Here is a 57,671-nt window from a genome sequence, read left to right as displayed (position 1 = left end):
CCTCAAAAATCTGAACCAGCCCGTCCTCGTTGCTGAAACGTGCTGAAAGTCCGTCATGCGCCTGAACAACATCGAACCAGGCTTCCTTGAATGCGCTCAGATCGATGGCACCTCGTATGCGCAGACCGCCCTGGAGAATGTAGTTCTTCGCGGCCGGATCAAGCTGCCAAAGAAACCAGAGGTGTTCTTGCACTCGCGTCAGGGGTGATCGTTTGAGCTTCCCGCTCGCAGGAAGCAAGTTCTGTGTTGCAGTGGTTTGGATGGATATCGCCGCAGCCAGCGATCTGATGGTCCCATTCAGAACAAGCCTGAAATCCACCTTCGCCCCGAGCTGCCTCTGCATCTCCGCCAATATAAGCATCGCCCGGAGCGAGTCGCCGCCTAGCGCCATGAATTTGTCGTTGACGCCGATAACTTTGATCCCAAGAATCTTGGACCAAATATCTCGCAGCGTGCTTTCGAACTCCGTCTTTGGCTCCTCGAACGGGCTCAGCAGCTCGGGGCGAACGGTCGTCGGGTCCGGCAGTGACGCGAGATCTACCTTGCCGTTTGGAGTGATAGGGAACCGGTCGACACGAATGAGTCGTTCTGGAACCATGTGGCCGGGAAGCGATTCGGCAACAAAGCTCCGGAGTTCACCCTCTGTTAGTTCGGCAGGAGCCGACACGTAGGCCACTATTCGTCTTCGGTCAGTTTCGCGGTTGGCGCAGGTTATGTCCCGCGCCGTAAGTTTCACGCTCTCATGGACGGGTGCAATAGCCACCGCGGCGGTTACCAAAGGATGAGCGCAGAGGTGAGACTCGATCTCTCCAAGTTCGATCCGGTGCCCCCGGAGCTTGATCTGACGATCTCGTCTACCCAGGCACTCCAGAAGGCCGTCTGCCCTGATGCGTCCGAGATCGCCGGTCTTATAGAGCTGCCGATAGGATGGGTCCTCGGAGAACGGGTTTGGCAAAAAAGCATCTCTGGTACGGTCGCAATCGTTGATGTATCCATCAGCGACACCGACTCCGCTAACATAGATTTCGCCGACTTCTCCCGCCTTGCACAGACGCAATCCTTTGGCGACATAGACCTCAAGGTTGGAAATCGGCCTACCGATGGGCACATAGGTGTCAGCTGTGCTGGGCGGGACCGATATCAAATGGTGCGTAACCCCGTCTGCACATTCTGTCGGGCCGTAGTGATTGAGAATGGGGACTTGAGGATAAAGTGTCAGCCAACTGCGTGCCAAGGCGGGCGTCAACGGCTCGCCGACCGTGGAAACCGTGCGTAAGGCACCGAGGAGCCGCTCCTCGGCTGAGAGTGTCTGCAGATGTTCAACGAATACGGCGAGTACCGATGGAACGAATTGGACGATAGCGACACGATGCGCCTGCAGTGCATTAAGAAGAGCCATCGGAGATCTCAGTGCCGCATCATCTATGATCGCGACGCAACTGCCGACACACAATCCTGCCAAAAGCTGCCACAGGGAGATGTCAAAGCCATGAGAGGCAGTCTGTCCGACACAGTCCTGCTCACTTAGTTCGAGCGCATCTATCTTGGCCATCAAATGGTTGTTGAGACCTGCCCGCTGAACCATCACGCCCTTAGGCCGTCCAGTCGAACCGGACGTAAACAGAATGTAAGCAAGACGGGGTTCAGCCGAAGATGGCATTGCAGGAGAGGCACGGCTACCGAGTAGCGCCGTCTGCACCGTCATGAATTGTCTGACGCCGTCGCAGTCTTTCTCAAGACCAAGCACTTCAGGTCTTTCCGGCCCGATAATCAGAGTGCATCCACTTTGCCTAATCATGAAGGAATTTCGGGAAGCCGGCATGGATGGATCGAGCGGCAAATATGTTGAGCCGCTTTTTAGAATTGCAACTACCGTGGCTGCCCAATTAAAATTCCGTTCTCCGCAATAGGCCACGACCGCTCCATCCGCGCAACGCTCTCGTAGGGTGTTTGCGATGCTATCTGACAGCACCCGCAGCTCACCATATGTGAGCTCCTCCGCGCCATGTTGGATTGCAATCCTGTCGGGGAACGCTGCCGCGATTTTATCGATAGCCGCGACTACATCGATGAAGTGGCTTGCGACGAATTTGGTGTTCTCAGGTTGGACTTTATTAAGCATAAGTCTCCTCTAAGGCGCAAGGCGATCAGCGGGCCACGGTTTTAGTTCGTGACGCGTCGCTAGGGGCGCTTCAAAATTCGTGCCAGTTACTTAGAAAGTGAAACAGGCAAAAAAGTGCCTATCATATCAATGATTTAGATGAGGAGCAGGAAACCAGGTCGAACTACTTTTGTCGCGGACTCTACAAACAATGAAGCGGTGCCCGCGTTACGCGCGCGTCTAAGGGATAGCGGACAGGAGAGTGGACTTAACCAGGCTTCGCCGCGCCGCTCGAAGCCAAGGCCAAGCGGATATTCGACCGAGCGTTCGCCCGAAGCGACCCGAAAGGCGGGCGCCCGATGAATCATCGACGGAGGCAGCGGGCTTGGCGCCCATCATTGATGCTGGCAATGCAGATGGCTGGGCGAAGGCTGTCCTCTTCTAAGTTCAATTCGCTTCAGTCAAGTCGGTCATGAAGCCGAAGGAGCAGACCTGTCGCTGTCGCAGCACCATCCAATAATGCCAACTATTTGTGATTGGCACGGCACTTGCTTGTGCTGCATTAGGCGAGTCACGGCTCCGACTAGGACAATGATAATCGCGAAGAGCGCCGGCAACATCATGGCCCATGGATAGCAGATCGGACTTGGGGGAGCCCATGCCAAACACGAGAACAGATGCAGACAGCCTCGGCTCCCGAGTATTGCCCGCAGGAGCGTTATACGGCGTCGCCACGCTTCGCGGCCAGGAAAACTTCGACATTTCATTCCACAAGCTCGGCGACGCGCCGGAGCTTCTCAAGGCGCTTGCGCGCATCAAGCATGCAGCAGCAGCAGCCAATCGCGATATCGGCGTCCTCCCCGCCGAGATCGCGAACGCCATCATCGCGGCTTCCGTCGAGGTCGAAAGCGGCCGTCACGCCGATCAGTTCATCGTCGATTTGCTGGAAGGATCCGGTGGAACCTCCATCAACATGAACGTCAATGAAGTGATTGCCAACCGCGCGCTCCAGATCCTCAACGAGCAGCCGGGTACATATAGCCGTATCCATCCGAACGATCACGTCAACACCGGCCAGTCGACCAACGACGTCTTGCCCGCAGCCGTCAAGCTCGCAGTCTACGACAAGTCCCAGTCCCTCATCGAGGCGCTGACCCATCTAGCGGACGCTCTTCAAGAGCGGTCCATTGCCTTTGGGGATGTCTTGCGGATCGGCAGGACTTGCATGCAGGCGGCACAGCCCATGCGTCTCGGTCAGGCGTTCGGCGGGTATGCTGCCGCCATTCGTCGGCTCGTCGAGAAGCTGGTTTCCGCTCGTGACGAGATGCTCGTCCTGCCCTTGGGCGGCACGGCTATCGGGACTGGGCTGGGCTCCGCTCCGGGTTACCGGAGCGCCGTTTATCGCCATCTGAAAGAAATCGTCGGGGCAGACGTCCGCCCCGGTGCGAACATGTTCGATGCCATGCAGAATGCCGACGCGTTCGCCCGCGTCTCCTCGGAGATACGCATCTCCGCCGAGGTCATCGGCAAGATCGCATCCGATCTCATCCTTCTTGCGTCTGGCCTGAACAGCGGCGTCGGCGAGTTGCGACTCCCATCCGTACAGCCCGGTTCCTCCATTATGCCGGGCAAGATCAACCCGGTCTTGCCGATGATGATGCAGCAGGTAGCCTTCGCCGTTGTCGGCAACGATGCCGGCGTATCCCTGGCCTCGCGGCAGGGACAGCTCGAAATTAATCACTTCGAACCGATCATCGCCTCACGCTTGTTCGACTCGATTGAGCTCCTTGCGAAATCCACGCGCATTTTTGCCGATAAATGCATCGCCGGCATCGAGGCCGACCGTGAGCAGTCCCTCAGGAACCTGATGCAATCGTCGGCGCTTGCCACCGTCTTAGTGCCGAAGCTCGGTTACGCCGAGGTATCGAAGCTCGTGCAGGCTTCCGCCGCGGAACGGCGCCCATTCATGCAAGTAGCCATAGAACGTGGTCTTCTGACCCAGGACGAAGTCCTCGAGGTTGTTCGCGAAAGTACCGATCATCGCGAGGAGATCGCATGAGCCATTATTTCGCCCTTTCCATTCTACGCCATGGCCTCACCGGCAACCGGGACTGGCCGCGCGCCCGGCGCGATCCGCACCGAATCCAGCTTACGAGCCGTCATTCGGCGCGGGCGATCCTGTATTGTCGATGCTTCGATGGCGGAGCAGTTGACCGCCCTGTGCAAAGCTGGCGCCCGACCGCAAAAGGTCGGTCGCGAGGCTGTGGCGGAAAAGATGGGCGCCGTCCTGCGGAATGCCGCGCCTCGGTCGTCGCGGCACGGTAGTCACGGTTCGTCACGACCGACAGTCGCACCTCGAATTCAAAGTCCGGTTAGCTTTACGATGCCACTTGGCAATCCCCCTCACCATCGCCATGGCAAATTCCGCGCCCGGTTATCGCATAGCCAGGAATACCTCGGCCGCATAATTGTATGCCGACGTTGCATGCCGGGGATCGGCCGGCATGCATTACTGTGAGGCTCCTTTATTTGATACGGAGTACGACTGATGTATCCAGGAGATGGCGACCCGCCTGAAGACAGTGCTCGCGGTGTGTCTAACTGGATTGAGGCATTGACCGGCGCATCTAGCTCGGAAGCCTGGATCCAGAACTACCATGCGCGGCCGCAGGGACCCTCATCGATTATCCGCGCGCGAGGCCGATGCATGAAGCCGACGTATATCAACATCCGCGGAGCGCCTTATAGGGCCGAGCTGCTGGAAGCAGACGGCGGCTCACGGGTTCGTATTTATCCTGAAGCTGATTGAAGAACACGTCTAGACTACAACCTCAGTGGTCAGCGGGGTAGGGCGCATCGCGGAGGCGTTTTACCACCCGGCCAGCGGCATAGGCCTGCTCCCAGAGCGCGGAGTTATCGGTAAGGAAGTTGCACGAGGGCTGACTGGGCTCACGACCGAAAAGCTCACTTTGATGTTGGCCTTCGCGGCTTTGCCGTCGCGGCCATGGCTGTTTCGACCACCACCGGGAACAAGGACTGCTCAATGCCGATAAAGATTTGGGTGAAGTTGCCGACTGGCTGGATCAACGCTGGTGGACTGAAGGCTTTCCGGTGACATCACGGTCGGAGGGGGCGATGGGAACGATCCGGGCGATTCAGTATCTTCGGGCGGCGGCGGCGCTCGCTGTCGTGATCTTTCACGCCGCCGAGAAGACCGGCCACGATTTTACCATCGGAGCGGCCGGCGTCGACGTCTTCTTCGTCATTAGCGGCTTCATCATGTGGGTGATCAACGACCGGCGGCCGGTGACCCCCGCGAAATTCATCGCCGATCGCCTCCGCCGCATAGTTCCGATCTACTGGTTTTCGACGGCCGTCATGATTGCCGGCGCGCTCGCCGGCCTGTTTCCCAACCTCGTGCTGACTCTCGACCACGTCCTGGCATCCCTGGTCTTCATTCCGGTCCGCTCGCCGAGCAGCGGCGATATCTGGCCGGTGCTCGTGCAGGGCTGGACGCTCAATTTCGAGATGCTCTTCTACGCCGTGTTCGCGGCCTCTCTGCTGCTGCCGCGCCATTGGCGCCTCCCGGCCATCAACGGCCTCTTCGTGGCGCTGGTCACGCTCGGGTTGGTTGCTCGCAGTGAAAATGCGCTCTGGCTGACCTATACACGGCCGATCATCCTCGAGTTCGTCGCCGGCATGATCCTCGGGGAGTTCTGGCTCCGGGGGAAGGTTCCCGGGGCGGCGATAGGTTCTTCGTTGATTGCCTGCTCGCTCGGCGGCTTCGCCCTGATCGATGGCCTCCATCTTCCCTTCGATGAACGCTCGACAGGGCCGCTCGCCGTCCTCCTGGTTCTTGGAGCGCTGGCGCTCGAGGCAAGCGGACGGGTCCCGATGCTGAACCTGCCGGCCCTGCTCGGCGATGCTTCCTATTCGATCTACCTATGGCACGCCTTCGCGATCTCGGTCGTCGCCAAGGCCGGCGGCATATTGGGCATGCCAGCGGGGATCTCGTTGCTCATGGCGATCGTGTCGGGCACGATCGCCGGTATCTCAGCCTACGTGTTTCTCGAGCTCCCGCTGCTGCAGCGCGGACGGAGTGCCGCCAGCCGTCCGCCTGCCGCCCAATAGGCCGAGCCTGGCGGTTGCTCAGCCGTTTCGGCGCGAATGCCAGTTCCAGGCGGATTTGGTGATCGCCGTCAGATCGTATTGCGGCTCCCAGCCCCGAGCACTTGCCGAGCTTGTCGTTGTTGGGGACGAGCGTCGTCGAGGCGCCGTTTCCAGGCGGTCAAGATCGTCGGCGGTCAGCTGAAGATTGATGCAATTGAAATTCGCGTGCGTGCCGCGCTCCTCGCAGTAGAGCCGTTCCATCCGGCCGTGAAGGTTCGGATGCTTGCGCCAGTTCGTTGCTCTGTCCCGAAAGACGAGGCGTCAAAGGCTGGGCGGCATCGGCCGCCACCGTCATGGCCCACACGGGCCTTCGCCGGGGCGTCCCGCCCCCGAAGGCTGGCGCGGGCAGGCCATCGACGGCAAGGCGCCGTCCGGCAGAAGCGCGCGAGACCGAAGGGACGGCGACGCAAGGAGTCTGGAACTGACCTCGTCTTGCACCAACGGATCCGATCCCGCTCAGGGACGGTGAGGAGGATGAGCGGCCCAAGCGGTCCCGAGCAACGGTTCCACCCGCACCCGGGTCTCACTCCCCTCACCTGCTTGGCAGCGCGAGCGACCGCGCAATATCGATGATGCCGATTTGGGGCATGCGATAGTCGCCCTCCACTGGAAAAGCTACGAGGCAGGATGACCCGGAGAGGCGGTGATTATCGCGAGCAGTTGCACACGACAGCCGCCCATCTCTTCACCCTTGTAAGATCCACCTCATCGCAAGCCGCCCCGAGGTGGTCTGGGTCGCCTTTGTTTTAGCGCCATGCCTGTCAACTACGTCCAATTGCGAGTCTCAGCGATCGCCACCGCAAAGGTATAGTTTCAGTTCTGGGTGAAACTTTTTTTCGTCTTACGTTATTCGCTACCCGCAGCACCTGCCGGTCACCTTCCTCCCTTCGATGACATAGCTTCGGTTCCATGCTGGACGTCCGATTATGCCCGACAGATGAACCCTGACTTCTGCGCCAAGCTAACGCGACCGACATACCTTTCTGACCTACTTGTCGGGTTTGTCGCGTCCGCGACATGGTGATGTTCGGCCCGGGCGTGCCGCGCCCAGTTAAGACATTGAAATGATGTGGAGAGCAGCTTATCTGAGGCGTTCCCTGCGCAGTGGCACGATTCTTGCCACCCTAGTTGTACTGCGGCACACGCCGGCATGCCCTTCCATCGCTTAGAGAGTGAAGTGCCACCATGTCCGAACAACCCTTGCCGACGCTGCCCATGTGGCGCGTCGATCACATCGAGCCCTCGCCCGAAATGTTGGAGCTAGGCGCCAACGCCCCGATCCATCGCGTGCGCTTCCCGTCCGGGCACGAAGGCTGGTGGGTGACAGGCTACGACGAGGCCAAGGCGGTGCTGTCCGACCCGGCGTTCCGGCCCGCGGGAATTCCGCCGGCGGAATTCACCCCGGATTCGGTGATTCTCGGTTCGCCGGGGTGGCTGGTCTCGCACGAGGGGGGCGAGCATGCCCGGTTACGCACGATCGTGGCGCCGGCCTTCAGCAACCTCAGGGTGAAGTTGCTCGCGCAGCAGGTCGAGGCGATCGCCGCGCAGTTGTTCGAGACGCTGGCGGCCCAGCCCCAGCCCGCCGACCTGCGGCGCCACCTCTCCTTTCCGCTTCCGGCCATGGTCATCAGCGCGCTGATGGGCGTGCTCTACGAGGATCACGCCTTTTTCGCCGGGCTGTCCGATGAGGTGATGACGCACCAGCATGAAAGCGGCCCGCGCAGCGCGTCGCGCCTGGCCTGGGAAGAACTGCGCGCCTACATTCGCGGCAAGATGCGGGACAAGCGCCAGGATCCGGGCGACGACCTGCTGACGGATCTGCTCGCGGCGGTCAACCAGGGCAAGGCGACCGAGGAAGAGGCGATCGGCTTGGCGGCGGGCATGCTGGTGGCGGGGCACGAGAGCACCGTCGCGCAGATCGAATTCGGCCTGCTGGCCATGTTGCGCCATCCGCAACAGCGCGAACGCCTGCTAGGCGATCCATCCCTCGTGGACAAGGCGGTGGAGGAAATCCTGCGCATGTACCCGCCGGGCGCGGGCTGGGACGGCATCATGCGCTATCCGAGGACCGACGTGACCATCGCGGGCGTGCATATTCCTGCGGAGAGCAAGGTGCTGGTCGGCCTGCCGGCGACCTCGTTCGATCCGCGCTATTTCGACGACCCGGGAATCTTCGACATCGGACGCGACCAGAATCCGCACCTAGCGTTCTCCTACGGGCCGCACTCCTGCATCGGCGCGACGCTGGCCAGGCTGGAACTCAAGGCGGTGTTCGGTTCGATCTTCCAGCGCTTTCCCGCGCTGCGCCTGGCCGTGGCGCCCGAAGAACTGAAGTTGCGCAAGGAGATCATCACTGGCGGGTTCGATGAGTTCCCGGTGCTCTGGTGATGGGCGGACGCCGCCGGGAATCGCGATCTTCTCCGCAATTTGCCGGCGCGCCTGACGCGCGCCGGTCAGATCAGCCAGCCAACAGGTAACCAAGATGAACGTGCAAGAAACCACGGCAGCATGCCGGGACGCCTTCGCGGAACTGGCGTCGCCAGCGTGCATCGACGACCCGTATCCGTTCATGCGGTGGTTGCGCGAGCACGATCCGGTGCATCGCGCGGCGTCGGGCCTCTTTCTGTTGAGCCGCCACACCGACATCTACTGGGCGCTCAAGGCGACGGGCGATGCGTTTCGAGGACCGGCGCCGGGCGAACTGGCGCGCTATTTCCCGCGCGCGGCGACCAGCCTGTCGCTCAAATTGCTGGCGTCCACGCTAGCGATGAAGGAACCACCGACGCATACGCGTCTGCGCCGGCTGATCTCACGCGATTTCACCATGCGCCAGATCGACGACCTGCGGCCGAGCATCGCGCGCATCGTCGCAGCGCGCCTGGACGGCATGGCGCCCGCGCTGGAGCGCGGGGAGGCGGTGGACCTGCATCGGGAATTCGCGCTGGCCTTGCCCATGCTGGTCTTCGCCGAACTGTTCGGCATGCCGCAGGGCGACATGTTCGGGCTCGCCGCCGGAATCGGCGCCATTCTGGAAGGCCTGAGCCCGCACGCCAGCGATCCCCAGCTCGCCGCGGCGGACGCGGCCAGCGCCAGGGTGCAGGCCTACTTCGGCGACCTCACACAGCGCAAGCGCACCGATCCCCGCCACGACATCGTGTCGATGCTGGTCGGCGCACACGACGAAGATGCCGACACGCTGTCGGATGCGGAGTTGATAAGCATGCTGTGGGGCATGCTACTGGGCGGCTTCGCCACCACTGCTGCGACCATCGACCATGCGGTCCTGGCGATGCTGGCGTATCCCGAACAGCGGCACTGGCTGCAGGGAGACGCCGTGGGGGTGAAGGCATTCGTCGAAGAAGTCCTGCGCTGCGACGCGCCCGCCATGTTCAGCTCCATTCCGCGTATCGCCCGGCGCGACATCGAACTGGGCGGCGTGGTGATCCCGAAGAACGCGGACGTGCGCGTGCTGATCGCGGCCGGCAATCGCGACCCGGACGCCTTCGCCGATCCCGACCGCTTCGATCCCGCGCGGTTCTGCGGCACCAGTCCTGGCATGTCGACCGACGGAAAGATCATGCTGAGCTTCGGCCACGGCATCCACTTCTGCCTCGGTGCGCAACTGGCCCGGGTGCAGTTGGCCGAGAGCCTGCCGCGGATCCAGGCGCGCTTCCCCACGCTGGCATTGGCCGAGCAGCCGACCCGGGAGCCCTCCGCGTTCCTTAGGACGTTCCGCGCACTGCCGGTGCGGCTGCTTGCGCGGGGCGGCTGAGATGCGCGTCGTGATCGACCAGGATCTGTGCGGAACCACCGGGCAGTGCGTGCTGACGCTGCCGGGCACATTTCGCCAGCGCGGACCGGACGGCGTGGCCGAAGTGTGCGTGGCGACGGTCCCGCAGGCGCTGCACGCCGCCGTGCGGCTCGCGGCCAGCCAGTGCCCGGTCGCCGCCATTCGGGTCATCGAAAGCGACGCTGGCGATGACGAGCGCGCCAGCGCCTACCCTGCGCCTTGTCCGGCGGAGGCCGAGCGGCATGCCGCGAAAGACCAACGCAATCCAGGAGGACACGATGGGACGGTTTGAAGGCAAGGTGGCCGTGGTGACCGGCGCCGGCGCCGGCATCGGCAAGGCATGCGCGCTCGCCATCGCGCGCGAGGGCGGCAAAGTGGTGGTGGCCGACATTGATGGCTCGGCGGCCATCGCCTGCACCGCGCAGATCGCGGCCGAAGCGGGCCACGCGATTGCCCTAGCCATGGACATCGCCGATGCGCAGGCGGTGGCAGCGCTGTTCGAGACGACGGAGCGGCACTTCGGTGGAGTCGACCTGTTGGTGAACAACGCGAGCGCCATGCATCTGACCCCGCGCGACCGCGCCATCCTCGACCTGGACCTGGCGGTCTGGGATCAGACCATGGCGACCAATCTGCGCGGCACGCTGCTCTGCTGCCGGCAGGCTATCCCACGGATGATCGCCCGCGGCGGTGGCGCGATCGTCAACATGTCGTCGTGCCAGGGGCTCAGCGGTGATACCGCGCTGACGTCCTACGCCGCGTCGAAGGCGGCGATGAACATGCTGTCGGCCTCGCTCGCCACCCAGTACGGTCATGCGCAGATCCGCTGCAACGCGGTTGCGCCGGGTCTCATCATGACCGAGCGTCTCCTCGCCAAGCTGGACGAGTACATGCAACGGCATCTGCGCCGGCACCAGCTCCTGCCGCGCGTCGGCCGCCCCGAGGACGTGGCCGCGCTGGTGGCGTTCCTGCTCTCCGACGATGCTGCGTTCATCACCGGCCAGGTCGTGTGCATCGACGGCGGCATGCTGGCGCATGTGCCGACGTATGCCGACGGTGGCAACAGCCGCGCCGCGCGGGCCGCCGGCGACACCGCCGAAGCGGCCGTGGCGCCGCGCTGCTGATGGAGCTGATGGACATGCTGCTCAACCCGCTGAACCGTCGGCACCGGCTACGGCACGACATCCCGGTCGTGCCCGGCGCTTTCCCCCTGGTCGGGCATCTTCCCGCCATCGCCTGCGACCTGCCGCGCCTGCTGCGGAGTGCGGAACGGACGCTGGGCAGCCACTTCTGGCTGGATTTCGGCCCTGCCGGACACCTGATGACCTGTGTGGATCCGGATGCGTTCGCACTGCTCCGGCACAAGGACGTGTCCTCGGCGCTGATCGAAGAGATCGCGCCTGAATTGCTTGGCGGAACGTTGGTCGCCCAGGACGGCGGCGCGCACCGGCAGGCGCGCGATGCGATCAAGGCGGCGTTCCTGCCCAAGGGGCTGACCCAGGCCGGCATCGGCGACCTGTTCGCGCCCATCATCCTGGCGCGGGTGCAAGCGTGGCGTGACCGCGGCGACGTAACTATCCTGCGCGAAACCGGCGACCTGATGCTCAAGCTCATCTTCAGCCTCATGGGAATCCCCGCGCAGGACCTACCGGGATGGCACCGCAAGTATCGGCAACTGCTGCAGTTGATCGTCGCGCCCCCGATTGACCTGCCCGGACTGCCCTTGCGGCGCGGCCGCGCCGCCCGCGACTGGATCGACACGCAGTTGCGCCAGTTCGTCCGTGACGCGCGCGCGCATGCCGCGCGCACGGGGTTGATCAACGACATGGTGAGCGCCTTCGATCGCAGCGACGATGCGCTCTCCGATGACGTCCTGGTCGCCAATATCCGCTTGCTGCTGCTTGGCGGTCACGAGACCACCGCCTCGACGATGGCCTGGATGGTGATCGAGCTGGCGCGGCAGCCTGTGCTGTGGGACGCTCTGGTCGAAGAGGCGCAACGCGTGGGCGCGGTGCCGACCCGGCAGGCGGAGCTGGCGCAGTGTCCCGTCGCCGAGGCGCTGTTCCGCGAGACGCTGCGCATGCATCCGGCGGTCACGCTCCTGCCGCGCCGCGCGCTGCAGGATTTGCAACTCGGCCAACGGCGCATTCCCGCGGGCACCGATCTGTGCATCCCGCTGCTGCATTTCTCGACCTCGGCGCTGCTGCACGAGGCGCCTGAGCAGTTCCGCCTGGCGCGGTGGCTGCAACGCACGGAGCCAGTCCGGCCGGTGGACATGCTGCAGTTCGGTGCCGGCCCACACGTCTGCATCGGCTACCACCTGGTATGGCTGGAAATGGTGCAGTTCTCCATCGCCATGGCGCTGACCATGCACAAAGCCGGGATGCGGCCGCGGTTGCTGAGCGGCGTCGAAAAAGGCCGGCGCTATTATCCGACCGCACATCCATCCATGACAATCCGCATCGGGTTCTCATGAGTTGGCATCGCATGCCCTGTGTGGCGAGGCAGCGGCGCCGGCAACACCGCGGCTTGCCGCTCGCCGTAGCCGTCTCCTGTCAGGTACAAGGACGTGAACAACATGCAGACCGGTACTACGCTACACGACGACCGAACTGGCGTTTCCGCGCTCGGCAAATTGGGCGCGCAGACGCGCGGCGCATCCGGCAGGCTGCTGTCGGAGATCTGGATGCAGGACGGCGCAGAGCGGGTCGAACAGGCGCTGGCGCGTCTTCTCTGCTCCGAAGACGACGGTGAGACCGAACTGATGGCCGCGATGCGCTACGCCACCTTGCATGGCGGGAAGCGCACCCGCGCCTTGCTCTGTCTGGCTGCCGGCGCACTGGCCGACACGCCGGCGCACATGCTCGACGACGTCGGCGCCGCCATCGAGATGATGCACGCCTGTACCCTGGTTCACGACGACCTGCCCGCGATGGACGACGACGTGCTTCGCCGCGGCCTTCCGACCGTGCACGTCAAGTTCGGCGAAGCCACTGCGATCCTGGTCGGCGATGCACTTCAGGCGCACGCCTTCCTGGCCCTGGCGAGCCTGGATGCGCCGGGCGACAACCGTATCTCGCTCGTGCGCGAATTGGCGCAGGCGGTGTCCGCCGAGGGTGCCGCAGGCGGGCAGGCCATGGATCTGTCCCTGGTCGGAAAGCATGTCGAGCTGGACAGGATCATGGCAATGCACCGGATGAAGAGCGGAGCGCTAGTGCGCGCGTCCGTTCGCATGGGCGCGCTATGCGCCATCGCGGAGGATGCCGCTCACGCCGCGCTGTACTGTGCGCTCGATCGGTACAGCGCCTGTTTCGGCCTGGCGTTGCAGGTGGTCGACGACATTCTCGACGCGACAGCGGACACCGCGACGCTGGGCAAGACCCCCGGCAAGGACGCGGCGGCGCAGAAGCCGACCTGCGCGTCGATTATGGGGCTGCAGGCAGCGCGCCAGTTCGCGCTGGATCTGCTGCGCGATGCCGGGGAGGCCATCGCCCCGCTGGGGCCGCGTGCGGAACGGTTGGCGCAGATGCAGCAACGCGCCAACGCGTATCTGTTAAAACACGCGCCATGCGCATGAGCGCGCCCGTCCGCATGGGGTCGCCCCTGTGCCGCTACGATCGGCCGGCGGCGGCGGTGCATCCTGCACTGTGTCCGAGTCTGCGGCGCCGGGGTCGCCGCGCCGGAGCAGGGCGGCCGTCCGGCGCTGCCCATGCGCCGGGCCGCGACGGGCCTGCGGTGACGTGCGCGGCGTCTGCCGAACCTGGTTCTCGTCAACGTCTGCAGAAGGAACATCCCGTGTGAATGCGCTGTCCGAACAGATCCTTTCCGAATTGCGCCACCTGCTGAGCGCGATGATCGACGGCGGCAGCGTCGGTCCGTCCGTCTACGACACGGCGCGAGCTCTGCAGTTCCACCGCAACGTCACTGGTCGACAGGACGCATACGCGTGGCTCATCGCACAGCAACAGGCCGATGGAGGATGGGGAAGCGCGGACTTCCCGCTGTTCCGCCATGCGCCCACGTGGGCGGCGTTGCTGGCATTGCAGCGTGCCGATCCTCTTCCCGGCGCTGCCGACGCAGTCCAGGCGGCAACCCGGTTCCTCGAGCACCAGCCCGACCCCTACGTGCATGCGGTGCCGGAAGACGCGCCGATCGGCGCGGAGCTGATCCTGCCGCAGTTGTGCGGAGAAGCGGCATCCTTGCTGAGCCACATGGCGTTTCCGCGCCACCCGGCGCTGTTGCCGTTGCGGCAAGCGTGCCTGGCCAAGCTGGGGGCGGTGGCGACGTTGCCGAGCGGCCATCCGTTGCTGCACTCCTGGGAAGCCTGGGGGACGTCGCCGACCACCGCATGCCCGGATGACGACGGCAGCATCGGCATCAGTCCGGCGGCTACCGCCGCGTGGCGTGCGCACGCCGTGACAGAGGGCAGCACGCCGCAGGTCGGACGCGCCGACGCGTATCTGCAGACGGCATCGCGGGCGACGCGCAGCGGCATCGAAGGTGTCGTTCCCAACGTCTGGCCGATCAATGTGTTCGAGCCATGCTGGTCGCTGTACACCCTGCATCTGGCCGGGCTGTTCGCGCATCCCGCGCTCGCCGAAGCGGTGCGCGTGATCGTCGCGCAGCTCGACGCCCGCCTGGGTGTGCGCGGTCTGGGCCCGGCGTTGCACTTCGCGGCCGATGCAGACGACACCGCCGTTGCGTTGTGTGTCCTATGCCTTGCAGGCCGCGACCCGGCGGTCGATGCGTTGCGCCATTTCGAAATCGGCGAGCTGTTCGTCACCTTCCCCGGCGAGCGCAATGCCTCGGTGTCGACCAACATCCATGCCCTCCATGCGTTGCGACTGTTGGGAAAGCCCGCCGCCGGCACCAGCGCCTACGTCGAGGCTAATCGCAACCCTCTCGGTGTATGGGACAACGAAAAATGGCACGTTTCGTGGCTGTATCCCACCGCGCATGCGGTCGCTGCGCTGGCGCAAGGCAAGCCCCAGTGGCGGGAGGAGCGCGCGCTGGCGGCGCTGCTGCAGGCGCAGCGCGAGGACGGCGGCTGGGGCGCCGGTCGCGCGTCCACATTCGAGGAAACCGCCTATGCGCTGTTCGCGTTGCACGTGATGGACGGGAGCGAAGAGCCGACAGGGCGCCGGCGCATCGCGCAGGCGGTGGCGCGTGCGCTGGAGTGGATGCTCGCCCGCCATGCGGCGCATGCATTGCCGCAAACGCCGCTCTGGATCGGCAAGGAACTGTATTGCCCCACCCGGGTCGTGCGCGTGGTGGAACTCGCCGGGTTGTGGCTGGCGCTTCGTTGGGGGCGGCGCGTCCAGGCCGAGGGAGCAGGAGCGGCGCCATGATCCAGACCGAACGCGCGCTGCAGCAAGTACTGGAGTGGGGGGGGTCCCTGACCGGGTTCGCCGACGAGCATGCCGTGGAAGCGGTCAGGGGCGGCCAGTACATCCTGCAGCGCATCCACCCGAGCCTGCGCGACACCAGCGCCCGCACCGGCCGCGATCCGCAGGACGAAACGCTGATCGTGGCGTTCTATCGCGAACTGGCGCTGCTGTTCTGGCTCGACGATTGCAACGACCTTGGCCTGATCGCGCCGGAGCAGCTCGCCGCCGTGGAGCAGGTGCTGGGGCAGGGCCTGCCGTGCGCGCTCCCCGGATTCGAGGCCTGCGCTGTGCTGCGCGCTTCGCTGGCCGCGCTCGCCTACGATCGTCGCGACTATGCTCTGCTTCTCCACGATACCCGGTGCTACTGCGCGGCGCTGCGCGCCGGACACGCGCAGGCGGCAGGGGCGGAATGCTGGTCCTACGCCGAGTACCTGCACAACGGCATCGATTCGATCGCCTACGTGAACGTGTTCTGTTGCCTGTCGTTGCTGTGGGGGCTGGACATGGCGACCTTGCGCGCGCGTCCGGCGTTTCGCCAGGTCCTGCAGCTCATCTCCGCCATAGGGCGCCTGCAGAACGATCTGCATGGACGCGAAAAGGACAGGTCGGCCCGCGAGGCCGACAACGCGGCGATCCAGCTGCTGGAGCGCTATCCCGCTATGCCTGTGATGGAGTTTCTCAATGACGAGCTGGCCGGCCATACGCGCATGCTGCACCGGGTGATGGCGGAAGAACGCTTTCCCGCGCCGTGGGGGGCGTTGATCGAGGCGATGACGGCCATACGCGCGCAGTACTACCAGACCTCGACCAGCCGCTACCGCAGCGACGCTGCGGGGGGAGGCCAGCGTGCGCCGGTCTGAACGCGCGGGAGGCGGCGGCATGCGCGCGCGGCCGTCGGTCCGATCCGACTCAACGCCGTCGCCCAACGCTGGAGCGAGCATGAGCGACATCGCCCTAAGCCGGCGCAAGGACGACCATCTGGACATCATGCTGGATCGGCGAACGGCGCCGGCCACGGTCGCCGCCGGCTGGGAGCACATCCGTTTCGAACACTGCGCATTGCCTGAGTTGGACCTGACGCAGATCGACCTGCGCGCTTCGCTGCTGGGCAAGACCATGCGCGCGCCGCTGCTGATCAGCTCGATGACCGGCGGCATGCCACGCGCCGAGGCAATCAACCGGCATCTGAGCGAGGCAGCGCAAGCCTTGGGGATCGCCATGTGCGTCGGTTCGCAGCGCCCGAGCCTGCAATCCCGCAACTCCCAGGGGCTGACGCGCGCGCTGCGCCGCCTGGCCCCAGACATTCCCCTGCTGGCTAATATCGGCGCCGCGCAACTTCGCGAGACCGACGGCCTAGACCTCGCGCGCCGGGCGGTGGATGCGCTGGAGGCCGATGGACTCATCGTCCATCTCAATCCGCTGCAGGAAGCGGTACAGCCGGAGGGCGACCGCGACTGGCGCGGCGTGCTGGCGCAGATCGCTCGCGCCGCGCGCAGCGTGGGCGTGCCGATCGTGGCGAAGGAAGTGGGGTCGGGCCTGTCCGCCTCGGTGGCCTGTGCGCTCGTCGAGGCGGGCGTGACGGTGATCGATGTCGCCGGCGCCGGCGGCACCAGTTGGGCCGCGGTGGAGGGCGAGCGCGCCCGCGATGCCGCCGACCATGCAGTGGCGATGGCATTCGCCGATTGGGGGGTTCCGACCCCGGCCAACGTGCAGGCGGTACGTCGGGCGCTTCCAACGGGGAAGCTGATCGCGTCGGGCGGCATCCGCAACGGCGTCGATGTGGCCAAGGCCATCCGCCTGGGCGCGGACATCGCCGGGCAGGCGGCCGGCGTGCTGCGCGCGGCGACGGTGTCCACCGAGGCGGTTGTCGCACATTTCGAGATCGTCATCCGCCAGTTGGCCGTCGCCTGCTTCTGCACCGGCTCGGCCGACCTGGCGGCGTTGCGTCAGGCTCGCTTGTTGCCCTCGGCGCTTCTGCCCGCCGGTTGAAGCCGGCGTCGCCCGCACGTGGCGGCGGGCGCCTAGCAGGCTGCTGAACACCTACGCTAAGACAGACTACTGATCCACCTTGGCGAGGCGGTTCGATGCGCGGGAGCGATGAGTTCATGAAGCAGTTGTTCACGATGAAGCAGTTGGAAGATTTCGTTCCACTCCACTGCGTCCGATCCCGCTGATGGTCAATGAAGCGCTGGTGCGGCTAGACGACTTGTTCCGGCATGTACGCCTGCAGTGCCAAAGGCAGTCGCCCCCAGCATTGCGCCGGAGAAATTGCTGCGGGCCATGTTGTTGCAGATGTTCCACAGCGTCCGTACGGAGCGGCAATTGATGCAGCAGGTGGGTACAACCGGCTGTACCGCTGGTTCATCGGTCTGTCGATGGACAGTGCGATGTAGACGCCGACGGTGTTCAGCAGAAGCGATTGATCGAACACGACGCGGTGATCGCGGCTTTCAACGAAGTGGTGGAGATCGCCAACGACCTGGTTGTCGGGCGACATTTCAGTGTGGATGGCACGTTGATCCAGGGCTGCGCCGGGTACAAGAGTTTCAAGCGGAAGGACGGCGATGACGAGGACGGCAGTGACTTCCGCGGACAATCGCGCAGCAACCACACGCACGTGTCCACGAGCGATCCGGATGCGCGGCCGTATCGCAAAGGCAGCACGGCCAGCGAGCTGCGCTACATCGGATCCGAACCTGATATCCCCGGCCGAAATTGCGCGCCTTCTTCTGATGCGATGGGTGCCGAGACGCCTTCCCGAAGTACGAACCGTGGCGTTCACGGTGCTCGGCGCGATCATTCCGATCTCGATGGTGGCGTCGCGACGCAACGGAGGAACGTGCGACACCGACAAGTCCAATCCTGTGATCCTGCCGCTGCATCCACGTCCAGCTCTGCTGGCCGGAGTGGCCATAGTCGAGCGGGCCGGACACGAGATGCTCCAGACGTTGCGCGGGCAAATGATAGGTCAGAACCAAGCGCGATTCAGCAGCGCTATGGACGAGATCATGAACCAGTCATGCCGTTCGGTGGCGTCTTCGCAGTTGCAGTTAATTGGGCCTTTCCTCACTTTATGTGGTGGCGACTTCGGTCGAGTGGCAGCATGCGTGCCCTGAGCAGTTCCGGGCCAGCTCTGCCATACATCGCACGCTTAATTCAGGCGGTTGATTTGGCCTTCCGCCTGGCCGTTACTCCACGGCAGTTCGATGGCGTTGTCGACTGCGTCAAGATCGCGATGCAGGACGCGTGCGAACCGCGCAATTGCGACCAGACCGGAGTTAACGGCATCGTCAATCCAGCTGTCGAGCTTGCCCGGATCGCGGCTGCGAAAGATGCCGCGGAAGCGCATAGCAAGGCTGCGCATTGAAGTGAACTCAGGCGAGCCCTGTTTCAAGGCATCGACCCTTCTCGCCTGGCTGATCGTCAGCATGCTTCGCGGCTTCATGCAGAGGGCAGCTGCGACTATCGGCGAGATCACAGCGCCGGTCTCCGGATCGCGTATCGGGACAGCATCGCGGCCTGGTTGATGCGATATGATCGTAGCAGGCGACCCGCTGTCCTTGACCGACCTCTCCGGGCGGCGCCAGCTTGCGAGAAGCCGCTCGAGATTCGAGAAACTGCCCGTGTAGCCGCGCTGTTTGATATCGTAGAACAGATGCCGTCCACAGCGATTGCCATCTCTCCAGCACTGGGCAAGAAACGCCTCGAAATACAAGGGGGATGTAGGCTTCAACGCCGCCTTCTGTCGGTCGGGTGGCGTGTCGAAAGTCAGCCATTTCGCGATGCTGCGCCGGCCTTAGCCGGTGCGACGTGCGATCTCCGAATAGGACAGACCTTCCTCATTCAAAGCATGCACGTATCGAACACCACCTGCCGTGATTGTTGATGAGCGTGACGCCGGCGGCGGTGCGTTGCGTTAACGTGCGGATCCTGAATTAGAACGATTTGCGCGCTCCCGATACTTTTACCCGGCAGCAATGCTCGTCCAGTGGCGCGGCCGGAATCTGCTCCTCAATTGCGACCCGCAAATTCTGCATGAGATGAACCGATCAGCGACTTGACGCGCTTGCGGCGCACCCTCGCGAGCCAGCTTGTGCGTACAGCCCGCATCGGTGTCGGCTCACGATCTCGACAGAAGGTGCCGCTCCAGCCATCGCGCAACACTCGCAACGCTCCGGTCGCCAAGTATGTCGACAATCAAACGGCGCTCCAGGTCGACGATCACCGTGCCGTAGGGCCACGATCGCCGCCAGCTCCAATCATCTATGCCAACGACCCGGATCGCGGCGTCGCAATGATTGAGCGCGGCATCCCGCTTCAGCTGCCGTGTCGTCGCTGACCGGCATGCCGAGCCGTCGCATCAAGCGCTCGCCGGGACGGAAAGAGGTACTTGGTCGCGTCGACATCGGCACACCGTTGACGATGCCCAGTCGCGGCGTTCAGCTGAGCCTAAAATGGCAATGACAATCCCGAAAAAGAAGGCAGCCGGTGCCGATTTCGATCGGGAGAGAGGCCGCCCTCGCCTGGTAGGATGAAGATCCGCGTGCAACGATCGGCACACTGCTGCTCGACTGCAAACACCTGCCCGAGTACCGGACGCATACTCACCCGCGGTTGGAACGATCGGTTGGTAACCGCGCACCCGTGCTTCGATTCCAAGCTCTGGCGCGAAGGATTTCGGAGGTTCCGGTATTGCTGCCGTAAAGAACGCGCAGCGGCCCCGATCTACGGACGAGCTTGGCTGTGGTCTGGAGAGCGCGCTGGCCGAGGCTGTGGGGGGCGGCTTTTCGACGGACCTGCCGGAACATCTAGACGCCGGGCGCGGATGAGAAGCCCCTTCGGCTTCAGCGTCAGGGATTCGCCAACAATAAGGCGGTATCTCTTTTCGGCGAGCTCAATGTCGAAGCGCTGGAGCATCATCGCCAGCACCAGCGTTGCCTCCTGCATGGCAAACCCGCGGCCGATGCAAGCCCTTCGGCCGGTCCCGAACGGTTTCCAGGCGTGCGGCGGCAGCTTTTCGGCATTCTCCGGCGCGAAGCGCTCCGGCCGAAACACCTCCGGGTTGTCCCAGACGGTGGGGTCGCGGTGCAGGACTGGGGACAGGACCAGGAGAACGTCGTCCGTCGTGAGTGCGTATTTGCCGCCGATCGTCGTGTCTTGCAGGGGACGGACCGCGAAGGCAGGCGCTGTGGGCCAGAGCCGCAGCGTTTCCATCAGGACCTGCTCGACGTATTTGAGTTGATCGAGGTGCTGAACCGTAGGTGTGTCACCTCCCAGCACGCTGTCCACATGAGAGCGAAGCCTGGACAGCACCTCTGGATTTTTGAGCAACAGAAAGGTCGCAAAGCTGAGAAGGCCGCTGGTCGTTTCGTGGCCGGCAACGAGGATGGTGATCATCTGATAGCCGATATTCTCCCGGCTCAGCGTCTCTCCCGTTTCCTTATCCTTTGCCGTGAGCATTACATCCAGGAGGTCGCCGCGCTCTCCAAGCCTTGGATCACTCAGCCGCTCCTCGATGAGCGCATTGGCGACGTTTCGCAGAGTCTTCGTGTCGGCATCGAAACGGCGATTGCGCAGAAGCATCAGCTTGGACGCGCGCTGCGGGAGTCGCGAACGGTTGCTCGCCTCGTCGAGCGCGCCGGTCATGGCCGCAACGAAGGGGTGCATCTCTTTCTGGTAGAAGCTGTTGAAGCGGCAGCCGAAGGCACAGAGCGCAATCGTATCAAGCGTCAGCCGCGTCATGTTGTCGGCGACATCAATCGCTGTGCTAGGACCGAATCGCTCCCAGCGCGCCATCATCTGCTCAGCGATGTCGAGCATCGGGTTGAACATATTTCGCAGCCCAAGCGGCCCGAATGCGGGCATCAGCAGGCGACGCGCTTTTCCCCAGTTCGGTTCTTCGTCATAAGCCGTGAACAGGCCGTCTTTCGCCACCGCCCGCAACTCCCAGAGCGGAGGATGCAGCGCTTTGCGGAACCGGCTTTCCTCGCACAGCTCGGCCGTGAGTTCCTGGCTGCTGACGATGATGATCTCCCGCCCGAAGGCCCTAAGTCGGTAGATGGGTCCGAGGTCTCTTGCCAACCGCATCAGGCTTTGGACGGGAGCATCGGGATCGATGGCCGTCATATGACCAAGGACGGGAAATCCCTTTGGCTCAGGTATGGCTTGAAGCTTCGACATATGTTCGACTCCTCAAAGCGACCGCAATAGCGGTCGACTTTCGATGCGATCGGCATCGCGCGCGGCCAGGATGTTGGCTTTCCAAATTTGACGCCATCGCCATTCCGATTAACTGCGATAAGTGAGAGAACATTGACTGAAAAACGAACGTGATTGGATGGCAAACAGTAGCGCCATGAATCGTGACGGGGATCGGCAAGACGTAATCGTGAAAAGCCGGTGTGACTAGCTTGAGCCCCTCGACGGCCGAGAGAACTAAAAGTGCCGGCATGATCATCGCATCGCGGATGAAAGGGGCGGCACCAAGAATCCCGGCCATGAGCATCACCGTCGTATACTTTGGCGCCTTCTTCAGAAGCAGGGACAGCATACCGCCCTCGCCGTCATTGTCAGCCCGAAGCAGGAACAGCACGTACTTGAAGATGACGATAATCGCCAGGGTCCACGCGAGGCCGCTAGATACCGGAGCTTGTTGAGTTAGCCGCCTGACAAACGTTTAGTATCCCCAACGCAACCTGTCAGATAGACCTTCATCACCACAGATGACGTGGTGACCGTCAGTGTAAGCGCGCCAGCAATGGCGATTGCATTCTGGCGGAAGAGAACGGACAGGACAGTCCGTACCATCCAATTGTGTTAGATGTCGATATCTCCGTGTAAGAAAATCGTTCCGTGGCGTGTTCTCAAAATCCCTAGGAGCAAGATGCGTGCCAAAGTTTCATCCTGGCGAGAGATCGTCCTCACGGTTATTCGACAACGCGCATTCCCTGGGGGTTCATCATTCGCGCGAACGACACGACGCGACATCGGTGGCGCCGGGAACGCTATCGAGCAGCCCCGGAGCAACGGCCAGATCGAGATCAGCCGCCTCAAGACCGGCAAGCACGCCATACGCCCCGGCCGGCGCTAAGCTCCTCAGCGGCAGAAGCTGCCGTTGCACATCCTCGATCACCACCCAAATGGAGGAAGACCTCTTCTAACCGCCTATGACAGCAGCCGCACGCGTTGTCGGCTATTTGACAATGTCGGACATGAGACACCTGCGCTGTCAGCCTGATCGCGCTGTTTCGAGGATCTTTTGGTTTGGCGCAGTAGTTGCTTGGCCAAAGAGAACTAGCCTCGCACAGCCAAACAGGAGTTCCTCCATGAGCAGCCGAGCCGAACAGGCAGTCGCCACCATGAGATCAATGCCAGCGAAGCTGCCCGCCGGTTGGCATGTGGCCAAGCCTGTGACCGTCAATCCCCCGCCGCAGTGCCTACCCCTAGGGCCAGGCTAACGGGCACAGAACTTATCGCAGCCAAAAATCTCACGACGCGGCAACGCGTGACAAGGCGCTCGCTCTTGATGAAGCCGAGCGGTGCGACACCGTAGAGCGCATCACGGAAGACCGGTCAGGTTCTGAACTCGCCCGGCAGTTTGCACACCAACTGGCAGATCGTTAGGCGTATCCGCACCGCGCTCCCGCCCTAGTCCCGCAAATTGATCACTCTCCAGCAACGGACAACGAATGGTCTGAGAATACTTCCATTCCCTGCAGGGTCGACGCGGCCTGCCCCGCAACGGCAGGGCGAAGCCGGTCATCAACACCAGTGGCTCGCGCCATGGACAAATCTGACGCCACACAAAGGGGATCGAAGAACCTCAGGCCTAAAAGGGAGGCGCTGGACGAACACGCGGTCAGCTTATGAAGCGCGTCTCCATCAGATCCGCAGCGATCTCCTGTTTTCTGATCGCTGCCCCATCATTGACCGCCGCAGACAACGGCCCGAGGTCTTCTCGGTCACACGAGTTCTGCAAACTTCGCTGCGGCAACCGTTCGCGGATTGCCGGCCGCAGCGCCATGACCGAGCGTCAATGTCGTTTCGGCCCTGGCAGGCCGGATGGTGGCTGACAAGCGCAGGCGCGGCCGCCGTCCAGCCGTCCCTCTGGAGTTGCTTTGCCGCTTCGAGAGCCCGCATCGTCATAAGGCCACGTGAGATGATCAGCGGCGGCGCTTGCGGGCACCATCGTTGCCAAGCAGGCGGGCACTTGCGCTGTCAGGCGGCCTTGAGATTCCCGAGTGACTTCTCGACGGCGCCCTTAACAGGTTGGGAAATGTCGATCACCGCCTTGGTGGTGAGCGCCCAAAGATCATTGGCCTGCTTAACGCCCATTTCGACGCGTTTTCGTAGGAATGTCGTCTGCAGCTCAATTGCCTCGGCCAGCGACCTCGCTCCGGCCAGAGCTTGAAGAAGCGAAAAGTCAGCTTCGGTATTGGCGCGCAACGCGGCTATCGTCGTCAGGCACAGCTCGTTGCCGACCAATATTGCGGTTTCGAAGGTCGCCTTGAGCGCTTTCTGGGTCTCTTCAGCACCCGACTGAAATTTAGCGAGCACCTCTTTCGATTGCTCGACGCCCTTATCGGCGGCCGCGTAGACCTGATCGGTGGCCTTGCTGGGGTCAAATGCCGAATATTCGAGGTTTTCAGCCGTTTGGCTGGGCTTGTCTGCGATCTTGGACATTTCCGGATCCTTCTGGTTAGCGATGGTTTGTTGTCTACGGTGCATCTTGGCGGAGATCTAGGAACCGTTCGGGGTTGCAGAGTTGCCATCCGCCCGAGACAGCCACGGCAAAAGCGCCTGCGCAGTCTTGGCTCGACAACTCCTTCGCGAGTACGGCTCCTCCTTCTCCTGCATCCGCCGGAGCCCCGGCGGCACTGCGGTAACATGTCGGCAATTCTCCGCACGACTATCGTCGGTTCGTGATGTGTTTGCGGATGACAGAAAGCAATATGCGTGCCAAATGAAAAACTCATTTAGATACAAGGCAATCATTCGAACCGACGACGCCGTAGTCTGAGATTTGTCGATCGTCGAACAATGCGAAATGACGTGGACCTGTCGTACGGCCGGGCAGCTAAGCCGCGGTCTGAAGGTCACGCGTAATCTGCCGAAAAAACTTCCCGTGCTCCAATTGCATTTCGTTGTGCTGGCTTTGAACTGTCTGCCCGTGGCCGAGTGCGCCCTCCCCTGCTGTAGCGTTGGTGACCTACGCGACACGATGTTGTGCCAAGAGCGCCCTGCACTCTGAACTGTTGAATTCCCTCCCGGCAGTTGGCACGTTTCTCGCATCTCCCGTTGCCGGCGAAACGGCGGGCTGCCATCAGAAAACAGGAACGAGCCGCTCGACGATTTCGCGCCGCAGGGCTCCATGAGGCGGCGCGACCCGGCGCCTTGTTGACCGCACCGCGTACTTTTGTCACCCGGCACAACCGGTGTGGATTGCTGAGCCATTCCGACTCTAGCGGAGGCAGACTTCGCTTGGCATTGATCTCCCGATGGTGGCGGCCTGTTCGGCGAGACGGCATGGAGGAAGTCCTACTCATTCGTGCGGTGGGGTTGTTGCCTTTGGCCAAGCAACTGCCGAGCCAACCGGAAAACCCTTTCCAAACAGCGGGACCACCCTAACAGCGCAGCGTCTCATATGGACGCATTATCAAAGAGCCGACAATGCGTGCACCTGCTGTCATGTCCTCGGCACTCTATTGGCCGCCGCATGTGTGTTCCGGTGAGCAGCTTCAGCGCCGGCTCGGGCATGCCGTCCTGGGGTCTGGATCCGAAGAATGGCGTCTGTGGCACGGCCGCTTCGAACCGGATCCGCGACCTGAGCGGCCTGTGTGCATGGTCACTATGGGACAGGGCAGCCAAGGCTCGCACAGGACCAAAGCCAACGCGGAACGCTCCTCCTGCCTGATCTCCTCGAGCTCTCGGCGTGACTTGCGCTACCTCAAAACTGTCGGGTTTGTCTAGGCCGCGACACGGCGCTGTTCGGCGAGGTGTCGCCGTATTTCATTTAAGCCATTGAACTTCATGCAGAACGGATTTTCCAGCGCAGCTGGCACGCTTCTTGAGTGTCTCTCGTGCCGCGGCACGAGCTGGCAGCATCGACTGATAGTTTGAGCGCTGAAAAGGAGACAACGATGAAGACGAAATCGACAGCCTATGGCGTAACCGAATTGACTTCCCAAGAAGGATCCACAGCTTCAGGAGGATTCGGAGGCGTACTTACGGATCCGTTCCGTCCGTTACCCATAGGGGGTGAAAACCCCCTACGGTTAACCCGGGATGGCGGCGGAGCAGCCTCCATCAGCAGGCTTCGAGACCGCGGAGTTCCACTCGATACGTTATGCGATCTTCTTAGCCCACAACGCGAACATCCTCGCAACAAGCAGTGCACGGGGCTCGTGAAGAACGGCTCCCTTAGTCGTCATACCGACCGAATTTCCGGTGCTGGCCCGAAGCTGTCGCCCGTCGATCACCCATGGAATCTCCGGTGCTGGTGGTCCACACGATCGCGATAGCGCCGCAGGGCCAAGGACTCTCGCAACTTTTCCATTCACACGGACAACGAGACGGGACAGCGTTTTCGGGTCCGCCCGTCAGGAGATGCTCCTCCGGCCTCAACAGGGCGCATCGTCGCGCCATGGAAGAACACAATTGACCAGAATTGCTTAATTGGCGGGCTTGAACCTCCTGTTGTGGGAGACCTCGCATATATCCATGTGAGTTCGACAGCCTGGAGCGACTACAAGATGTTCGATTCGCGCGAAAAGATCGCACTTTTTGTCGATGGAGCCAATCTCTTCGCGACATCGAAGTGCCTGGGCTTTGAAGTCGATTACAGAAAATTGCTGACGGCATTTCGCAATCGCGGCTATCTTTTGCGGGCTTATTATTACACGGCACTCATCGAAGATCTGGAGTTTTCATCGATCCGTCCGTTAATCGACTGGCTGGATTATAACGGCTACACCGTCGTGACCAAAACGGCGAAGGAGTTCACCGACACCCAAGGGCGACGCAAGATCAAGGGGAACATGGATATTGAACTCGCGATCGACGCTATGCAGCAGTCCGCAACGGTCGACCATTTCGTTCTCTTCTCTGGCGACGGTGATTTTACCACTCTTGTGGAAGAGCTGCAGCGCAGGGGGCGTAAAGTTTCGGTCGTTTCCACCATCTCGACCCAGCCGCCCATGATTGCAGATGAATTGCGCCGTCAGGCGGACCACTTCATTGATCTTATCACCCTGCGCGGTGAGATCGACCGCCATCCGTCAGAACCTGCCCCGCATGCGACCCAACCGGCCACAGAAGAGGCTCTTACAAGCCCGGTCGGCGAAACTGGCAGGAAGTTGTGCCAGATCAAGGCGGGTTCACGAAAGTGAGGCTAAGATTCGACTGTTTCGCCATGAGGAGTTCCATGACACATCGTCACAATTGGCGGTCCGCGTTCGAAGCAGTTTTTCGTCAGGCGCTGGAAACTGCTGTTTCGCCCGCCGATCCGGCGAAGGCGTTACCGCAACGCATCGCGCTGGGAAGTGATCCACATCCGGTCAAGAGTGAGACGCGGGGCCCCGATCTTTTGCTCATGCGGATGGAGGCGCTTCAGCTCGATCCCGCCCGAGTCAAGGCCTTGATGCCAGCCGAGTTTCGCGTGCTTTCCCGCGTTTGTGACTACTGTCAAGTCAAGGTGAGGTGCGAGCGTGATCTTCTCCACGAGGCAGCCGGCAAGGCTGTCAGCTGGGAGCATTACTGTCCGAACGTTTATCCGTTGAGAACAATGGGTTTGCTTCAGACAACTTGCCCGCAGTCGACGGGGCGCAGCGGCGGCGGCCGCCAAGGGCCTGCAAGTGGTTAGGTGGGCGGTGCGCCGGCCATGTGCTCGCAACCGCGGAACGGGTTCGAGTTGGGGAGTGCGCATGAATTTCATCGGATCGTTGTTCGCCATCATGGTGGGCCAGAAGTCTTAGAAACCGCGGAGCAAGAGGCGCCAGAGCCCTTGCATGGTGATCTCTTGAACTATATAGCACTGCAACAATAATTCTCTGTAGACCGGGTTTTGATGGCTGCATGCTCCCTTCAGGCGAAGGGGACGCGCGCTCTTTGCGCAGCGACCGAAGGAGTCACTTCACGACGATATAGGTGACACAGTCCGGCCATTCCGCGAAGCGGCTGGATATCGCGTCGAGGACATTGCATTAACCTGCGGTCTGACTGGCGCCGAAATTACAAGGATCGAACAAGGTGCTGGTGTCGACCCAGGCAGGCTCAGACGCATCGCCGCTGCACTTCCAGTGCCAACCTCCATGTTCCTGCGGACCTAGCGGAAAGGCCAGGACTCCTCAGAGCCCCGATGCTACCCTCAACCAACTGCACCACCATACAATGTGAGCAAGAACCCAATTAAGTGCCCAAGAAACCATGGGCATTCTTGCTTTTCCTATGCTCCCCAATTTCGCTCCGATGGAACAGGCTTGCCAAAATCGAGCCCTAGACGTCATGTTCCGGGGCGGAGATCGGTGGCCCGCCCTTTCGTGCGATTGAAAGACGAGGGTTGCTCGGATGGGCCGAGCCGATCCGCACGCACGGAGGGCGAGCCATGCGGGAGTATAACGAAGCATTTGTCGCGTTTGACGTGGCCAGGAAGAAGCACGCGGTGGCGATCGCAGAGGGCGGCCGGTCGGGCGAAGTTCGGTTCCTCGGCGAGGTCGAGAATAACCCTGCGACGATAGAGCGGACGATCAAGAGCTGGGAAAAAAGTATGATCGACTGCACGTCTGCTTCGAGGCAGGGCCGACGGGTTACGGGTTGTACCGTCAGGTCCGCGATCTTGGGCACGACTGCATGGTGGTTGCGCCGGCCTGATCCCGAAGCGGTCGGGCGAGCGAGTCAAGACGAACCGGCGGGACGCGGTCACGCTGGCGCGGCTGCACCGAGCGGGCGAGCTGACCGGGGTATGGGTGCCGGACGTCGTCCACGAGGCTGTCCACGATCTGGTCCGGACTCGGGAAGCCTTCCAGGAGAAGATCGACGCGATCGAGGACGCGGCTCAGCGGCTACGCCGCCTGGACGAACAGTTGCGCGCCATTGTGCTAACCTGGTCCATGGCGCCGCTCGTCGAGGCCTATCAGGCGATGCGCGGCGCCTCGTTCTTGGTCGCGGTGATCTTCGCGGCCGAGGTCGGGGATGTACGCCGCTTCGATAATCCGCCGCCGCTGATGGCCTTCCTCGGCCTGGTTCCGGGAGAGCGCTCGACCGGCGACACGGTGCGCCGGTCGAGCCTCACGCTCGCCGGCAATCGACGCGCCCGCCGCGCCTTGGTCGAAGCGGCTTGGACTTATCGCTACCCAGCCAGGGTCAGCGAGGCTCTGAGGGTCCGGCTCGAGGGATTGCCCAAGGCTGTCCGCGACATCGCCTGGAAGGCGCAAATCAGGCTCTGCGCTCGCTATCGTCGCCTCAACGCCGCCGGCAAGAAGCCACCGGTGGTCGTGGCCGCGATCGCACGCGAGATGGCCGCCTTCCTGTGGGCCATCGGGCAGGAGGTCGCACCGTCATAGACGAGTTTCGACCCAGCCCGCTGCACAGGGCCGGGGGTGAGCCACGGTGGGGAACTCCCGTCGCTAGTTATGTGGCCGAGCCAATCCGCTCGACGCCCGCCCTCTAGACCGAGGACAGCCCCGAGACGAAGACACGGAAGGCGGTACCCAACCCGCGGATGAGAGTCTGATCAACCGTCGTCTCTGAGCTCCACCCCCGGCCCTGTGCAGCCTCAGCCAATCCGACTGCTTCGCACGCTCGTGCCAAGTGGCCGATGCCGCTCGCCTTCAGCCTTGACAGGGAACATGAGAGACTAGCGATCGAAAGGCAGCCGCAGCTCCGGCTTGCCGCACCCGCGTGATCAGCGTGCCGCATTTCCCAGTCTCCAAAGCCATCTCGGCTCCAGACACTCCCGTGGCGGCTCGCCCCGCGCAGCCCATCACCGTTCGACGCAAGATGCCGACGAGAACAATCTCACTATTGCACAATCCACGCCGTCACCGAGACCAGTTCCTGTTCGGTCGGCGCCCGCGGCAGGGAGCTCCCAGTCTCGAGCATATCCGCAAAGATTTCCAGTCGGGAGCCGTCGATATAGCGGCCGGAAAGCGATAGCTGGAATACCAGTTGCTTGTCAGGATCGGTCCTGCCGAATGGAACGGCAGAGCCGATAAGGTGGCCGGCGGCGGTGCGAAAGCGGATTTCCGCGCCGAGTGGTAGCGGGCCGGTGACGATATTGAGCCCCACGATTTCGTCCGGCCGCGGCGCCCTCGGCAGGTTGATCACAATTCTGCGTTGTTGATCGGCCATCTCTGCTTAAATCCCGCAGCAGGCGCGCTGCCGTTCTCCCTTTGCCGGCATTGCAAAAACACCGCGAGCGTGTCTGCGACCAACGGCATGACCCAAAACCGTGGCGGTCCGCCGCCTCGAGCGGCTCAGAACGATCCTACCTGAATGTCGATCAGCTGTGCCTTGGCCGGCATGCTGCCCTCGAGACGTTTGCCCGCTTCTGCGACCACAACGGCGAAGTCGATAGGTTCGCCCGCTTTGAGCCTACCATCGTCGATCAGCCTGTCGAGCGCCTTGTCGATAGGTATGGTGAAACTGACCGTGTCGGTATGATGATGGCGAACCCCGAAGAACTCGAAGCTGCCGGCGAAATCCGGCCGGTCCGGGTTGAGATCAGGCGTCGTTCCCTCGGGGAAAATGAAAACGAGGAAATTCAACCCGCCAACGTCCATCGGCGGCGCGATGCTGACCTTCGCGAATTGACGCGACTGTTCCGAAGGCTTTGTGGCAACATCCACCAGTTCCTTCGAAACCGTGAGCTTGGCGGTCGCCGGTTTGTCTATCGCCACGGCCGCGGACGAAGGCACGGCTGCTTCCAACACCGGAATGGGGCTCGCGCGACCGGCGGTTGCAACCGGGATGACCTCTTCGCCGCTGCCAGGCTCATAGTCATAGTCAAAGGCGCCGATTGCGAGGTAATCGGCGGCCCTTGTCTTGTCGGTCACAGGGCTGCCGTCAGCCTTGACATAGAAGAGGTAGGGTTCCGGATCGTACTGCGCCTGTTGGTCAGCCGTCGGCCCGACGGGCAGGCCCATCGCCTGCTGCTTGCGGGTCCAGACATCCCACAGCCGGTCGATGTTGCAATGATGCAGGAAGAAAACCGGATCGATCGGCGACAGGTTCTGTGACATCAGCCCATAGGGAGCGCTCTGGCCACCGACGCTCATATGCACGCGGTTATGCGGCTGGCCTTCGAGAATGGAGAAGCCGACCGGTGCCACCTGGTGGCTGGACGATACCGGACTGTTGAAAGCGAGACCCGGAGCGCCCGCGTCATTGGCGAATGTTGTCGGCGCCAGCGACGCCTTGATGGTGTCGATGTCGACCGCAGTTTGGGTGGCGGGATTGAGTTTCGGATTCTGCGCCGTCAGGAAGCGGGCGTTCGGCCGGTTGGCGAAGCTCGCCATCGCATCGCTCCACAGCGCATCGAAATCCGGGTAGCTGCGCAGCTTCTGCTGCTCCAATTGTGCGGGGCTGAGACTGTCCCAATAGGCCTTGATCGGCGCCTGCATGATCTCCTGGAAGCGGTTGTGGTCAGGAATATAGTCGGCGCTGTTGACGGGATCGAGAATCGTGCCGAACAGCGGTGGCAGCACCTCGGGATTGGCCGTCCAGTCCCAATATGGCAGGGCGAAATCCGCATTGCCGCTCAGTTCGCGGCAGGTCTCCTCGAAATAGCCAAGATAGCCGCGGTGCCAACTGGTGAACCACCAGTCGCCATGGGGGCAATCCATCAGGTGGATGAAGGCATTGCGGTACCAGTTGCGCGGGTCCGAAGGCGGAAGCTTCATCATCGCGGTGACGGCATCCATGTACGTTTGCAGATCCTTCTGCCCGCCGGCGCTGGTCATGTTCTTGCGCCTATGCTTGGTCGCCGCCCGCAGAATGCTCGGCGCGAAAAGGGCTGTACCGGCGACAGCGGCTGTGCCTTTGACGAAAGAGCGGCGTGAAACCGTCAGAAATCGCGTGCGTGTCATCGAGATTATCCCCTGAACAGGTGTTGGTCCGAATGTCTTGCAGCTTCAGGCAAGGGGTGGAGCATCACTGCCGCACGGCATACCAGGAGGCGACGTAGCCGGCCGTAGCAGTCCCGTGCGAATGGGCGATGTCGCGGACGATGCTGCCGACAATCGCATCTCTCTGATCGACGCCGTTCGGCCAGTTCGGCACGACGTAGCCGCGATAACTGTAGACCCAGGGCTCTCCAGCCACCTCGCCCTTTCCGATGAATTTGAGTTCGACCGGGTCGCCCATCCGCACTGCGCCGGCCAGTTCCAACGACCAGCCGGGCCCGCCGATGGTTCCGCCAATCCGGCCCGCCGCCACCTCGGTCAGCACCAGCGTTCCCTGGCCGAATTCCAGGGTGCTGAAATCGGCCGACAGGTCGGGATTGTTGATCAGGCTGCGATAACTCCAGGTGCCGACGAAGCTCATAACTTCCTCCCAATGGCTCACACGCCTTCGCGCCGCCGCTCTATGTCTTTGTTTTTAAAACATTTCTGCGACGCCAGGTAATTCCACCTGGCGACAAAATGCTCTAGTGATGGCCGGTAACGGTGCCGCCATGGCCGTCCGGCAGGGTGATCCTGACGTTCTGCATCATTCCCTGGTCCTCATGGTCGAGAATGTGGCAATGCAGAACGAACTCGCCGATGTAGCGCTGGTAGCGCGTCCGCACGGCAATCGTGTAGCGCGTCGAAGGGTCGGTGCCGGGGTTCTTGATCCACAGCGTGTCCTTCCAGACATTCTTCAGTCCTGGATATTGCGGATCGCCGTCGTCGTCCGCCCCAAGGGCGCTGACATCATTGCCGGCCGCATCGACAATCTTGATGATCTGGAACGGATTGACATGGATATGGAAAGGATGGCTGACGAAATCCGACCTGAGCGTCCACTCGTCCACGCCGTCCAGCGGCAGCGTCCGGTCGATGCGGTTGGCATCATAGGGCTGGCCGTTGATCTCGAAGAAGGTGCCGCCCGGCTGCTTCACGTCGATATTGAACACCAGTTGCTGCTCGCCCGTGACCTCGCCCGCTTCGATGTCCGGATGCGGCACAAAGCTTGAAAGCCGCATATCGTTCTTGAGGTCGTCGATGACCTTGCCGACAATATCGGGCGCCATCGTGCGCTCGGCCGCCGCGATAAGCCAATCCTTGAGATAGGTGCCAATCTCGCCATTGACGGCATTGCCTTCCACTGCCGTGACGATGCCGAGAAGGCGGCGGCTCGGCGCAAGCTGGTTGACGCTGGCCGCTGCCGGCGCGGCGGCATCGACGAGGCAATAGTCGCCCGCTCCAGGCAGCACCACCAGCGCGTCAAGCCTGTAGCCCGGCTGCAGGACCGCCTGCTGCCGCATCTGCACCTGCGCCATCGTCAACCCGTCCTGCGCCACCACGCCATAGGGGATGGCATCCTTGCCGCAATTCTGGTCGATCCATTTATCGGTGTCGGCGGCGGTCAGCGCACGCAACGCGGCCGTGCCGGTCTTCCGCCGGATCTCGAAATTGATAATGTCGCGAACTCCGGCATGGACGAACCGCCAGCGCTCGACCGATCCAGCCAATGTCGGCGCCAACTGGCCCAGCACCTGACCGTTGATGCTGGTAAAGCGGCCCGAGGCGGGCCAGGTGCCGGGTCCGAACTCGTCGTAGGTTTCGATTCCCCCCACCTGCCCTGGCTGGCAATCATAGGTGATGCCGCCGTTGCTGTCGGTGCAGGCATATTGAATCTGCTGCAGCACCAGGACCCGCTCGGCGATATCGGCGCCGTCCGGCTGCTTCAGCAGGCGGTCGATATCGCCGGTTTCGGTCGGCGTCGGCATGCGGTCGCCACGGATGATCAGCGCTCCGGACATGCCGCTCGACACCTGCAACGCGGTCGATCCATGCAGGTGCGGGTGATACCAGAAGGTGCCCGCCGGATGGTCGGCGGGAATGTTGTATTCATATTGGAACGTGATGCCGGGGCGGATCGAAACCAGCACGTTGTCGCCGTTGCCCGACGGATTTACCCAGAGACCGTGAGAATGCAGGTTCGTACCGTTGAAGCAGTGGGGGGTATTGGCACTGCCGCCGCCGATGCCGCAGGTCGAATCCTGCGGGAGCTTGTTGTTCAGCATTACCCGCACCGTCTCGCCCGGGCGCACATCGATGGTCGGCCCCACCAGCGGCGTGTGGGCACCGGATGGGCTGGCTTCGCGGACGTCCTGATAGCCGCGGAGCCGCACCCGGTCATGGCGCCCGGTGGCCGGATTGTAGATCTGGCGGTCGAGGTATGTGACGTTCATATCGAGCAGAACCTCGCCCGGAAAAGTCGCCCGGTCCCGCGCGAAGCTTTCCAGCTTTGCCCGCCCTTTGGCGACCGGCTCCAATATGTAGGCCGGCGGGTTGCTGATAGCCCTGGACTCTTGAGCGAGAGCCGATAGCACATGAATGGCCGAAAGAACGCTCGCCACACCAAAGAGCGAGAATTTGTGAGATACAAACAAACAAACCTCCCAAACCCAAAATTATCGTGCAAGAGTGAGACGGACAGCACTGCTATAACCAGACAGGCCCCCAACCGAAGTCTTGAATATTAGTTCATCCTTGCATTGTATCGAAGTCCTCGGTCGGGCTGAGGTGCCATCACCAACAGCCTGTTTTGTCCAAACCTCGGCAACTTTGCGGTGCGCAGTTTCGACATGGTTCATCTCCTCGGATCATCGTAAGAAGTGTAGACACGTGTCGTCCTCCTTTTGACCTGCACGTGCCATGCCAAACGAGAAACTCATTTACGAACAACATGATCGCTCTGAACCACATTGGCTCATTCCGGACATTGTCAAACATCCGACCAAGGTTTCGAGGTGTGCGTTTATGGTTCCGGGGCACCACAACACCATTCCTGGCCGGTTCTGCTGGCTCGAACCCGAGGATTCCAGTACGAAGGAAAGGTGCAGCGCTTCCTACAGGCACTGCGGGAGCGTCTCGCCCATTTTGGCTTGCAACTGCACTCGGATAAGACGCGGCTGATACGCTTTGGGCGGTATGCTGTGCAACAATGCCGGGAACGTGGTATCCGCAAGCAGAGACTTCCGCGGAAGTTTAGAGTAGCCGACGAAAAGGTCGTATTTCCACGGCGTCGGCTTGGTCGAAATGAGGCGGACGCCAGACTGCACACATCACCCGCGATCCGCTCGAGCAAATGCGGGGACTAAACACCTAGCATAGCGTCTCTCATCCTGATGTTAGCTCCGTAACTGCCGCGCTCTTCCATGCCTCTGATCTATGTCAAAATGTTCCGCTGTCGCGGCGCAACTTGTATTCCGTCAAGCCAAGTAGCTGTGTGCATAGTCTCCATTGCGCGGGACTTACTGGTGCGACAGCGGCGCAGATTATCAACTCGCTGCGTGGCCACCAAGTACGGCTTCATCACTGCCCAAGGCTACCGCACGTTGCGGGTTTCAGGGAATGCGTGACGATGTTGAGAACACTCTGCCGAAGGCAACTCGCGTAGCACTCGCCATGGCGGCTCATACTCTGCCACCACTGGAGGACAGGATCAGGTGACGTGACAATGAAATAGCGCGCCGTACCCTGGAAGAGCGAGATGCTCGGCGGCGTGCCACAATCACAGACGTAAGTTCTGTGACTGCGCGGCGTTGGCTCCGGCAGCGTCGACCTTCAGGAGAGGACGAGACTTTTCCGCCTAGCCCGGCCCGACACCGCTCCAGCGATCACCTGGCGGAAAACAGAAATTGGCGCGACATCGAGTATGGTGAGCGAACATTGCGACAACTCTTTGTTCTCGGGGGCAACTGTGTGGTCCGACAGGCCGCGCATCTTCGACAACGCGCGAAGGGTCGAATCGACGAAGATGAACCATCGCTTTTTCTCGACATGGCCGCAGTCTCGTGCCTTCTGAGACTGCGTCCACTACACCCGCGGAGCGATCGACGCTATGAGCGCACAAGCGCCGGCGTGCCGATCGCGCCCGCACTTACAGCTTCGCCAACACACGCAAGACCTAACCATCGGACTGGAAGCATTTTGCGCCTGATGGCCACCTTCTCGCAATACTTAATCGGCGTGTCCGGCTTGTTTAATTGGTCAGGGTGCCGTCACTGTTTTGAATGCCGTCAATCGGGATCGACGAGGCGTGAAAGGCGCCGGAGGTATCGCGGCAGCTTGCGTTCAACGTGACGCCACCGATGGATGGGGCAAGTTCGATGCTGCCGCAGGACTTCTGGAACGACGCGCTGTCGCCCTCCAGCTTCAGAGCGCCGTCGACGTTGGCGATGGCGGGCATGGCAATACTGGTTCTGTTCGGCGAACCATCGGCACGAAGGCAAGTTGCGGAAATTTCGGCGCCACCGTCGTCGGTGTACTGGAAACTGATGTTGGAACAGGTGTTCTGGAAGGTGCTGCTACTGGCGATCGCGGCGGTTGCGGTCAGGGTGAAAAGCGCTGATGCGATGACGAATTTCATTTTGAACCTCCATATCTAAATGCGTGGCGATTTGCTACGATTAATCGATAGCAAAGTTCCAATTCGCGTCCAGCGTGTCCGTGACGCGTTTGCGGATAACAGAGAGCAATGTGCGTGCCAAATGAAAAAACTCATTTAGATACAAGGGAAATCATTCGAACCAACGGCACCGTAGCCGGACATTTGTCGATCGTCGAACGATGCGAAATTACGTTGACCTGTCGTACGGCCGGGCAGCTAAGCCGTTCTTGGAAGTTATGCTCAATCTGCCGAAAAAAGCTTGTCGTGCTCCAAGCGCACTTCGTGTGTTGGGCTTGAACTATCTACTCGTGGCCAAATGCGCCCTCCCCTTCTGTCGCGTTGTGACCTACCCGACACGCTATTGTGTCAAGCGCGCCATGCTGGCAGGTGACGCTGATAGGTCTGCACTGATCATGACCGGCGCTTGGGCGACTAAGCGAAAGATCCTTCGAGAGGTCCTCGGATTCGCGACCACGATTCCAGTCTGGCCGGAGACAGGGTGCAGGAGATAGTCGCGAGCTTCCGCCAAGAGGTTGGACGGCACCTCGCTAAAGGAGCTTTACACCCGTCTCGGAATCCGAAGGGTTAGCCTCGACTATCCGAGCGCCGTGGCTGAAGTGACGAGGCGCCTTTGGGAAAGCTTAAGAAAGGGCAGCCTCCTGAAGTGCTTGTACTAGTCTGGACGAGTCCGTCAATGAACGCCATTCGCTCGCGCCTCCTTTCGAGGAACTCGAGCCGGGAGAGCTTGATTACGGCCTCAGTCAGCTTCGCCCTCGTGCTGTCCGGCCGCGCAACGACGACTTCGCGCATGAAGGAGATGCTCGGCCGGATCGTCCACATACGGTTCAATGAGTGCGTCCTGCGACCGTCCTGGGATCGTCAGTGTTGTAGTCTCCCTTGTTTCCGTTGCACACGTCGCACGCGAGCGTGAGCTTGCTCCACGCGTAGGCTGCTGCACTCGGCCGTTTGGGCCTTGCGGAGGGGGCTTTCGCCCCGGTCGGTACCGTGGGAACCCTCACCAGAGTTGACTCCGAAGGCCGCTTCTGAAGGCCTTTGTCTGCCCCTCTGTCTGCCCCTCGCTCAGGTGATCAATGAACTGACGGATGATTGACGCGGTCAAATCTTCGACCGACATTCGATCGATCGCGCGCGCCGCATGATTGCTGGCGAACGGAAGCAAGAGCATCAAGGTGTCGCGGTAGCTGTTTTTGCCTCCAGCGCGTTTCGCTAATTCCGATGATGGCACGAACGACTGCATGGTGCAGACCATCGCGGCCTAGCAAGAACTGCAACGGACCTGCCGTCGAAGGACGGCAGTGTTGAGATGACAGTGGACACGAGCCGGGCGCCATCCCACCAAGGCGTGGCTCTTCTTGAGCGCGCCTGGGCCGAGCGCCCTAGCCAGGGAGTCGCCGACAGCGAGTCTTTGGGTGGCGTGACTTAGAAGCTGACTTGTGGTGCACCCACGGAGAAACGATCTCAGGTGCTCCTGAACCCCTGCAGCAAAGTGGCGCGTGCCCCCCCGATGCTGGCCATTGCCTTGCGGTCGCTACGCCGCTTTGCGGTGGCTTGTGATTATCAATCGCGAAAGCCCGGTAGGAATTGAATCAAGGTTTCGGTTTTTGGATCTTATCCAGCTTTTCCACAAACCAGAATGGTTAGGGTCGTTTTTGGCAGCGTATGGAGGCGCTTCGGCGCTGGCTGAGCAAGGCGGTCCTCCCGCCGCAGTTCAGGGCCATTTGTCGCACAGGTATGACGCGGACGGAAACAGCGACAGCGACCGAGGTTTGTACGTCCGGATGCGGTTGCAAGGTGCTGTGTCGTGAAAAGCAGTACGCAGCCTTTGCGGCGTGTCACCAAATCAGACACGATGATTCGCGGGGGCACCTATCTGAGGCGCCAAGGCTCAACGCCTTCGCTGCGCGGCGAAAACCACGTGGCGCACCCACGGCACGAATGCGTGCCATTAAGATAATCGATTTTGCTTATCTCGCGGAATGGTTTAGCCAAGCACCTGACGTGCACCAGTCGCAGCTTGATCGGGTTGACGAGCGTGAGACCGCTTCACCACGAGGAGAGTAAGATGGAGAATGTAGTTTATGTCTTGGATCCGGAAACTGCGCTCTTTCGAGCTGTAGAGCTTGTCGGGGCCGTCACCTATAAGCCGATTAGTGACTTGCTCGGTTGCACGGTTACTCAACTGATCCGCTTTGACGAGTCGCATTGGCTATTCGTAGATGAGAAAGGACTGCGGGAGGGGCTAAGAGCCTTCACACTTTTTGACCGGCACCCACAGCCCCTTGGCGGGAAAATCGTTCTTGCCGGAAATGAAGGAAGCGAGTCATATCATTCTCCATCAATAGATATTGGCGAGGCTGCTTCACATTTCCAGTGCTGCCGACCGGTTATCGAACCGGTTTTCGCCACAGATGATGTTGTCCAGTCGAAGGGTCTTATCCCTGCAGGGACCTTGGCGGATTTAAAAGTACGAATTGAGAGGCGCCCCCCTATGCCCGTACATGGAAGCGCCTGAGATACGCGATCCCGGAAAACAGCACTCCTCCCAGAGACGTTTGCCCAGAAGTACGCGTCAGGAAACAATTCGCTTGGAGGGCGGCGAGACCTTCGGGGGGCACTGCTGAATTACGTCGCGCTCGAACTGCGCGAAGGCACCAGCGAGAAGAACAGCCGGCCATTGGGCCTGGTGGTGTCGATGAGTTCCGTAATGGAATGCAGACCGATCTCTTGCATGTGCAAGCACTCCGCGAGCGCGAGCAGGTCATGCAGGGATCGCGAAAGGCGATCGAGACGCCAGATGCACAGCGTATCGCCGGCGCGAAGATAGCGAAGCGCGTCCTCAAGGCCGGGCTTTATCACAGCGCCCCCGCCGATCCTGTCGGTGAATATCCTCGAGCATCCCGCCGCTGCTTTGAGAGCGCGCTGTTGCATATCGAGGTTCTGTTCGACGGTGGAAACCCTTGCGTATCCGATCTGCTCGCCCATCATGCCCCGTTGTGTAATTAGGCATGCAGTTCATCGACTATGCAATCGTGCCCGGGAGCGGCTTTCGGCAACTGATTTGATTGCGTTTTCTGCGGCGTGTGCAATGGGTGTACAAACGATCCTTTATGCAACGTTGCGGGACGCCGATGTGAACCGGTTCAACAGGCGGCGACGAAGAACATGTCTAGGTCAAACGCAATCGCTTCAGCGAGGCTTGACCATGTTAATTTTTTCGTCCACAAATGAGGTTCAAAAAATTAACATGAATGAGGCGGTCGTGGAGAGCATCAATCCAATAACGATTATCGAGCCCGGGGCGGTCAATCATCGCCTTTCTGAGCTCCAGCTTGAGCGTGAGAAGTTAATTGCGGCAGGCCACCATGCTCTGGCTGCAGCAGCTAGCGCTTCGCCGCTACATCCGTCCAACGCCGCAGGCATGTTTGCCTATATGGATGGTGTCAAGGGACTTCGCGCTGAGAATTTGGGGGGAAATTGGGAATTCTTCCGTGAGGAGGGCGTCGAAGGTATCAGCAACGACGAGCTCAGGCTCAGAGTTCTCTTTGCGAACGTTAATCAGGCTTGCGGCAAAGCTCATCCAAAGGCCCGTTCTAGGAAAGGCGCTGGATCGGAGCGTGTCGCATGTGGGGATATGTTTGAGGCTGCCGGGGTCGACCTGCCGGTGAGTGTCGTGAAGTTCCACGGCGACTACAAAACCTATTATCTGATGGTCGATCAGTCGGGTGCAATGGAGCTCAGCCTGCCTGTCGTCAAGAATGGCCAGTTTCTTCGGTGCGTTGAACGCATCTTCCTGATCGAGGGTGGGGATCTCGGTGCGACTGACTTTAGTATTGATGAGCCCAGCAGCGATACCGACTTGGACGTCGTAATCAGCCGAAAGTGAGGCTGAAAAGCATGTTCAACGGAAAGAGACTCGGCCTTGCCAGGAAAAGGCAGAGGCTAACTGCAAAGGAACTCGCAGAGAGAGCGAGCGTATCGCCTGTTACCATCACTCGGCTTGAGACCGGGCAGAACCAGGCGGACTCCGCAACGCTCAGCCGACTGGCGGAGGTCCTTGGTTATCCTGTCACGTTTTTCTTCAAGGAAGACCCCGCACTGCTTTCACCGGAAATCGTGAGTTTTCGCAGTTTGTCGAGCATGACTGCCAAGGAGAGAAACGCGGCCCTAGCCGCGGGCGACAATGGCGTGGAGCTCTACGCTTGGCTAGAAAGCCGCTATAATCTGCCGTCTTTGGATTTGCCTGCTTTTGATCCTGAGCTGACACCTGAATCGGCTGCGGATGCACTGCGTCAGCATTGGGGAGTTGGATACCAGCCCATTGCAAATCTGATGAAACTTATGGAGGCCAAAGGGATTCGCATTTTAGGGCTTGAGGAGAGTACGGCAAACGTCGATGCCTTCTCGTTTTGGCAGAATGACAAGGCCTATGTCTTTCTGAACTCTTTCAAATCGGCGGAGCGCAGCATCTTTGATGCGGCACACGAGCTGGGTCACCTCATTCTGCACAGACACGGTGAAACATCCGGCGCGGATGAGGACACCCGAACGGCTGAGATTGAAGCCAACCGATTTGCATCAGCATTCTTGATGCCCGAGGAAGACGTGCGTGTACGAATGCCGCGCCTTATCACGGCAGATTTGATCATTCGCGCAAAAAAGAGGTGGCGCATCTCTGCGATGGCACTGGCCTATCGACTGCGACACCTGACAAAGCCAATGCTTTCAGAGTGGCAATACCGCTCCATTTGTATTGAGCTTGGAAAACGAGGTTATCGCACCAGAGAGCCTGACAGTGTTGGCCGTGAGACCTCGGTGTTGTGGGGCAAGGTGCTGTCAGAGCTTTGGTCCGAGCGCAAAAGCTTGGAAAGCATAGCAGAGCATCTGTCGCTTCCCACGCACGAAGTCGAGAAGCTCCTGTATGGAATACTGCCCCGCCAGGATGATGGGAATCCTAGCCCCAGAAACGAGCGCCCGCAGATCAAACTTGTGAGGTAGTCGTCTGGTTCACGCCACACGATGGCAAGCCTGCGGCCGAGATGAATGGAGGCCGTAACAGAAGCGGAGGCTATTTCTTGGCGGCAGCCCTTGTGAGTCCCTTTTTGCGTAAGGATTCCAAGAGCTTTTCATAGGAAAGCGATCGGGATGCCTTCTTAGCTGAAGCCGAGACGACGGTTCGCTTGCCCGGGATAGGGAGGAGCATTTCAATCTGTGTGCCGCTAGGTTTCTTGGCCATCAGATATCTCCTTGAATAGGCGCACAAGCTCCATCTCTTCCCGTGCCACCAACGAGTCGACCGGCGGTGCTGAAAACGGCATAGCCGTTTTCGCGGTCGCTGAACGAAGCCACCCTCCTGCTTCCTAGCAGGATTCGGTTTAAAAATCCTAGAGAAGCTACGTGGAGCAGCCCCCTGATATTGCAAGAACACAACCTTCTTGCCTTCGTCACTCTCATTCGTCGATATGGCATCATTGTGAAGGTTGAGGGCGAGGCTCTTTGGATAGGGCTCGATGTAGATCACCTTACGGATGCCCGCTGCAACGATGTGGCGAGCACAGTTGTGGCAAGGAAAGGTTGTCGTGAACAGCGTTGCACCTCGCACTTGGCCCAAGCCGTCGCGTGCGGCAGAAACGATTGCAGCCATTTCCGCATGGACGGCGCGCGAGAATTCGATCAAACCCTTAATGCGCGACTTGCGAACCTTCTTGAGAAACTCATTTACCTCAGGCTCGGATGTCTCCTTGAACGTCTCGCGCGCGAACTTTGCGATCTGATCGAATATCGCGTCCTTCTCAGCATCGTTATGACAGATCCTGCTTTTCCAGTTGTAACAGCGATGGTCCCGCTCGGCGGGTAGGTTGGAAGAGTAGAGCCCGCCGTCGAATTTCGGAACGTCGTTGGCGCCTTGTCCGACTAGCTCACCGTGTTGGTTCTGGATCACCGCACCGACCTGTCTCGACAGACACGCTGATTGCATAGCAACGCTTGCCGCGGCGAACATTGCCGTTTCGTCCGTGTTGGGAGTGCTGACGCCGACTTCGAAGATCCGATCTAAGAACGATGCCAGCACGGAATGCAACTGCACCGTGTTTTGAGCATCGTTGCGGATGAACGTGTCCGCAATGCTCATCGTGTCCTTTACGGACTGGCCGTACTCAGTGCCCTCGTCGTAGTCCTGATCGCTAATCAAGTGGATGTAGGCGCTATTGGGCGTTGCGGCCTTTAGGCGAGAAATGCGAACATCTTCAGGAGCAAAAACACCCAACAGCCAAAACAGGTCACCGTAAACCGTTCTCAGTCGCTCGACTTCGCCGGGATTCTTTAAAGAGTCGATGATCGTGCAATATCTTCGAACTGCAGCAGTGTCTTCTTCATCGCGACCCATATGAATCCGTTCGATGCAGAAGTTTGCCAACACGTCTTCACCAAATCGCTCGCGTAGCGCGGACCCGGCTTGCTGCAGTTTGTGAATCCGTTGAGCGTCGTCGGCGGGAACGGGATGATAATCCACCAAGCCGACTTTCTCGTTGACGATATCGCTAACCTTTATTGTCTCGACGGAGTAGCCAAATTCCCCTTCGAGGATCTCGGCAAGGGCACGGGCTGTAGTGCTGACCCCGGATCCTACAGCGCCGACCAAAGCGATAACGAGTTCGTCTGTGCGCCTCTCCTCATTTGTGACCGGCACCTCACTCGTATTTTCCGAGCTTTGAATCTTTGGTGTTTGGCTCTTGTTACTGGTGACGTTGAGTGCACGAATCGCCATGCTTGGCCTCCCCCTAACTGACCATCCAACATAGCCGGAACATCGTCAATACCAATGAAAGCCCAGCGAACTGGGCCTCCATATTCGCTGCTGCCTCCGATGACTGGGCAGGATGTTTATTGCACCTTTGCTGATGTGGTGGAAAGACGGGGCATTTGCCGCCACGGGCGGCTCAACATGACTCGCTTTCGATTGGAAGAATTCGGCCGTGACTTACAACGCGCAGAAGAGATCGTCATCACGCAACGGGTAACGCAGTGGCAGCGGTGCGTCTATTGTCGCCCTTCGTCGAACAGGTGATCGTCGTGAGTTGGGTAATGGCGGACAATTCTGTCATAATTGTCGGATGCGCGACAAGGTTTGTTTGACAAGGCCTTATTTCAGTCCCAGGTGAATAGAGCGAGAACGCTAGAGATACTCAAATTTCAATACCATTACCGGCACTGGCATGAGTTTTGAACCTGTTTATCGAAAGGCGGCGGGAACTGTCACTGGCGCTGAGATGGCGGGATCAATTGATGGCTGACGGCGAAAAATGCACGCTTGATGCGAGCGCGGGCTCGCAACCGATCGGGAAGGAAATGGCGCGTGCGACCCGGGCACGCCATAGGGCCGTCGGGAGACCACAGTCACTTGGCATCACGCCGCAGACGGCCATACCGACTAAGTATCGTGAGGCCCACCTACCTTGGTACACTATCTATCCAACTGTATCGCAGTTTTCCCCGGCGGTCGGCGCCAACGCGTGGGGGGAATGGCTGAGAGACATTCCAGCTGAGGATGCTGTATCGCTCTATCTCCACATCCCATTCTGCCGGTCGATGTGTTGGTATTGCGGCTTTCCTGTCAGCATCACTCGTCGGGATGCATCGATCCTCAACTATTTAGCAGTGCTACGTGAGGAGATACGTTTGGTCTCGAAGCAAGCGCCGCAGGGATTGCCCGTGAGCGACGTACATTTCGGCGGCGGAACGCCAACCCTCATGCCGCCGGCGGAGTTCCTGGCTCTAATGGAAATCCTGCGCAGCTACTTCGCGTTTAAGAAGGCGGCTACGGTCGCTGTCGAGATCGACCCGCGCACGTTCACACCGGAGATGGCCGAAGCCTTAGAAGCAGCCGGGGTAAACCGGGCGAGCCTTGGCGTGCAGAGCTTCGATCCCATCGTCCAACGAGCGATCAACCGGGTCCAGAGTGAGACGCAGGTGGCGGTTGCCGCCGAAAACCTGCGTCGGCTGGAGTACTCCGCATCAATTTCGACCTTATGTATGGTCTTCCGCATCAAACGGTGCAGTCTTGTGTCCAGAGCGCCGCGACAGCAGTCGCGATACGCCCCGACCGGCTTGCCGTCTTCGGCTACGCGCACGTTCCATCTTATAGAAAAAATCAGCGCTTGATCGAGGAGACGGCACTGCCAGACATGGCTGTCCGCGCTGAACAGGCCGCCGCCGTGGCCGAGACGCTGGTCTCCGCCGGCTATCGCCAAATCGGGCTGGACCATTTCGCCTTGCCTAACGACGAGCTCGCGCTGGCGCAGAGAGCCGGTCGTCTGCAGCGCAATTCCCTAGGATACTCGGCCGATACATGCCCGATCCTGATCGGCCTCGGCGCATCGGCCATCAGTCGTCTCGGCGAAGGCTATGTCCAGAACGAACTTGCACAGAGTTCCTACACCCGGCACATATCAGCTGGCCACCTCGCAACATCAAAGGGTTATCGTCTCACCGGCGAAGATCGCGTGCGAGCCGCAATCATCGAGCAGCTAATGTGCAATTTGGAGGCCGACGTGCCGGCAATCTGCGCCGCTCACGAATTTGATCCGATCGCTATTTTCAATTCAGCTGGGCGTTTGGCGAGGCTGGCCGAAGACGGGATAGTGGATATCGACAGTGGTTTCGTGCGCGTACGGCAGGAGCATCGCTTTGTCCTTCGCGCTGTCGCTGCCGCATTCGACCCTTATCTCGACCGCTTACCCGACTAGCGCCGCCAAGCAACCTGTCGGGGAGATCAGGTGCGCACATGGAGGTCGGAGGTCTGGCTATCGTTCGGTGGAGCGCTGCAAAGTTGCAGGCGCGGCTGCGTCGCGAGTTCGCGTAGGCAATCGAAAATCACTGGTTCAAGGGAGCGCGGTGATGCGCCCACGGTCGGAGGCTTTGGGCGCATTGCGCATGTTCTCGCCCCTTGCGCCAGACACCTTTTGCGGCTTTCCGGACATCCAACTGTGTGCAATTCGGCGCTCTAGAAAAAAACGCAGCTATTTCAAGCCCTGTCTGAGCCGCGCTCAGTTGGCGCGCTTGTTGCTTGATACCTCCACATGACAGCCGCCCCTGTCGATCTTCGATAAGCGGCCACCTGGACATAGAGATAATGATGAAAGGGTGTCTTGCCGCGGACCTCCGCGGAATGTTTTGCGATACATGATAACCTCCACAAGGGGCGCGCCCAGTCCGGCGATGCCGGGCTGCCCGGGGCGCCTTCATCAAGCTCGTAAAGATGATGATCGCGCCGGACGCCGATTGCATCCAACATGATGGTCGCCGGATCCTTCTCGCGAGCTTCAGCGAAGTCCGCTCGAGATCGTCGGCGGTTAGCTGAAGATTGATGCAATTGAAATTCGCGTGCGTGGCGCCCTCCTCACGGTAGAGCCGTTCCATCCAGCCGTGAAGGTCCGGATGCTCGCGCCAGTAGTGGAGCGCTGTGGCCTCTTCGACCTCAAAGTCGGCGGGCGATTCGCGAAGCGTGCAGGCGTACATGTCGAGTCCCATGATTTTCTCCTTTCGTTGCTCTGTCCCAAAGACGCGGCGTGAAAGGCTGGGCGGCATCGGCCGCCGCCCTTGACGGCAAGGCGCCGTCCGGCAGAAGCGCGCGAAACCGAAGGGGACGGCAACGCAAGGCGCCTGAAACTGACCTCATCGTGCACCGACGGATCCGATCACGCTGAGGGACGGTGAGGAGGATGAGCGGCCCGGGCGGTCCCGAGCAACGGTTCCACCCGCACCCGGGTCTCGCTCCCCTCACCTGCTTGGCCTCGCGAGCGACCGCGCAATATCGATAATGCTAATTTGGGAGGTGCGATGGTCGCCCTCTACTGGGAAAGCTACGAGGCAGGATGACCATACTCGCGCTCGGATGCGGCGCGGTTGGGCAGCGTGACTCTTCAGACCGTGCATGATTGGGTCATGCGCTTCAATGCGCATGGCCCCGGAGGGCTGATCAATGGCAAGGCTCCCGGCCCACAGTCACGTTTGAACGATCCCCAGCGGGCGGCCTTGGCGCAGGCCATCGAACGCGGACCGTGGCCATATCTCGATGGCGTCGTGCGCTGGCGTCTGTGTGATCTGGCCCAGTGGCTATGGGAGGAATTCCGTATCTCGGTGAGGAACAAACGCTGAGCCGGGAGGTGCGTGCCATGGGCTATAGCAAGCTTGCCGCAAACATCACGCATAGGACCCTCAAGTGATTGAGGAACTTAAAAAACTTTCCCGCCGCAGTGGCGGAAATTGCCGACGGAGCCGCCAAAGGCAAACGAATAGAAATTTGGTTTCAAGATGAAGCCCGAATAGGCCAGAAGAACAAGATCACGAGGCGCTGGGCCAAGCGTGGAACGCGACCCTCAGCACCGCACGACCAGCAAACCCGTCAGCCTACATCTTCGGCGCCATCTGCCCGAAGCTTGGGAAAGCGGCAGCACTGGTCATGCCATGGTGCGACACCTACGCCATGACCCAGCATTTGGCCGAAATTGCCCGTCATGTCGCCGACAATGCGCATGCCGTCCTCATCATGGATCAGGCTGGTTGGCATATGTCCAACACTCTCGTCGTACCAGAAAACCTCACGATCCTGCCGCTGCCGCCAAAATCTCCCGAACTCAACCCGGTCGAAAACCTCTGGCTCTTCATGCGCGAGAACTGGCTATCGAACCGCGTCTTCAAATCCTATGAAGACATTGTCACTCATTGCTGCGACGCATCGCGCAAACTCGAAAGCCAGCCTTGGCGCATCATGTCCATCGGGCGCAGAGATTGGGCGCGGCGCCACCGAATTGCTGGGCGACGAGCACATCAACGCGGATTACGATCGTCTTGCCAGGGAACTGAGACAGACCTAGGCGTCGTGCTGCAATGCAGCAATGCGTAGGAAGCACGGCTGGGAGGCAGTCCATTACGTCAGCGGCTGGCCGAAATCTGAATTGGGGCACACGATGCAGCCGCCAATTCTTCGTGCTACAGATCATGCACTCTCCTCTGGGCACTCATGCGGCGACGGCTACAGTCGGCTTGAAGGTAGCTGGTATAGCCGTGTTGCACGGCCGTCGCGCTTTAGTGGCTTGGAAACGTGGTAAGCCGCGTGCCTGTTCGATGGTCAACTTCTTACCCCCCAATGAGGAAGACGTCCGTCGGTTCGGGCGAGCGGAAGACCCTGATTGCTGAACGTGTTTTCCACGTCAATCGCATAAAGGGGCTGCTCTTCATCAAGGCGTTCGAGAGTACGAGCCTTTGCGTCGTGATCGTCGAAAACGCCTGGAGGAGCTTCGAACTGAGGGCGGCAGGATAGTGTCGAAGCACCTCAAAGCCGAATTCTGCCGAGAACTGATCGCCTCGAATTGTTGCACAAACAGATCAATGCTGTGGAAGGAGAACGAGCGGCGGCACCGGCTTCTAAACTGTTTAATCGGCGCTTCCTCGGTGGATGGGAGACGGATAAGGACAGGATTCGGCCGGCTGGCGAATGCGCGAGCGGACCAGTCTCCCAGGTCCGGTGCTGAATCGAATATTGGCTCTCGAAAGAATTGCTCGGCGTTCAGTTCGGTCATGCAGGGTCGGCGCTCCTGAAAATCGAGACTCAGGAACGTCCTCCGCTCAATGGCCGCCTTCCGACAGCGGTTGCCCCGACGCCACACTTCAGAGATCGCTCCGTTATCCGTTAGTTGAATGGTGACATGCAAAAACACAATTTCCTAGTGCCCGGAAAAGTGGAGTATCAATGTCAGTGTCGTCGCACAGGCGCCAGATCTTTGTTCTCGTAACAGAAGGAGAGCCTTATGTCTTCCAATCGGATAGATGGTACCGGGTCCTTGCCCTCCCCGCTGGGGTATGTCGACACACAGGATGATAAACTATTCAGGCAAGCTGTGAATGAAACCAAATCACCGACTGACGCGCTTCTATCGACGAACGCTCCGATTTGGAGCTCAAGCGCTCCATACGCAAGCTTTTCACACGGTCGCTATACTTGGAACAACGACATATATGGTAAGGGCGCTGGGCCTCAGACGATTTCAGTTCATGCAGACAACCAGTGGAGCGTGTGGTCGAACCAGCCTAATACTGATGGCATCAAGAGCTACCCCCATCAGGCTGTCGATATTGGGAAACCGCTCAGTTCAATCAACAGTCTGACGTCGAGCTTCAATCAGGAAGTTCCTGCTGGCGGCGCCTGGAACACCGCCTACGACATCTGGGACAGCTCACAACAGAATGAGATAATGCTCTGGACAAACTATACCGGACATCCGGACGGCAGCGGCAATGTCAAGCCCATCTCAAAACATTATGATGCTTCCGGGGCGGCGGTTCCGATCTACCGCAATGTCAATGTAGGCGGAGCGAGTTGGAACGTGTTCGAAGGCTATAATGGTCACAAGGTCATCTCACTGCTGCTCACTTCCAAGACCCATACCGGGACGGTGGACATAAAGAGTATCCTAGATTGGCTCAAGTCGAAGGGCCACTTTGGCGACATAAACGTCGGCAGCGTTCAATACGGCGTCGAGATTACCTCGTCCCCAGGCGGGATGAAATTCAACTTCAAGAACTGCTCCGTGAGCTCGACGTGACATACGGCCGCAGAGCCAGCTCCTCATTATTTCTAAAGGGAGTCCGAAGTCGAGTTCGCAAGGCCCCACCCGGGAAAGGAGGTGCACACGACACTCTCTCTATCACGGGACGTGTTGGTGAAGCAGGGCGATCACGCTGAGAGGAGAAGAAATGGCGATTGACGCCGTGGGTAGCCATCCAGGTGTATTCTCACATGTCGTCGATGGAGGCAGCGCCGTGAGAGGAGCGGCTGACCGAGGGGCAAGCCCCGCAAAAACAGCCCCGAGCAGATGTTGTTCGGCGGCGATAGAAGCCTTGTTGCCCAGTATGGTGTCCGACACACTGATGCTGAACAATTCGCTCTTCAACTTTGCCAAAGAAGCCATCGACGAAGGCGACGAGGGCTGAAAGTTCCTCAACGGCCGACGCATTCGGCCTAGTAGCGAATGGAGGATTTGTCGATGAGCAAGGAAGGTTTCTCCGAGCGCGGGTTTTTGGCCTTATCGACGGGGCAACGCTTCGAACAGCCGACGTGGTTGCGCAGCGGATCAGCGGCGAACATACTTCTCTCGCGCCCATTTCTGATGTCCAGAAGCTGACCTTTACCGGTTTGAGGAAGATATCGCCGCAGGCCGGCGCGGAGAACCTGCCCATCTCCCTGCCTCCCGCGAGCGAGAAAGCGCCAGCCTTCTTGATCGGCTTGTCTCTTCGTTCAAGCTGGCGAGCGATCATGGCCCCCAACCATCAGCGGTGCGATTCGCCAAGGCTTCCGAACAGATTGAGCAGGCGGCGACGGGGGTTCATACCCTGACCCAGTCGATAGATCGACTTCAGGCATCGCAGCAATTCGCCACAGGTATGACGCTCCTGTCGTCGCTCACCCAATCCGTTATGTCGTCTTCCAAGCGACTGACCCAAGGTCACCCATCATGGCTGTCTTCCCGCATAGTCACGCCACGTCTTGGTCGCGCGCCGGCAAACTCTCAGCCGCCATTCTTCTTTGCGTTTTGCTTTCCCCGTGCAGCGAAGACGTGCTGACGGCCCTGGACCAGCTCATGACTGGCAGCGCTCTTCCACCACCACACGCCGGGAAAGCCGAGCCCGTATTTTGGAAGCTCTTGCGGCCGGGCCAGCTTGTCCCAATAGGCGATCTGGGCGGTCAGCTTGGAATAGAGTGGAATGACGTAATTGTGGGCGAGCAGCACGCGGTCGAGCGCCTTCGTGGCGGCAACCAGCGTTTCGCGATCCTTCGTGAAGATCACGCGCTGGATCAAGGCGTCGACGCCAGGATCGGAAATGCCGGCATAATTCCTGGAGCCTTCGCGCGTGGCGGCTGCCGAGCCCCAGTAATCCGCCTGTTCGTTTCCAGGGGTCAAGGCCTGACCCCAGACTTCCCAGGTCATGTCGTAGTCGAAGGCGTTAGTGCGTTTCGTGTATTGCAACGGCTCGGTGAGGGTTACGCGCACCTCGATGCCAATGCTTTGGAGGTTCCGGACATAGGGCAGTACCAGGGTCTTCTGAGCGCGATTGTTCAACATGATCTCGAAGGTAAATGGCGTGCCGGTCGTCGTATCGACCATCCGGTTACCTTTGATCTCGAACCGAGCCTGCTTCAGTAGCGCGGTCGCCTTGCGCAGGTTTTCGTGCGCCTCTTGGGAGGTGGTACTGATGGAGTTCCTGAAAGGGGTGGTGAACACTTCCGGCGGCACGAGATCCTTGACCTCGTTTAGGATCTCCAATTCCTTGCCTTCCGGCAGTCCGGAAGAAGCTAGGTTCGTACCGAAGAAGAAGCTATTGATCCGCTGATAATGAGTGGCGGAGCTCTTCGCCTGCTCGAACTCGACGGTCTGGAAATCGAAGGCATAATTCAAGGCCTCGCGCACTTTCTTGCCGTCAAAAGGTTTGCGGCGCATGTTCGGAACCAAGGCCTGCATGATGCCCATCGCCCGGAAGGGATTGGGGATTTCCTCGCGCTTCACCCGGCCGTCTATCGCTGCTGGAAAATCGTATCCGATTGCCCAGCGCATGCCCTGGTCTTCGAGCCAGAAATGGGCATCGCCGGAACGGAAGGCGTCGAACTCGACGTCGCGATCGCCAAAAAAGGAATAGGTGATCGAATCGAAATTGTTCTGCCCGACATTGACGTTGAGCGCGGCGCCCCAGTAATCGGACCGGCGTTCATAATGGATGGTTCCGCCGGGGGAGAACGATGCAATGCGGTAGGGACCCGACCCCATGACCGGTTCAAGTGTCGTTCGCGAAATGTCGCGCGGCTTGCCGTCCGGTCCGGTACCTTCCCACCAGTGCTTCGGCACAATCAGTATCTGCCCGAGAATATACGGGAGTTCGTGGTTGCCCTTCTCGTCGAAGTGGAACGTGACGTCCCTGTCCCCCGTCTTCTCCGCCTTCACGACATGCCGATAGTCGCTCTGATAGAGCGGGTTCAGTTTCTTCGCCTTATCGAAGCTAAAGACGACGTCTTCCGGCGTCACCGGCTTGCCGTCGGCCCATTTCGCTTCCTGCCTCAGCCGGAACGTGGCTGAGGAGATGTCGTCCGGGAAGGAAACGCCTTCGGCCAGAAGGCCGTAGGCTGTCGAAATCTCGTCCTCTGACTGTGTCATGAGCGTGTCGAAGACGAGCGTCAGGCCGGCCGCCGTTTCGCCCTTCTCCAGCAGGGGGTTGAACGTGTCGAAGGTGCCCGTCTGGGAAAGCCTGAGGTCTCCGCCCTTCGGTGCCTCGGGATTCACATAGTCGAAGTGGTCAAAGTCCGGCGCGTACCTGAGATCGCCGACGAGCGACAGTCCATAGTGCCAGACCGGCTGCTCTTGAGCCTCCGCCGTTGCCGCCAGAATGTCCAGCATCCCGTCTTTTCTCCTTGTATTATTTACCGCTTAGCCGCCACTTGTTTTGTGGGGCGGCCTTCGTCCTGCAGCAAAATAGTGGCACCTGATTGCCAGTGGGGCGGCGCCTGTTCGTCGCTGGATAGGCATTTCAGCGCCGATCGTTCTTAAGTATGGGAAATTCACAGTAAGCGGCAAGCGGACCCCCTCCGCCAGATGGGGTCCGCTTGCCGCTTACGAACCTGCGATTGAAGTCCGCAAAGAGATCCAAGCCGTCATGAAGAGGCAGACCGGTTGCGCCAGACGGGATCAGGCCGACCGCACCGCCGCGCATCACCCGCTGCAAGTGCGCCTCGTCGACGTCCGCACCGGCACGCACGACGGCGTCGCCAATGACGACCTCGACAACGCGTTCCTTAATTGCCGCAGATCTCGGCTGCTGTTCTTTCACCAGAGCAGAGCTTTGCTCACCATCTCCACTAAGCTCCCGTCTCCATCGAAAGAGCTGCGAAGGCAGAATACCGATCCGTCGAGCAACCGCCGAAATGTTCGCTCCCGGCATGGACGCCTCCTCGACGCCCGTAATGTCAGCCCCGGAACCGCCCTGACTGGCAACGTCCGCGGCTTGCACAACTCAGGCCGCAAGCCGTTCTTGCAGGTTGTTTAGATAATCTTCTGCGTAGGTTTGCGCCATCGTAATCGGCAGATTGATCCCGGCCGTGGCCGCCTCTTCCAGTGCCTTCTTTACGAGCCCATTGCGAATTGCCAGTTTGACCTCGGGGCCTGCGACCAGGCTGAGCGCCTGCGCTCCAATACTGATGCCAGCTTGTTGCAGCGCCTGCTTCATATTGCCTCCGGTAATGGCTGTACGGAGAAGATTTGCCGCTTGCGCTTCGCACGCAAGAGCCATTGAAGCCGCGTCGGCCACTTGGCCTAAGACAGGAACGAAGCTCAACAAACCCACCGCGGTCGCAGCCCAATCGAGCACCGGCGAGACCACCTTGAGCACATCGCCGACTGCGTGGATAAAGGCTCCGCCGTTTTTCTTGGGCGTTTTCGCATTAGGCTGGTCCGTCCGACCCATCATCATATCTGAGACGGCGTCCTGTTGTGCAGCGGTTTGGGGAGCATGAGCCTTCCGCTGCTGAACGGTGCGGTTCGCTGACGACATGCTGTCGCAAAAATGGGCAAAGTCCTTTTTGCTAATGTCACCGGAATCCACCGTGTGTCCGCCGCCGAAGTCGAAGAACGAATTATGGGTCTTATAGCCCGTAATCGTATTGTTTAGCAGACCAAATAACAGAGGATCTGAGAGTAGTTGCGAGGCTGCTTTCCGCACTTTCGGATCACAGCGCTTATCCTCTGCCATGCTCGCGAGCTTGTCACGAGTGAGATCACCACTTCCAAAGAAGGCGTCCTGATTGCCTTTTATCGATTCAATTGTGTCCAGCTCGGTTTGCGTGAGACTCATTGACGATGAAGCAACCTGCAGAAAATCCTCTTTGTGAACCTGGTCTATCGCACCACCGTATAACTGTTTCCATTCGTCCGGGCGCTGGACGAAGTACTGAGCCGCCGCAATGACCTGAGGCGGACATTTGCCCGTTTTCGCTTCGCCTTCGACGATCCGCTCGAACTCAGCGACACTGAGGTTCTTGGGCAGGTTTTCAGAGTACCGGTAAAGCTCGCGTAACGCATCGTTCCGTGTCATGACCGACGGATGGGGATTCCCAGCGCTGTCGGATGGAATGTAATTCTGGGTATAGCTTTGCGCCTGGTTCTCCAGAAATGCAGTAATTTGTGGATGGTGACCACAGAATGCCGACAAGTCTTGAGCCGTAAATTTGCCGCCGCAGCGGCCATCACCCTGCGAGCCGATAGCATAAAAGAGCTCTGGATCCTGCTGCAATCCCTCGATAGCCGCTTTCAGATCCGGCGGCGTTGAGGGATCATTCGCTTTGTCTCCCAGCGATTCCCACTTGAGCGGACATTGGTCCTTATGACGGTTTAGCACTGCTACAATCTGTAACTCGACTGAGGTGAGCGAGCCGCCGTTCCACTTGATTCTCTCGCTTTTTACCGGCGTCGTTGCGACCGAAGGAGATTCGATCGACGAAGTTTCCGGGCGCTGACCCATTGATTCTAGTGCCGCCTTCATATGTGGCGGCAGCAGGTCCAATGGGTGCCGCGTCAATTCCTCCAACGACGACCCGGCACTCGGCGGCAGCGATTCCGACGCATGCTGGCACAACCGTTCCAAAGGCAATGCGAGGCTCCGGAGCGCGAACTGACCGGTCCTGTCTTCACGCCGGCAAATGGAAAGCATCGCGTCGAAGTTCTGCTGCGTCTTACCGAGCGCGGACACTGGACCATACCAACCCCGTGCGGACTGCGAAAAAACCTTGGCGATATTGTTTGACAATGTGGCTCCTCGGACGAGAACTGCAATCCCCTGGGAGATGCAAAATTAGTTCACGAACGTTGGCAATTCCGAGCATTGACGAGGTCACTGCATTTCCGCCGCGCCGTGCTTAGTTGCCCCGCTAGTTTATGGCTCTCAGGTTCATTCTGGCACTCAATGGCCAGTGATTGTTGGAGATCCTGAATTGGATCATGAGCGGTTCAGCTTTCGAGAACCTGACGAACCCATGCGAATTCACTTAGGACCGCTGTCGGTTACCTTTTTTCAGAAACCGCGGCATATCCATCGATGTCATTTCCGGTTCAGCTAAGGCTTCTCGGCAACACCGTCCTGTTGCGGCACCTCAGAAGAATAAGCCGCTTCGGGTCGTCCACCGCGGACGACCATGGTCGAAGAGCCCCGAAACAATAACAGCAAGGATTCTTTAGTCGGTGCCGGGGCGACATGAGGCTGCGCTTGCGCCTCCGCAAGGAGGCCGTTGAACGTCTCCTCCACGAGAGCGAGGAAGCGCGGTGGACCAAAAACCAAGACGAGGTCACTTCCCGCCGCGGATTTCACGACATAGCGATCATCGGAGATGCCGAGCTCATCGAGAGCCGCCTTGAACGCATCGAAGCGAATCGGGGTCAATACAAGCATCTTAGATTGCGCTTCTTTGGCGGCAGATACATAGAGTACCAGCCCATCGTAGTACCATTGTAGGTCGTACAGCTTACTCAAGCGATCGAGGAACTCCCGCGGTGGCAAATCCGGCATACGTCCGCGAATCCGTCCCCTCACCTCGGCGCTGATGCTGACCCTGATATTTAGGTTGTTTCCGAATTGCTGCAACGCCGCAGCGAGATCCTGATCCAACACCGTATACCTATAGGGTGTAGAGGGGAGCGATAGAGGGGCGTCGAAGGCTGTATGAATTCCGGTCGAGAGAAAAATCCCGACGCAGAGAACTCTCTTCAGGTTGATCGTGGATAGAATGAGCGTTCTTGACATCTCGTCCTGATAACCCAACGGCTGAAACTCTCACAAGTACTAAAGTCGCTAAAGTGAGTTTTTAGATAATGACGCGCTCTCGTCAGCTTGCGGTCAGCTCGCCTCTTTAGGTATACAGGCGCAACAGCGGGCGATCGCCGGCTAGACTCAATCCACGCGAAACAGAAAAGCAATCGAGTCCTTGCATTATGATGCCTGTTAACTCAATCTCTGCCAGTCTGGTCGACTTTGTTCCCAAGGTTGCTTCACCGTCATTGGGAGAGCAGGCTCAGTTTGAGCGCGCACTAGCGCAGGCGGCCGCCTCTACGAGGAATGATACCGGGTTCTCGCCAGCTACGGCGGCGCCAGTTCCTCCGCAGCTGGATGTCCAACGCGCGACTCCACCGCCAAGCTCGCGCGGCGACCGCGTGCTCCAAACGCTTTCTTCCATGTACCGCGAGCAGACAGTTGGTTCTGCCGGGCTTGACCATCAGGTAGGCCTTGCAAAAAGCGCTCCAACCCGGCCGGCACAGAAGCTCCCTGTTGAAGGTGCGGTAGCGGCAACGTCGACGGGACCCGATTTCGAGTCGACGATGTCTAATCTACGGGATCTCTACAGCGGCGTCACTAAAGTTTCTCTAATCTCTAAAGGTGTCAGCGGCATCACCTCATCTGTGAACACGCTAATAAAACAAGGATGAACCGCTCGTATGATTGGCTTAGCACTTGGCGAAATCCGGCATAGCCGCCCGTCGGGTCTTGGTTCGCTTCGTTTGGTCGTTCTGCCACTTCTCTTCGCCTTGAGTGGTTGCAAGACCGATCTGTATACGCAACTGCAGGAGCGCGAGGCGAATGAGATGCTCTCGCTTCTAATCGACAACGGGGTTGATGCGGTCCGGGTTGCCGCCAAGGATGGGACCAGCACGATCCAGGTCGACGAAAAGCTGCTTGCGTTGTCAATCAACCTCTTGAATGCCAAGGGGCTACCCCGCCAGTCGTTCAAAAACCTTGGGGATATTTTCAGCGGATCAGGCCTGATCGCCTCGCCGACCGAGGAGCGTGCTCGTTACATCTATGCCCTAAGCGAAGAGTTGTCGCGTACTATCAGCGACATCGACGGCGTCTTGTCAGTACGTGTTCATGTCGTTCTGCCGAATAACGATCTGTTAGGTTCGGATGGCACGCCATCCTCGTCCTCGGTCTTTATACGGCACGACGCCAAAGCGAACCTCCCAGTTCTCCTGCCGAAGATAAAGATGTTGGTCGCCGACAGCATCGAGGGCCTGTCCTACGAAAAGGTGGAGGTGGTTTTGGTGCCAGTGGAACCGTCCGGACCTGAGTACCGGCGCGCTCCGGCGACTGTTTCAGCCCAAACATCCAGCTCTTTTCCACCGCCACTTCTGCCAATCGTGATGGGTGTTGCCGCAGCTGCATTCGCAGCGGCGTGCTATCAATTAGTCGGTGGTCTAATGCGTCGGCGCAAGCAATCATCGGGCCAACTATCCAAGGTCGAAGGTTCCTCCGGGGCTTCCGCTGTCGAGGCCATTCGCAAAAAGATCAGCGCATAGGTAATAATCCCAATGTCGATACCGATACAGGCTGCCGGACTCCATCGGCCCCTCCAACTGAATTCCGTGTGGCTAAACGACCTTGCTGCTATGGCTCACCCGACTCGTCTTGCCGCTCGTCTTGACCCGGCGTTGTCCGCTGCGACGTTGGAACAGTTGCAGAAGCGTACCAGGCTGCAGCCAAGACTGGCGGAGTTGCTGTTTGATAATGAATTGCATTCGGACGGAACCGGCCTTGGGCCAGATCTGCTCCGCGGACATGATCCGCGTCGGACTGCTATCCTTGCCGGCAGTATCTGGCATGCCCGTTCGCTGTTGAAGCTTGTCTCGAGGCCCCACCTGACTGCGCTTATTGAACATATCGGCGCTGATGCCCACGCGTTCGGAATTCGGCATCTGGCGCAGGCGATCGCAACCAGCTTGATCGCTGATCCGAACAGGCTCGCGCAGCAAATCGAACACGATGGACATGCCTGTCTTGGAGCTTGGCTCAATGACAGTTCCGCGCTTGAGCGTAGCCGTGTGCTTCTTCGATTGCCGGTCGGGACCGCTGCGGAGAATCCTTTGCCCGAACACAGTAAGGCCTCGGGGCAATTGTTTGCGCTTGTCCTCGCCCATCTTGATACGGAGAACTCGACGAAATGACAGGAGATTTTTCCGCCAAGCTCGTCGCGCCGCAAATGCGCCCGGTTGGGCCACTAATCGCGGCGAGTGAGCTTGAAATCTGGCATAACGCCGCAAAAGCGCGTGACGCAGCACAACGGTATCAACAGCGGGTTCGGAGCTGGGCACGCGAGGCCTACGAGCGTGAGCGGGCGCTCGGCCATGCCGAGGGCTTGAATGCAGGGGCCGAGGAAATGGCTAGGATAATTGCGCAGGCAGCCTCCGATGTGGCGCGACGAAAGGCGGTCCTCGAGCAGGAATTGCCGCAGCTGGTGATAGAGATACTAAACGATCTTCTGGGCGCTTTCGATCCGGGCGAGCTGTTGGTGAAAGCTGTTCGCCACGAGATTGAGCGCAAATATACCGGCGCGGAAGTTTGCCTCCACGTGTGTCCCGCGCAAGTCGATATGCTCGCGCGCGAATTTGCTCCATGCGATGGGCGGGAAGGTCGGCCGAGGGTGCGGATCGATCCAGATCCGACTTTATCGCCCCAACAATGCGTGCTGTGGAGCGAGTACGGCAATGTAGATCTTGGACTTGATGCACAGATGCGCGCGCTACGCCTC

The 57,671-nt window shown here is 60.2% G+C and carries 39 protein-coding genes and 8 pseudogenes (2 of these 47 cut by a window edge); 27 read left to right on the top strand and 20 right to left on the bottom strand.

The window, feature by feature from the left end; all coding sequences use genetic code 11:
• On the bottom strand, window positions 1-2,122 hold the 5' end (the start) of the coding sequence (locus tag BHMPCIPO_RS31845; protein WP_173520766.1) for a non-ribosomal peptide synthetase. Its footprint begins 4,349 nt before the window's first position; only the first 2,122 of its 6,471 coding nucleotides appear in the window; it begins with the start codon at window positions 2,120-2,122; the stop codon falls past the left edge of the window.
• A 637-nt stretch (window positions 2,123-2,759) separates the two neighbouring features.
• Between BHMPCIPO_RS31845 and BHMPCIPO_RS31840 the strand changes: the two genes are divergently transcribed.
• Entirely contained in the window at window positions 2,760-4,160 is a 1,401-nt protein-coding gene (locus BHMPCIPO_RS31840; protein ID WP_173520765.1) for an aspartate ammonia-lyase, read from the top strand.
• A gap of 1,076 nt (window positions 4,161-5,236) precedes the next feature.
• A complete protein-coding gene (locus BHMPCIPO_RS31835; RefSeq protein ID WP_173520764.1) occupies window positions 5,237-6,232 on the top strand; it encodes an acyltransferase family protein in 996 nt (331 codons plus the stop codon).
• Between the two features lie 18 nt (window positions 6,233-6,250).
• Here the strand turns inward: BHMPCIPO_RS31835 and BHMPCIPO_RS33340 are convergent.
• Window positions 6,251-6,377, bottom strand: a pseudogene (locus BHMPCIPO_RS33340) (UDP-glucose 4-epimerase GalE); the annotation flags it as partial.
• Window positions 6,378-7,456: 1,079 nt separating this feature from the next.
• Here BHMPCIPO_RS33340 and BHMPCIPO_RS31825 point away from each other — a divergent pair.
• The 10 genes and pseudogenes from BHMPCIPO_RS31825 to BHMPCIPO_RS31780 all read left to right on the top strand — a co-directional run.
• Entirely contained in the window at window positions 7,457-8,659 is a 1,203-nt protein-coding gene (locus BHMPCIPO_RS31825) for a cytochrome P450 (protein ID WP_173520763.1), read from the top strand.
• Between the two features lie 94 nt (window positions 8,660-8,753).
• A complete protein-coding gene (locus tag BHMPCIPO_RS31820; RefSeq protein WP_173520762.1) occupies window positions 8,754-10,043 on the top strand; it encodes a cytochrome P450 in 1,290 nt (429 codons plus the stop codon).
• 1 nt (window position 10,044) lies between these two features.
• The gene (locus BHMPCIPO_RS31815) at window positions 10,045-10,353 is read left to right on the top strand and encodes a ferredoxin (RefSeq protein ID WP_173520761.1); all 309 of its coding nucleotides are present in this window, start codon (window positions 10,045-10,047) and stop codon (window positions 10,351-10,353) included.
• The gene (locus tag BHMPCIPO_RS31810; protein ID WP_100675092.1) at window positions 10,340-11,185 is read left to right on the top strand and encodes an SDR family oxidoreductase; all 846 of its coding nucleotides are present in this window, start codon (window positions 10,340-10,342) and stop codon (window positions 11,183-11,185) included. The genes BHMPCIPO_RS31815 and BHMPCIPO_RS31810 overlap by 14 nt, the downstream gene beginning before the upstream one ends.
• 8 nt (window positions 11,186-11,193) lie before the next feature.
• Window positions 11,194-12,537, top strand: coding sequence for a cytochrome P450 (locus BHMPCIPO_RS31805; protein ID WP_173520760.1), 1,344 nt, complete (start codon window positions 11,194-11,196; stop codon window positions 12,535-12,537).
• A gap of 102 nt (window positions 12,538-12,639) precedes the next feature.
• Window positions 12,640-13,638, top strand: a complete 999-nt coding sequence (locus BHMPCIPO_RS31800) for a polyprenyl synthetase family protein (protein WP_173520846.1) — start codon at window positions 12,640-12,642, stop codon at window positions 13,636-13,638.
• 220 nt (window positions 13,639-13,858) lie between these two features.
• Complete coding sequence (locus BHMPCIPO_RS31795; protein WP_173520759.1) at window positions 13,859-15,409, top strand: hypothetical protein; 1,551 nt, start codon at window positions 13,859-13,861, stop codon at window positions 15,407-15,409.
• Window positions 15,406-16,308, top strand: a complete 903-nt coding sequence (locus BHMPCIPO_RS31790; RefSeq protein ID WP_173520758.1) for a terpene synthase family protein — start codon at window positions 15,406-15,408, stop codon at window positions 16,306-16,308. The genes BHMPCIPO_RS31795 and BHMPCIPO_RS31790 overlap by 4 nt, the downstream gene beginning before the upstream one ends.
• Window positions 16,309-16,327: 19 nt before the next feature.
• On the top strand, window positions 16,328-17,437 hold the full coding sequence (gene fni, locus BHMPCIPO_RS31785) for a type 2 isopentenyl-diphosphate Delta-isomerase (protein ID WP_376741741.1): 1,110 nt from the start codon (window positions 16,328-16,330) through the stop codon (window positions 17,435-17,437).
• A gap of 95 nt (window positions 17,438-17,532) precedes the next feature.
• A pseudogene (locus tag BHMPCIPO_RS31780) lies at window positions 17,533-18,137 on the top strand (transposase); the annotation flags it as partial.
• Window positions 18,138-18,514: 377 nt separating this feature from the next.
• Here BHMPCIPO_RS31780 and BHMPCIPO_RS31775 read toward each other — a convergent pair.
• The 4 genes and pseudogenes from BHMPCIPO_RS31775 to BHMPCIPO_RS31760 form a co-directional block, all read right to left on the bottom strand.
• Window positions 18,515-19,839, bottom strand: a pseudogene (locus BHMPCIPO_RS31775) (ISL3 family transposase); the annotation flags it as partial.
• Between the two features lie 334 nt (window positions 19,840-20,173).
• On the bottom strand, window positions 20,174-21,574 hold the full coding sequence (locus tag BHMPCIPO_RS31770; RefSeq protein ID WP_246304801.1) for a cytochrome P450: 1,401 nt from the start codon (window positions 21,572-21,574) through the stop codon (window positions 20,174-20,176).
• 201 nt (window positions 21,575-21,775) lie between these two features.
• Window positions 21,776-22,073 (bottom strand): annotated as a pseudogene (locus tag BHMPCIPO_RS31765) (KUP/HAK/KT family potassium transporter); the annotation flags it as partial.
• 1,592 nt (window positions 22,074-23,665) lie between these two features.
• Window positions 23,666-24,130 carry a phasin gene (locus tag BHMPCIPO_RS31760; RefSeq protein ID WP_173520755.1) on the bottom strand — a complete coding sequence of 155 codons (465 nt, stop codon included), beginning with the start codon at window positions 24,128-24,130 and terminating at the stop codon, window positions 23,666-23,668.
• Between the two features lie 2,069 nt (window positions 24,131-26,199).
• On the opposite strand from BHMPCIPO_RS31760, the gene BHMPCIPO_RS31755 reads away from it, so the two are divergent.
• The 4 genes and pseudogenes from BHMPCIPO_RS31755 (at window position 26,200) to BHMPCIPO_RS31740 (ending at window position 29,007) form a co-directional block, all read left to right on the top strand.
• Window positions 26,200-26,835 (top strand): LabA-like NYN domain-containing protein, encoded by a 636-nt coding sequence (locus tag BHMPCIPO_RS31755; RefSeq protein WP_173520754.1) that lies wholly within the window; start codon window positions 26,200-26,202, stop codon window positions 26,833-26,835.
• Between the two features lie 35 nt (window positions 26,836-26,870).
• A complete protein-coding gene (locus BHMPCIPO_RS31750; protein WP_173520753.1) occupies window positions 26,871-27,308 on the top strand; it encodes a hypothetical protein in 438 nt (145 codons plus the stop codon).
• Window positions 27,309-27,588: 280 nt separating this feature from the next.
• Window positions 27,589-27,774: a helix-turn-helix domain-containing protein gene (locus BHMPCIPO_RS31745; RefSeq protein ID WP_312033098.1), complete on the top strand. Its 186-nt coding sequence runs from the start codon at window positions 27,589-27,591 to the stop codon at window positions 27,772-27,774.
• A gap of 275 nt (window positions 27,775-28,049) precedes the next feature.
• A pseudogene (locus tag BHMPCIPO_RS31740) lies at window positions 28,050-29,007 on the top strand (IS110 family transposase).
• 457 nt (window positions 29,008-29,464) lie between these two features.
• On the opposite strand, the gene BHMPCIPO_RS31735 reads toward BHMPCIPO_RS31740, so the two are convergent.
• From BHMPCIPO_RS31735 to BHMPCIPO_RS31710, 6 genes are all read right to left on the bottom strand, one after another.
• Window positions 29,465-29,794: a hypothetical protein gene (locus BHMPCIPO_RS31735; RefSeq protein ID WP_173520752.1), complete on the bottom strand. Its 330-nt coding sequence runs from the start codon at window positions 29,792-29,794 to the stop codon at window positions 29,465-29,467.
• A 125-nt stretch (window positions 29,795-29,919) separates the two neighbouring features.
• Window positions 29,920-31,530 (bottom strand): tyrosinase family protein, encoded by a 1,611-nt coding sequence (locus BHMPCIPO_RS31730; RefSeq protein ID WP_173520751.1) that lies wholly within the window; start codon window positions 31,528-31,530, stop codon window positions 29,920-29,922.
• 64 nt (window positions 31,531-31,594) lie between these two features.
• The gene (locus tag BHMPCIPO_RS31725; RefSeq protein WP_173520750.1) at window positions 31,595-31,987 is read right to left on the bottom strand and encodes a hypothetical protein; all 393 of its coding nucleotides are present in this window, start codon (window positions 31,985-31,987) and stop codon (window positions 31,595-31,597) included.
• 103 nt (window positions 31,988-32,090) lie between these two features.
• The gene (locus BHMPCIPO_RS31720) at window positions 32,091-34,040 is read right to left on the bottom strand and encodes a multicopper oxidase family protein (protein ID WP_173520749.1); all 1,950 of its coding nucleotides are present in this window, start codon (window positions 34,038-34,040) and stop codon (window positions 32,091-32,093) included.
• A gap of 1,595 nt (window positions 34,041-35,635) precedes the next feature.
• Window positions 35,636-36,022: a mannose-binding lectin gene (locus BHMPCIPO_RS31715; protein ID WP_173520748.1), complete on the bottom strand. Its 387-nt coding sequence runs from the start codon at window positions 36,020-36,022 to the stop codon at window positions 35,636-35,638.
• A gap of 1,036 nt (window positions 36,023-37,058) precedes the next feature.
• Entirely contained in the window at window positions 37,059-37,301 is a 243-nt protein-coding gene (locus tag BHMPCIPO_RS31710; protein ID WP_173520747.1) for a hypothetical protein, read from the bottom strand.
• Window positions 37,302-38,126: 825 nt separating this feature from the next.
• On the opposite strand from BHMPCIPO_RS31710, the gene BHMPCIPO_RS31705 reads away from it, so the two are divergent.
• Complete coding sequence (locus BHMPCIPO_RS31705; RefSeq protein ID WP_173520746.1) at window positions 38,127-38,576, top strand: hypothetical protein; 450 nt, start codon at window positions 38,127-38,129, stop codon at window positions 38,574-38,576.
• Between the two features lie 110 nt (window positions 38,577-38,686).
• On the opposite strand, the gene BHMPCIPO_RS31700 is transcribed toward BHMPCIPO_RS31705, so the two are convergent.
• The gene (locus BHMPCIPO_RS31700; protein WP_173520745.1) at window positions 38,687-39,046 is read right to left on the bottom strand and encodes a recombinase family protein; all 360 of its coding nucleotides are present in this window, start codon (window positions 39,044-39,046) and stop codon (window positions 38,687-38,689) included.
• A gap of 220 nt (window positions 39,047-39,266) precedes the next feature.
• Here BHMPCIPO_RS31700 and BHMPCIPO_RS31695 point away from each other — a divergent pair, with 220 nt between their 5' ends.
• Entirely contained in the window at window positions 39,267-39,947 is a 681-nt protein-coding gene (locus BHMPCIPO_RS31695; RefSeq protein ID WP_246304782.1) for a hypothetical protein, read from the top strand.
• 11 nt (window positions 39,948-39,958) lie between these two features.
• Window positions 39,959-41,059, top strand: a complete 1,101-nt coding sequence (locus BHMPCIPO_RS31690; protein WP_173520744.1) for a helix-turn-helix domain-containing protein — start codon at window positions 39,959-39,961, stop codon at window positions 41,057-41,059.
• 70 nt (window positions 41,060-41,129) lie between these two features.
• Here the strand turns inward: BHMPCIPO_RS31690 and BHMPCIPO_RS31685 are convergent, their stop codons facing one another.
• Entirely contained in the window at window positions 41,130-42,827 is a 1,698-nt protein-coding gene (locus BHMPCIPO_RS31685; RefSeq protein WP_173520743.1) for an anti-phage dCTP deaminase, read from the bottom strand.
• A gap of 518 nt (window positions 42,828-43,345) precedes the next feature.
• Between BHMPCIPO_RS31685 and hemN the strand changes: the two are divergent.
• A pseudogene (gene hemN, locus BHMPCIPO_RS31680) lies at window positions 43,346-44,805 on the top strand (oxygen-independent coproporphyrinogen III oxidase).
• Between the two features lie 127 nt (window positions 44,806-44,932).
• On the opposite strand, the gene BHMPCIPO_RS31675 reads toward hemN, so the two are convergent.
• Complete coding sequence (locus BHMPCIPO_RS31675; RefSeq protein ID WP_173520742.1) at window positions 44,933-45,589, bottom strand: hypothetical protein; 657 nt, start codon at window positions 45,587-45,589, stop codon at window positions 44,933-44,935.
• Between the two features lie 354 nt (window positions 45,590-45,943).
• Here BHMPCIPO_RS31675 and BHMPCIPO_RS33935 point away from each other — a divergent pair.
• The 4 genes and pseudogenes from BHMPCIPO_RS33935 to BHMPCIPO_RS31655 all read left to right on the top strand — a co-directional run.
• Window positions 45,944-46,856, top strand: a pseudogene (locus BHMPCIPO_RS33935) (IS630 family transposase); the annotation flags it as partial.
• A 284-nt stretch (window positions 46,857-47,140) separates the two neighbouring features.
• Window positions 47,141-47,475, top strand: a pseudogene (locus BHMPCIPO_RS33335) (IS110 family transposase); the annotation flags it as partial.
• Between the two features lie 393 nt (window positions 47,476-47,868).
• Window positions 47,869-48,663, top strand: a complete 795-nt coding sequence (locus BHMPCIPO_RS31660; RefSeq protein ID WP_173520740.1) for a GH12 family glycosyl hydrolase domain-containing protein — start codon at window positions 47,869-47,871, stop codon at window positions 48,661-48,663.
• A 151-nt stretch (window positions 48,664-48,814) separates the two neighbouring features.
• A complete protein-coding gene (locus BHMPCIPO_RS31655) occupies window positions 48,815-49,051 on the top strand; it encodes a hypothetical protein (protein WP_173520739.1) in 237 nt (78 codons plus the stop codon).
• Window positions 49,052-49,626: 575 nt separating this feature from the next.
• On the opposite strand, the gene BHMPCIPO_RS31650 is transcribed toward BHMPCIPO_RS31655, so the two are convergent.
• The 4 genes from BHMPCIPO_RS31650 to BHMPCIPO_RS31635 form a co-directional block, all read right to left on the bottom strand.
• Window positions 49,627-51,504 (bottom strand): extracellular solute-binding protein, encoded by a 1,878-nt coding sequence (locus tag BHMPCIPO_RS31650; protein WP_173520738.1) that lies wholly within the window; start codon window positions 51,502-51,504, stop codon window positions 49,627-49,629.
• A 130-nt stretch (window positions 51,505-51,634) separates the two neighbouring features.
• Window positions 51,635-52,045, bottom strand: a complete 411-nt coding sequence (locus BHMPCIPO_RS31645) for a transposase (RefSeq protein WP_173520737.1) — start codon at window positions 52,043-52,045, stop codon at window positions 51,635-51,637.
• Between the two features lie 72 nt (window positions 52,046-52,117).
• On the bottom strand, window positions 52,118-53,809 hold the full coding sequence (locus BHMPCIPO_RS31640) for an HrpF/NolX family T3SS translocon protein (protein WP_173520842.1): 1,692 nt from the start codon (window positions 53,807-53,809) through the stop codon (window positions 52,118-52,120).
• Between the two features lie 402 nt (window positions 53,810-54,211).
• Window positions 54,212-54,895: a nodulation protein NolW gene (locus BHMPCIPO_RS31635; RefSeq protein WP_173520841.1), complete on the bottom strand. Its 684-nt coding sequence runs from the start codon at window positions 54,893-54,895 to the stop codon at window positions 54,212-54,214.
• A 188-nt stretch (window positions 54,896-55,083) separates the two neighbouring features.
• On the opposite strand from BHMPCIPO_RS31635, the gene BHMPCIPO_RS31630 reads away from it, so the two are divergent.
• Window positions 55,084-55,575 (top strand): nodulation protein NolB, encoded by a 492-nt coding sequence (locus BHMPCIPO_RS31630; protein WP_210266758.1) that lies wholly within the window; start codon window positions 55,084-55,086, stop codon window positions 55,573-55,575.
• 9 nt (window positions 55,576-55,584) lie between these two features.
• Window positions 55,585-56,442 (top strand): type III secretion system inner membrane ring lipoprotein SctJ, encoded by an 858-nt coding sequence (gene sctJ, locus BHMPCIPO_RS31625; protein WP_173520736.1) that lies wholly within the window; start codon window positions 55,585-55,587, stop codon window positions 56,440-56,442.
• A gap of 72 nt (window positions 56,443-56,514) precedes the next feature.
• On the opposite strand, the gene BHMPCIPO_RS33570 is transcribed toward sctJ, so the two are convergent.
• Complete coding sequence (locus BHMPCIPO_RS33570; RefSeq protein WP_282439118.1) at window positions 56,515-57,060, bottom strand: hypothetical protein; 546 nt, start codon at window positions 57,058-57,060, stop codon at window positions 56,515-56,517.
• A 23-nt stretch (window positions 57,061-57,083) separates the two neighbouring features.
• On the opposite strand from BHMPCIPO_RS33570, the gene sctL reads away from it, so the two are divergent.
• Window positions 57,084-57,671: the 5' portion of a type III secretion system stator protein SctL gene (gene sctL / locus BHMPCIPO_RS31615; protein ID WP_173520734.1), read on the top strand. 36 nt of this gene lie beyond the right edge of the window; the window shows 588 of its 624 coding nt (coding positions 1-588); the start codon lies at window positions 57,084-57,086; the stop codon falls past the right edge of the window.

Source organism: Ensifer sesbaniae, assembly GCF_013283665.1.
Classification (GTDB): Bacteria; Pseudomonadota; Alphaproteobacteria; order Rhizobiales; family Rhizobiaceae; genus Ensifer; species Ensifer sesbaniae.
Note: the sequence above shows the minus strand (reverse complement) of the source record. Positions and strands in the feature narration are given on the sequence as shown.

Excerpts from the sequence above, each read along its gene's own strand:
- BHMPCIPO_RS31840 (WP_173520765.1), top strand. The coding sequence starts at position 2,760 with ATGCCAAACACGAGAACAGATGCAGACAGCCTCGGCTCCCGAGTATTG.
- BHMPCIPO_RS31835 (WP_173520764.1), top strand. The coding sequence starts at position 5,237 with ATGGGAACGATCCGGGCGATTCAGTATCTTCGGGCGGCGGCGGCGCTC.
- BHMPCIPO_RS31825 (WP_173520763.1), top strand. The coding sequence starts at position 7,457 with ATGTCCGAACAACCCTTGCCGACGCTGCCCATGTGGCGCGTCGATCAC.
- BHMPCIPO_RS31820 (WP_173520762.1), top strand. The coding sequence starts at position 8,754 with ATGAACGTGCAAGAAACCACGGCAGCATGCCGGGACGCCTTCGCGGAA.
- BHMPCIPO_RS31815 (WP_173520761.1), top strand. The coding sequence starts at position 10,045 with ATGCGCGTCGTGATCGACCAGGATCTGTGCGGAACCACCGGGCAGTGC.
- BHMPCIPO_RS31810 (WP_100675092.1), top strand. The coding sequence starts at position 10,340 with ATGGGACGGTTTGAAGGCAAGGTGGCCGTGGTGACCGGCGCCGGCGCC.
- BHMPCIPO_RS31805 (WP_173520760.1), top strand. The coding sequence starts at position 11,194 with ATGGACATGCTGCTCAACCCGCTGAACCGTCGGCACCGGCTACGGCAC.
- BHMPCIPO_RS31800 (WP_173520846.1), top strand. The coding sequence starts at position 12,640 with ATGCAGACCGGTACTACGCTACACGACGACCGAACTGGCGTTTCCGCG.
- BHMPCIPO_RS31790 (WP_173520758.1), top strand. The coding sequence starts at position 15,406 with ATGATCCAGACCGAACGCGCGCTGCAGCAAGTACTGGAGTGGGGGGGG.
- fni (WP_376741741.1), top strand. The coding sequence starts at position 16,328 with ATGCGCGCGCGGCCGTCGGTCCGATCCGACTCAACGCCGTCGCCCAAC.
- BHMPCIPO_RS31770 (WP_246304801.1), bottom strand. The coding sequence starts at position 21,574 with ATGACGGCCATCGATCCCGATGCTCCCGTCCAAAGCCTGATGCGGTTG.
- BHMPCIPO_RS31760 (WP_173520755.1), bottom strand. The coding sequence starts at position 24,130 with ATGTCCAAGATCGCAGACAAGCCCAGCCAAACGGCTGAAAACCTCGAA.
- BHMPCIPO_RS31755 (WP_173520754.1), top strand. The coding sequence starts at position 26,200 with ATGTTCGATTCGCGCGAAAAGATCGCACTTTTTGTCGATGGAGCCAAT.
- BHMPCIPO_RS31750 (WP_173520753.1), top strand. The coding sequence starts at position 26,871 with ATGACACATCGTCACAATTGGCGGTCCGCGTTCGAAGCAGTTTTTCGT.
- BHMPCIPO_RS31735 (WP_173520752.1), bottom strand. The coding sequence starts at position 29,794 with ATGGCCGATCAACAACGCAGAATTGTGATCAACCTGCCGAGGGCGCCG.
- BHMPCIPO_RS31730 (WP_173520751.1), bottom strand. The coding sequence starts at position 31,530 with ATGACACGCACGCGATTTCTGACGGTTTCACGCCGCTCTTTCGTCAAA.
- BHMPCIPO_RS31725 (WP_173520750.1), bottom strand. The coding sequence starts at position 31,987 with ATGAGCTTCGTCGGCACCTGGAGTTATCGCAGCCTGATCAACAATCCC.
- BHMPCIPO_RS31715 (WP_173520748.1), bottom strand. The coding sequence starts at position 36,022 with ATGAAATTCGTCATCGCATCAGCGCTTTTCACCCTGACCGCAACCGCC.
- BHMPCIPO_RS31710 (WP_173520747.1), bottom strand. The coding sequence starts at position 37,301 with ATGCAGTCGTTCGTGCCATCATCGGAATTAGCGAAACGCGCTGGAGGC.
- BHMPCIPO_RS31705 (WP_173520746.1), top strand. The coding sequence starts at position 38,127 with ATGGAGAATGTAGTTTATGTCTTGGATCCGGAAACTGCGCTCTTTCGA.
- BHMPCIPO_RS31700 (WP_173520745.1), bottom strand. The coding sequence starts at position 39,046 with ATGGGCGAGCAGATCGGATACGCAAGGGTTTCCACCGTCGAACAGAAC.
- BHMPCIPO_RS31695 (WP_246304782.1), top strand. The coding sequence starts at position 39,267 with ATGTTAATTTTTTCGTCCACAAATGAGGTTCAAAAAATTAACATGAAT.
- BHMPCIPO_RS31690 (WP_173520744.1), top strand. The coding sequence starts at position 39,959 with ATGTTCAACGGAAAGAGACTCGGCCTTGCCAGGAAAAGGCAGAGGCTA.
- BHMPCIPO_RS31685 (WP_173520743.1), bottom strand. The coding sequence starts at position 42,827 with ATGGCGATTCGTGCACTCAACGTCACCAGTAACAAGAGCCAAACACCA.
- BHMPCIPO_RS31675 (WP_173520742.1), bottom strand. The coding sequence starts at position 45,589 with ATGGGACTCGACATGTACGCCTGCACGCTTCGCGAATCGCCCGCCGAC.
- BHMPCIPO_RS31660 (WP_173520740.1), top strand. The coding sequence starts at position 47,869 with ATGTCTTCCAATCGGATAGATGGTACCGGGTCCTTGCCCTCCCCGCTG.
- BHMPCIPO_RS31655 (WP_173520739.1), top strand. The coding sequence starts at position 48,815 with ATGGCGATTGACGCCGTGGGTAGCCATCCAGGTGTATTCTCACATGTC.
- BHMPCIPO_RS31650 (WP_173520738.1), bottom strand. The coding sequence starts at position 51,504 with ATGCTGGACATTCTGGCGGCAACGGCGGAGGCTCAAGAGCAGCCGGTC.
- BHMPCIPO_RS31645 (WP_173520737.1), bottom strand. The coding sequence starts at position 52,045 with ATGCCGGGAGCGAACATTTCGGCGGTTGCTCGACGGATCGGTATTCTG.
- BHMPCIPO_RS31640 (WP_173520842.1), bottom strand. The coding sequence starts at position 53,809 with ATGCTTTCCATTTGCCGGCGTGAAGACAGGACCGGTCAGTTCGCGCTC.
- BHMPCIPO_RS31635 (WP_173520841.1), bottom strand. The coding sequence starts at position 54,895 with ATGTCAAGAACGCTCATTCTATCCACGATCAACCTGAAGAGAGTTCTC.
- BHMPCIPO_RS31630 (WP_210266758.1), top strand. The coding sequence starts at position 55,084 with ATGATGCCTGTTAACTCAATCTCTGCCAGTCTGGTCGACTTTGTTCCC.
- sctJ (WP_173520736.1), top strand. The coding sequence starts at position 55,585 with ATGATTGGCTTAGCACTTGGCGAAATCCGGCATAGCCGCCCGTCGGGT.
- BHMPCIPO_RS33570 (WP_282439118.1), bottom strand. The coding sequence starts at position 57,060 with ATGGGCGAGGACAAGCGCAAACAATTGCCCCGAGGCCTTACTGTGTTC.